The sequence below is a fragment of the Ensifer sp. ENS03 genome (assembly GCF_014852035.1).
In the GTDB taxonomy this organism is placed as follows: domain Bacteria; phylum Pseudomonadota; class Alphaproteobacteria; order Rhizobiales; family Rhizobiaceae; genus Ensifer; species Ensifer adhaerens.
The window spans coordinates 56,307-113,977 of sequence record NZ_JACVAV010000006.1 but is presented as its reverse complement, the minus strand read 5'-3'; the positions used below and the strand labels follow the sequence as shown (position 1 = coordinate 113,977).

The following is a 57,671-nucleotide window of genomic DNA, read 5'->3' as shown; positions in this document are numbered from 1 at the left end:
GGAGGTGGTCGAGGCGATCAAAGGGCATGGAGCCATAGCGATCCAGCAGCTCTATCACGTCGGAGCGCATGGGGATTCCGACAATTCGTTCCATCCGCATTGGTCGCCTTCGGGCGGGCCGAGCTATCATGACAGCGACGGCTCGCATCCGATGACCGAAGCGGAAATCCTGGAAACGATCGATGGCTTCGTTGCGGCGGCACGTCGCTGTCGGGACGCCGGCTTTGACGGCGTCGAAGTATGGGCTGCCTATCTCGGTTTGGTCGACCAATTCTGGACGCCATGGTGCAATCGGCGCGACGATCAGTGGGGCGGTTCGCTTGAAAACCGCATGCGGATGTCTCGGGAAATCCTGACGCGGATCAGGAACGTCTGCGGGCCGGATTTCATTGTCGGCCTTGCCGTCAGTGACGAACCGGACGTGAAGGTTGCGCTTCAACGCGACGAGCTTGCCGAAATCATCCGCCTGCACGACGAACTGGGCCTTATCGATTATGTCACCTGCGGCTCTGGCGGCTACCTCGATTTCTACAAGCTGATGCCGACGTTCCTCTATCCGGAAAAACTTGGCGCCGATCTCGCTTCAGTCCTGAGGAGTGTCGTCAAGAACGCGCTTGTGATCGCCGAAAGCCACATCCGCACCCCCGAAAACGCCGAAACGGTGCTCAGCCAGGGAGCAGCCGACCTCGTTTCGATCGTGCGCGGGCAGATCGCTGATCCGCATCTTGCAACGAAGGCGGCCGAAGATCGCCCGGAGGACATTCGCGGCTGCATCTCGTGCAATCAGATGTGCTGGGGACGCCGGTCGCGCGACTACTGGATCAGCTGTCTGATCAACCCGTCCGTCGGCCGCGAGGCCGAATGGAACGGCGACCGCTTTTTGAAGACCAGCGATCCCCAGCGCGTGCTGGTCATCGGTGGCGGCCCAGCCGGACTGGAGGCCGCCCGGGTGGCCGCCGAGCGTGGCCACGAAGTCGCGCTCGCCGAGGCGTCGAACCGGCTCGGCGGTAACTTCCTGCTCGCAGGCATGCAGCCACGAAGGGCCCAGATCCTCGATCTCATCGCCTGGTATGAGCGCCAGCTCGAAAAACTCGGTGTAGAGGTTCGCCTCAACTCCTATGTCGAGGCCGAGGACATCGATCCTTCCGAGTTCGGGCGTGTCATCGTCGCCACCGGCTCCTATTCGCCGGAGACGGTGTTCCAGAAAGCGCTGCCGGCGGTCGAGGCGATGCCGGGCCTGGCGAAGGGTAACGTCTTCACAGTCGAAGCCGTCATGGCGCGGCAGGCAAGGCCGGGCAAGCGCGTTCTGCTTTTGGATGAAGGCGGCGGCTGGCGCGGCTGCGGCACCGCCTGGAAGCTCGCCGAGGAGGGCCACGAGGTGGCGCTCCTGACGCCCGACCCGTTCGTCGGCAAGGAGCTGCAGCGAACCGCAGCCGACGTTCCGATGCGGCAGGCGCTCAGGAAACTCGGCGTCACATGGATCGTCGAAGCCAGCGTCATCGAATGGCACGGCAACGGCGCGACCATCGTCGACCACACCACGGGAGAGTGTCGCTTCATCGACGCGGATGCCTTGGTGACGGCCACCACGAATGCCCCGGCCGACTGGCTGATGCCGGGGCTCGCCGAACGCGGTATCGCTACGCGCCAGATCGGCGATTGCGCCGCACCGCGGCAGGCACCCTATGCGTTTTATGAGGGTAGGAAAGCGGGACTGGAGATCTGAGATGGAAGAGGTCGAACTCAACCAGAGGCAAGCAGAAGATCTGGCGATGAGAGCTTGCCTTGGTGCCGGCGCCAATCCGGCGAGCGCCCGATCGCTCGTGGACGCAACAGTGTCGGCCGCCCGCTTCGGCCCGAGCGCGGTCGGGTTTCCGCACCTCGTCGATTATCTGAACAGTTTTCGCGAGGGGCGCATCAATTGCGATCCCACGCCGGCCGCCACGCGCCCCTTCCCCGCTCACATCACCTGCGATGCCGACCGAGGCATCGCGCAGCTTGGTTTCGACCTTGCCTTCCGCGATTTCGTGGATGCTGCCCGCAACTTCGGGATCGCGCTCTTCACCCAAAAGAACAGCTATACAACGGGCGAGCTCGGCTACTACGTGCGCAGGCTCGCGCTGGAAGGCCTGGGCGGTCTTGCGGCGACCAACGCGAATGCCATGGTCGTAGCGAAGGCAGGAGGACCGGCTGTCTACAGCACGAACCCCATCGCCTTCGGATTTCCGCTCGGCGCCAACGCGCCGCCACTCATCGTCGACCAATCGTCAAGCGCGACTGCCTACGTCAACATTGCCGCCGCCGCCGCCGAGGGGCGAGAAATCCCGGAAGGATGGGCGGTCGACAACGAAGGCGCCGATACCCGGGACGCCGAAAAGGCACTCTTAGGCGCGCTGCTACCCTTCGGTGGCCGCAAGGGTGCGAACGTCGCGCTCCTCGTCGAAATGCTGTCCGCCGGTCTTTCCGGCGGTTCCTGGTCTCTGGACACGCCAAGCTTCAGAACGGGTGAAACCTCTCCCGCTGTCGGGCTGACGGTATTTGCGATGATGCCGGGCCCGGAAGGGAGCGGCCACATCGCCCGCGCACACGACCAAATCCGGCGGCTGGAGAAGCTCGGCGTTCACGTCCCGGGCGTCAGCGGCAGGCCACCTGGCTCGCCGGAGCAACCATTGCGCATGTCCCGCGCTGTCTTCGACGCCATCGATCGTTTCGCGTCGAATGAACATCAATCGTCCGGCGGGCTAACGTAAGAACACCGGAGGCCCGGATACGTTACACACCAAGAGAAATCGCCATCCCTTCCGGGGCGGCATACATCGCCATGTTCTTGCGCGATAGATCGAGGTGTGCGCGGATCAACGCCTCCGCCCGGTCAGGACCGTGGTTCGCTATTGCATCGATGATTTCGTCGTGCTGGCGCGACGCCTCGTGCAGGTCCTCCAACATGCGCGCGTTGCTCGGCCTGTAGAAAATCTTGCCGATACGCGCATGATCAATCAGATCATCCTTGTCCTGTTTACACAGCAGACGGATGCGCCGTTCCCGCCACATTGCTTCCGGCAATCATCTACGAAGTAACGGTGCTGATGTACGCGGCCAAGCGTCATCGACCCCGCCGAGCCAGAGCTTCTCTTTGGGCGTTTGGGAAGTGCCGGTGCTCGTACTGGCGATCGCATGGCTTGCCTTTGAACTCGCGATCTTCCGCGATGCGTCCTTCTCAAAGCCCTTGTCTTATGTCGCCATCATGTTCGCAATTGGTGCGGTGTATCTCGCGTATCTCCTAGTCTCCTGCGGAGGCGCGAGAGGTTTGAAAATGCCTGAACTGATTGCCATCGACGCTATCCTAGATGCAGACCGCGGCGCAGAACTCGCACTCACGCCCGCCGAATAGGCCAAATGGCGTTGGTGATGATGCACCGGTGCCCGATGACAAGGGTACACACGAAACGGCAGGATCCGCTTGATTTCCAGGATCATCGTGCCCGGAGCCTCGTTATGCACGCACAACATCGACGCCTGCGGAGGCCGCTACAAGTTACTGGCAGAAATTTGTAGCGGCGCATTCGCTGGTCACTTTTCTCGGACATAAGTCACTTCGTGGACGACCTCACGCCCGTCGAATGGGCTTGGGGCTGGGGCCGAGGTGTAAGTCAGCGTCTGTTCGTCGACCTTGCAGAACCGTACCTGCTCTGTGCCGCTCCATGCTTCATTCCAGCTCATATCGACGTGGTGCACGACCCGATCCGACTCAACCGTGTAGGTGCCCGAATAGGCGAACATCGTCTCGAACAAAGCGATCTTCTCTTCGTCTGACGGCGGCAATCGCTCGGGCCGCTTGCGATTGTTCTTGAGAATAAGAAAAGTCACGCGCTGCGGTGTGTAGACAACCGTGCCTTGAGGGTTCTGACCGAGTGCATCCTTGCGCTCTCCAGTCGCGACGTCTCTCGCAACCCACGAGGTCATCCTCCAGCTTCCAAGAAGGAGATCGCGGCTAAGCGGCCCACCTTGCGTATTTTCCATTGCCTATCCTCCCTTTCTCGAGCGAGCATTTGGACGGCCCATATGGCCCCGGCTTCGGCGGGACCTCGCCATGATCCCGCGCAGTCGATCGTTGACCCGCGTCCTGGCCACCACGTCTTCTTTCGCTATGAACCAATGCGGCCGCAGGGGCTCCATGGCACACCCCTGACATGCGCGGAGCTTTATGCTGGAGCAGAATGTAGCCCTTACTAACCCTGCACAATCGACTGAGCCGCGTGTTTTGCCGGCGTGGCGCAACGATCGTTGCTGCAAGCGCCAGTCGATCCAAGCTGGCGCCCACCCGTCGCCTGTTCAGTCGTCAATACGAAACCCGACCTTCATGACCACCTGGTAGTGCGCGACTTCGCCATCCTTGATGTGTCCCCTGATCTGGTCGACCTCGAACCATTCCAGGTTTCTCATGGTCTTCGATGCACGCGCGATCGCGGTTTCGATAGCGTCGGTAACAGACGACTTCGAACTGCCGACCAGCTCTACCTTCTTGTAGACGTGATCACTCATAACAACCTCCCGTTTGCTTTGAGAAAGGACATCCTACAGGCAAGCCGCAATCCTTGCGCTAACAATTAGCGCAAGGAATTGTCTGGCTCTATTGTCGCATCAATCTTTTAGCGACCTGTAATTTTTGAATGCCAAATGCATAAATCAAAACTATTGCTTAACACTGGTATGCACCAATTCCGATACGCGCACTTTCGGACATTCTTCCTGGCGTGCGGTCTAGAGCTTCTTGTCTGTCGTTGGTTTTCGCAAAGAGAGAGGTTTGCAAGCACATGAACGACTGGAGTACGGACGGGCGTGGCAATGTCAGGTCCTCGACCATCGTCGGCTGGAAAGCCGAGCCGGCAAAAGGCGATGAAACGGGCGACGTTTTCTTGAGGATCGAATTCAGCGTCGACCCTAATCTCACGGATGTGTCGGCGCTGCAGTTCAGATTAACCAGACAACAGGCCGATCACATCAGTGGGACATTGGGGGGCCTTGCGGATCGGTCTTCATCGCTGCGGGGTGTCTGCCGGGAGGCCGGCGCGCTCGCCCTGCAACGAAAATGACCCAAAGCAAAGGGACGTTCGTGACCACGCGGGAGGAAATCGCCGATCGCGTCGTTGCGAAATGGGCAGAGCGCGGCATGGCGATCGAGCGTGATGCCGAGGTCGAGGTCCTGCTCAAGCTGCGGTTCACCGGCGATGTACCCATCGATTGCATCCGGCGCAGATACCTCAAGTTACTTCAAGAACGCCGGCCAGGGCGCAAGGTCGATTGAAAGCCCTTGGCGGACCAAACCAAATGCGGAACGGGAGGCGACGCTGATGGGATATGACTGGAATGGCCGTCGCGAACGCCGTATGAAGATCGCGAGGTTTGGAACAGCCGTTGCTTTGGCAGCGCTCCTGGTATCGATGGCGGCCAAAGTCGCGAGCGAGGCCCTCTAGGCCACGGTGCTCGCTACGGCTCGTCGGGCGTCCGCTTTAAACATCGCATGGAACACGCCTCTGCATCCAGCCTCAATTAAGCATTGTTTGCCTCGGAGAAGTGACAGCTCATGCCCGACAATTGGCAAGTCGCCCGCCGGCCGCTGCACCAAGCATACTTGCTTTGACGTTCGACGTCACTGGTAGCGTGGATACTCGTACTGGCCCCGGCGGCCTGATTTCGAGGACCTTGGAAAATCTGAACTGGTTCGATGAAAACCCGGACTGAAATTACGACGGATCTTCGACAACTGGGCGTTCGAACGGGCGATCTTGTGATGGTGCACGCCTCCTTGAAAGCCGTTGGTGCTGTCAAAGGCGGGCCGGCCGCCATTGTCGGCGCACTTCTCGGTGCGATTGGGTCATCGGGCACCCTCATGGGCTATGCCTCATGGGATCGCTCACCCTACGAGGAAACTTTGAATGGCGTCCGGATGGCTGATGAAGCGCGTCGTACTTGGCCGCCGTTCGATCCCGCAACCGCTCGCACCTATCCGGGTTTCGGCCTGCTCAACCAGTTTCTTGTTGAAGCGCCGGGCGCACGCCGTAGCGCTCATCCCGACGCATCCATGGTTGCGGTTGGGCCACTTTCCGAGACGTTGATAGAGCCTCATCGGCTTGGCCAGGCTTTGGGAAATGGCTCGCCAATCCAACGATTTGTCGAACTTAGGGGAAAAGTGCTCTTGCTGGGCGCCCCTTTGAACTCCGTTACCGCTCTCCACTATGCGGAAGCCATCGCCGACATCCCCGGCAAGCGGCGCGTGACTTACGAGATGCCGCTTCTTGGTCCGAATGGTGAAACGGTATGGGAGACCGCCGAAGACTTTGACACCAACGGCATCCTTGATCGTTTTGCGGTCGCGGGCCAGGCCGACGCGGTCGCAACGATTGCGAATGCCTACGTTGCCACTAGCCGGCACCGGAGCGGCACGGTCGGAGATGCTTTCTGCCACCTCTTCGACGCGCGGGACATCGTGTCGTTTGGTGTGGCATATCTCGAAAGCCGATTTGGCAAGGGTGCGTAGGCACCAGTCCATAACGATGCGGGCCGCCCCATTCGGACGGAAGACTTGCTCCTATCCGGTCGGCGTCAATCTCGTGCGCCGCTTTGGCCTCAGGGTCGCCGCCAGCAACCGTGCACACCAATCGAATGTCAGCGGCGGCTCAAGCGCCAACTATCGTCCCAAAAGAGCATGGCATCGGCCCGTAGAGCTGCTGAGATATTCCGCGGCAGCCCGCGGCTGCGCTAGAGATCCATCCATCCAGCTTTCGCCGGCGCGTTGCCTGGAGATCCGGAGATTGGTGACCGCGCTGGCGACGGTGCGGAACGCACAGAGACCGATGTAAATTACACCTGCCCGGAGACTTCAGGTGTTACGAACGTAACATCCACGCCGTGACGCGTTTGGTATCATACAATCGGGAAAGTAGTTCCTTGAACACTCGGTTGTCTTGCAACTTATACCTTTCGACAACGCGACTTGTTAACTGATCGCTTCCTGCATCAAAAAGCAAAATCGCAAGGGAGGATGCCATGATGAAGCTATTGCTCGTGCTCATTGCCCTGACGTCATTCGTGCCTGCGACGGCAGCTGCACAATGCAACCCGGCGGTACAGCAGTGCCGTTAAGGCACTGCTCCAAACTGTGATTTACCACCATGCCGAACCTTGTCGCGCTGCTCTTCGGAGCGGCGATAGTCCTGTTTTATTCTTACGGGCGCTTCAACCGTGTCACCTACGAGGGCGGGCGGCAGATGGAGCGGCTTGTCAACCTGTTGTCGCCCGACAAGCTTCGGGCGCGGCGCATCGTCATGCACGCCTACGCATGCTACGCGCTCATACTTCTGATCATCTACTTCTTCCTCTGCGCTTACGCGGAACTCCTCCCGATGCTCGGTGGCCCGGATCTTTCGATCGGTGCGAGCAAGCTTCCCGTTCCTTCCGTCGATGCCCCGGTAGCGATCACCACAGGCTTCACCCCGGGCAGCAACAGTGCTGCAAGCACCTGGATGCAGCCTCTGTCCACCATCGTCGTTCCGTCGGTCGTGCGGGACTTCGATATCGGCATCGACGCATCGGTCTCGCTTGCCATCGCGCTGATCATGGTCGGTCTGGCACCCAGTTTCCCGCTTCTGGGAAGCTTCGAGGACTGGATGCGAAGTGCTGCCCACCGCCTGGCGGGTATTCCCACCCGCGTCATCGGCGCCAGTGAAGATCTGCGCCGGAAGGACCTCGCGATCTCGGCCGACAGCGCGTCATCCCTCGAAAAGAACACCCTCCTCATTCCGCGCAGCAATTGGGAGCGTATTGATCATTATCAGGCGGCCGCGAAGGATCAGTTGAGCGAACCCGAGGACTTTCGTCTCGATCTGGAACTGATCTTCTCCGTCTCTGCCTGGATCCTCGACCGCAAGCTGAAGCTCGCCAACGCCCCCGCGCGGGAGCGTTTTCAGAAACTTGAGGAAGAGCTCAGCAAGCGACGGGATCAGTTGGTCGTGGATCTGGACGAGAGGTCGGGCTACGGGTCAGGCGCGGCGAAGGAAGCGCCTGTCAGCAACGGAGCCGCCGATGCAAGCCTCGGCGAACGCAAGAGGGCGACCTGGGAGCGATTGGCGTCGGATGCCGACGACCTTGCAGACGATCTTTGCATCCTGCTCGCGCTCTATGTCGAGCACGAGATCATCGTCGTCTCGCCGGCGACGGCAGACGAGGCGGCGGCACATCAGCAAGTCGTTGCCCGGAAAAAGCTCGAGCAGTTCCTCGGCGCCCTGTTGCACCCCCATTTAAGCGCTGGCTATCGCAGATCCTACGCGACGTTGACTGCGCTCTGGGCCCTCGGCACCGTGCTCTTCGTCAGCCTCTTTTGGAGCCTGCTACCCGGTCGGTTTGAAAGCGAGCTCGTATGGGGTAGCCCCGTCAATGTCTATTCTCGCACGCTGACCTACATCTTCTACGCGTTCAACAACTACTGCATCCCGATGATTGTGACGCTCGCGCTTCGCGACGCAGGCATGCAGTCGCGTCGTTGGCGGAACATGCGCGAGGCGCATTGGACCTCGTGGTTGCCGCAAGCCGTGCTCGTCGTTTTCGTGTCCTGGGCCGTCGCCGCCGTATTCGTCATGGGGCTGCAGCTCTGGAAAACCGGCCTCGACACAGGTTGGGCCGCCGGCGATCAAGGCCTCTCGCTGTTCCTGCAGCTTTCGTTCGAATACAACGCGCCGACGGCCGTTCGCGGCGCCGTACTTGCCCTGATCGTGGCGTTCCTGCTCGATGCATGGTTGGCTCGGGCACTGTCACTCTCGCTGCAGCCGACGTATCTCTCAAGCCTGATCTGGGCGGTCGGCGCATCGGTTGTCATGGCCGTCTGCGGAGGGGCGACCCGTTACCTGACATCATGGGCCACAAAGCCCGCAACCACTCTGAGCCTCGACGCAATCGATAGAGGTCTCGTCGTCTACTCGGCGATGTTCTCGGCGTTCATCGGCTTCGTCGTCGTGTTTTGCGTCACGGCTGCTCTTCTCAACCAACGCGGCGGCGCCGAGCGCTTCCGTTCGGGAAAGACGCCCGCACGCGTGGCGCCAAGACCAACACCCGCGGAGTAGCCGATGCGCCCACTGCTCGCCAAATTCGTCGTCGCCGCACTCGTCCCAGCGCATGTCCTCTCTTACACTGCGCGTGCCGAGACGCTTGACAGCGGTGAGATTAGGATTGGGGTGCGCGAAGATGCGCGACCCTTCATCTGGCGGGACCAGGACACCAAAGGCTATCTCGGCTTCTTTTGGGATATCTGCACCGAGGCCGTCCAGCGTGCGGGATATCATTTTAGCGAAGAGGGCGTGGACGCAAAGAAACGAGCCGCGTTCCTGAAAACAGGCGACGGCGACTACGACCTGCTTTGCGATCCGACGACAATCACGCTCAAGCGGATGCAGAACTTCGCCTACAACGGGCAGGCACCCTATCTTGCGTTCTCGCCCATCGTCTTCGTGGCGAACGGCTCATACGTCAAGGCGCATCTCGATCCACGTTCGTCAGAGGCAGCCGGAGACCTTCCCAAAGACGCACCGCCCAAACCGACCTGCATGGACGTGTTCAACTGGCTGAAACAGGCAAAGGGCGAAGATCCGAAGACGAGAAGATGGTCGTCGGTGCCCGCGAACCAAGCCACCCCGCCCAGTACGACCCAACCTGCAGCAACCGCCGGAAACGGCCTTCTCGGCTGGCTGGAACAGAAGTTTGATTTCACTCTCCAGCAGCCCACGAAGGAAAACACCGAGAAGAAGAGAACCTTTGAGATCTGGGGCTACGTCAAGGGATCTACGATCGGCGACACGCTGAAAACCAATGCGGCGCACCTGACGCAGGACAACTGGATGATCTGCCCGCGAGAAATCGACTCGCATTCCGAGGCGGCGGACGAATTTTGTAACGGTCGGCTGGCCCGCTATTTCGGGGATGTCGATATCATCAAGGCCGCACTTGCCGACTATGGCGAACGTACCGGTACCCGTTGTGCTGCCGACACCACACCGACTACGGAAGGCACCTACGAGCCCTACGCCCTCGTAGTCTCATCTCGCCGTTTCCCCGATTTCCCCGAGCGCATCACACTTGCGCTTTACGGCATGTTCGAGGACGGAACCGTCGAGCGGCTGTTCTCAGGTCATTTTCCCGGGACGCAAAAGTCTCAACATCTCGCCACCCTGTTCCGGATCAACAGCATTCCGGCGGGAAGCGACATGACTGAGAAGCCTGGGTCTGGTGCCGGTGCGCAGCAAGATCCGGTGCATTTGCCCGAGGTTTCGCAAAGCATTTCGAAGACGGACCGCTAGCCGGCGCCGTCGACGCCATATGTGGGCCGGGATCCGTAAGCTCAAGAAGACGGACGAGGCGACCGGCGTCACGGTCACTGGGACTAACCACCGATCGTCTATTCTCCCTCTGCGGCGTGACCGCAAGCCCGCAAGGGCCTAGAACGTGCCTAGCCGCTCGCTTACCGGCGGGCAGTGCACGATTGCTGGCAATGCTGGTCCGTGAGGACACGTGAAGCGGATTGGACCATGGCAGTAGGTCACGGGCACCACCTGGCGATCTCTTTTTTGCGGCGCATTCTCGGGTGGGCCATCAAGCGAGGCCCCCTGAAAGTTGCTCGGCCCCAAACGCTGCGGCACGGACGTCCGGCTCCACAAAACCGATGACGGTGCAATGCGGTTGCGAATGTGCAGTGTCGCCTTGACCTCCGGCTCAGGTGAAATCCATTCCAGCTTTGGCTTCACGAGCGGCCAGACGAAAATGCACGGCAAGACCTCCTCGTCTTGCCGTGCATCTTCCCGTCCAGCCCCATGAACCGGGCGTGTGGTGTTTTCAAACGGTCGCGACCTGGGCAGTCTGAGCCGCGATCACATTGGGCGCCACTGGGCGCTGCCCCCGAACCGGGACATTGAAAAGCGGAGCGAGATTTCTGGGCTTGTAGACTTGCTGCGCGCGCGCCGACGGATCGTCGTCCGGAGAAAAGGAAACTGTCTGCCCATAGCGCGCGATCACGCTTTCATGAAGGGATTCGTTGATCGTGCGTTGAGCGATGCCCTGTCCATCGCGCGGCCGGTAAAGCGTTTCGTAGTAATTCACCCTGAACGGCTTCTCGCAGATTTGCCGGAATGTCGGCGTCAACCGGTCCTTAAGCGACCAGCCTGCACGCGAGTCGTGATGCGGGGCGCTGACGTCGAGTCCTTTCGGGAGCATCGTCCAGTCCATCACAAGCCCGCAGGCCTGCGCCTTTTGCGCCATCCAGACCAGCGGGATATCGGCCAGTGAACGGTCGACATACCCTCCGCCAACGTCTCCATGGCTGCCTGCGAACCAGACCTGCTCTATCGTGCAATTGGCCGGGACGTCGCCTGTCCAGAGCGTCGGCACGAACTCGTCTCGCGACTCATCGATGGCCATCGCGTGGTAGGCGTGGCGCGTTATCTTTGAGGCCGTGGTATTGTGGAATCCATATTCCCTGCAGTTGAAGCCACTGAAAATGTGGCTGGGAACGCCGAGCGCGCCGACCGTGTCCCAGACCCCGAGCATCGTGACTTCGACATCCAGGTGCGCATCCGTCGAATATCTATCAACGAAATCCTTCGGCGACCGGTCCTCGGTGGTTCTGTAATACTGCCAGGCGTTGCGCAGATCCCCGAGCCGCTGCCGTCTGAGAAGTCCGCATGAGGCGATCAGCCCCGCCAGGCTGCGCGCGGAAAAGGCGCCACGCGAGAAACCGAACAGATAGATCTCGTCGCCTGAAACATAGTTCTGGGCGAGGAACATGTATCCGGAGCGGATGTTCTCATCCACGCCAGTGCCGATCGCGCCATCCAAAAGGCGTTGAATTTGCAGGCCGGACGATCCGATACCACGCAGGTACAGGACAGATTGCGGAATACCGCCTCTTTCGTCCTGGCAAGCGCGAATGGCCCTCGCGATCCGCGCGACATTCGTTTCGGAACGGGCACTATCGGCGTCGTTCCAGGTTCCGTCGAAACAAACAACCAAGCGTTTCATCTCTTTTTTCCTTTATGGCCCTGATGTGCGTTTCCCTGTTGTCTGGCGTGAGCAGCCGCGGTTCTCACGCGGCCGGCGCTTCAAGCCCGCCCCGAAGGGCGCGGACCCATTTTTCAACCTTGCCCATCACGCCCCAGCCGCTGATCGCGGCAAAGACAGGGAAGGCGGCCGTTACAAGCTCGCTGCCGAGCCCTCCGCCAGCATGCGTCGCCGCCGCTGTGGCGCCCGCGTTCGCCGCCCCCTCGATCAAGGGTGCAGCGATCGCCGTGACCGGCGCCAGCTGCGGGAAGAAGATTGGCAGAAGGGTCGTGGCGAGCATGCCGATGGCACCTATCGCGGTCTTGCGGCCGTCGAGCGCATTCCCGAGCGTCTTTCCGAGCGCACCGTTGACCGGCGTCAGGTCAGGGTCGCTGACCGATGCGAGCGGGTCCGGTTTCGCGCCATTCAGGACAACGCCATTGATCGTCGGTTGGGTGACAAGTGCCCGCAAGACATCGACCAGCCAGGTCATGTCGCCCTGGTTCGCGGGCTTGTGTCCGCGCGACATCGCAGCGAGCGCGAGGATCTGTTGCAGCAATTGTGCGGGGTTCGCCTCGGTCGTCGCCGGAGCCGGTGCCGGCTGCGTGATAACAGGCATGGTCGTTTCCTCCTGTGGGACATCGTCCTGATCGACGAGCAAGTAGTAAAAAGTCTCCTGTCCATGCTTCTTCAGCAGACCGTCTACGAGGGTCTTGAATTCGTTCCACTGATGCGGTGGGACCGTCTGGCAACCGAGGCTGGAGGTGGACGTGACGCCGCCGCGGTGGAGATTGATCCAGAAGCGGCCATCCTGCGAATCCGTATCCTCACCGGTTTCATCGCGAATGACCGTGCAGTCGCTGTCCTGCCGGAAGGCGGGATAGGGTCCGTTCTTGCGCCCAAACCCGTGTAGACCGGGTCTGTACCGGATCGCCTGGCGTGGCTTCAGCCGCGCGATACCGCGACCGAAACGGCTGGGGTCCGTATTGGCGTTGAAGTTGTGGACACCGCTCGGCTCGACGATGAAGATCGCGTCGTCGTAGACGCCGCGATCGTTTGCGCTCTCCTTGCCCATCGAGTTGAGGTAGTAGCCGCGCACGGCGACCAACGTCACAGCGTCATCACGCCCCTCTTCCGGGATGAGGTTTCTAAACTCCTGAAGCACGGTGTTCGTGAGCGCGGCGGATTGCTTGGGCCGGTTGAGCGGGAGAAGCTGCGAGATCGGATTGGCCAGCAGTTCTTCGGTGGTCTGTTCTTCTTCCGAGTTCGGGGCACCCCCGAGGAGCGTCTCGATCTGGTCGGCGGTGAAGATTTCGTCCGGGCCGCCCCTGCTCTCCAGAACGCGGATCTTCGGGCTGCCATACTCTCCCTTTGCGAACATGGCTGCTTCACGCTCGCGACGCGCGACCAAGCCGTCGAGCACCTTGCCGTTGCTCTTGTTCCAGCGCGCAAATTCGGCGGCCGCGCCAACAGCGTCTCCGGCATTGAGCTTCTGCGTCAAGCCTGCCTTCGATATCGCGCCCGTATTGAAGTGCCACGACACAAGGGCATCGAACTGATGCTGCGCCAGCGGGGTCCTGACGGCTGCCTGGACCTGCGCCTCGAACTTGGCAAGATCGGTGCGGAAGATGTTGATCGCCTCCGTCAGGGTGATCGTCAGGCCGGAGCGGGGAACAGGTGGACCGGCCGCCGCCGTATGTCCGGCGCCGACCGTCATGGTTCCTGTGCCATCGTTGTAGGCTGATAGGACGATTGCCTCTTCGGCGAGCATGGCGCATATGCCGCGTACACTTGTCTTCACGGAAGCCTCCCATCGTTTTTGTAGCGCGCTGTTGCCCGCTAGTTCTGCCGCGGCTGATGGTCGGTTTACTGTGCGTTCAAGTTGGCACGGTCACGCCACGCGGGACCTGCCAATCGCCCAGACCAACGCCAGGGCATGTCCAACCGCCGTCGGGCTCTGCTTCACATTGGGACAGAGCCGTCAGTTGGTCGTCGGGTTTCGTATGCAACACTATGGAAAAGATCCACCTCGTTAAAAATCCAACGAGAAACGTTCACTTTGGCGATAAAACAAGGATATCCGTCGGATTTTTGGACGAAAATCCCTGACATTTAGTATCGGACATAGCCTTTGACTGAGTTTATTCAGCCAGCCTTCCGATACTTTACATGACGATTGGTGACGAACCTGTTCCAAATGTAACAGTTAAAGCCAAAATGGCTGATTATAATGTTTGAGGATATACGCGATAGCTCGATTTTAGAGCGGGGGCAGCCATGAGCGCCATAGTATATGCCATCGCAAGCATCCCAATGGCTGTGCTGCTTGCCCTGATCCTCAAACATCTGAAGATTGGCGAGAGCACCACCTTCATCGCGCTGCTTCTGCTCCCGCTCGGGGTCTGGGGCATCGCGTCTGGGACGATCAGCGAGTTGTCCGCGGGCGGTGTCGCACTGACGTTTCGCGAGGCTGCTAAATCCGAAGTCAAGCTATTGCCCCTTACGGATGTCGTCGAAAATTTCCAATCGATAGAGAAGGAGGGCGTCGCAGCGATCGAGGGCTTGACGCGCACCCTCACGCCGGGGCGACCGATAGCACTTGTCCTCCATCTCGGCCGCCCAGGTTACTACGCCCCGTCGGCCGTCGTCCTCTACCTTCAGGCACTGTCGAGCTTTGATCCGGAATTGACGTTGGTGGTCACGGACCCGGATGGGAAATTCGCCGCGGCCGCCGACGGCCGAGCGGTGATCAGCTACCTGTCGGGCCAGAACGGTTCTGAGACCCAGGCACGATTCCGCGAGGCGCTCGACGCGCCCGACGCCGGCAAACTTCTTGAGCTACCAGGGTTTACGAAGGAAGCGATCACAGCCGACGCGACGAACGCCGAAGCGCTCACAAAAATGGATCAGCTGGCACGCAAAACGCTGGTTGCCCTGGACCCCGAGGGCCGCCCCAAGGGGTTGGCCAAGCGGGATGCAATTGTCACGTATCTTCTGGTTCAACTGACGACCGATACCGCCAAGACCCCTTGAAGTCACCTACGACCAGCCGGCTCAAAAGATCGGAGATCAGCGTCCTGCCGTCCCGGTGCATCGCCGTGATCTCGCTCGACGTTCCGATCGTCACCTCGGACTGCCCCGGACGTAACTTCTGAGGGTCCGGATCACGTCGTCGAAGCTGGAAAACGGGCAGTCCGGACGGACCCGGCACACAGGTTTTGCATGCCCAAAAATGCGGGAAGCGGACCGGTGTCCCGCTCCGCTTCGCTTACCTGACAGGGACTCGAACCCGGTGGCACCACAAAATCATTGCCATAAGAGCCAGGAAACACAATCATACAACGAAAATCGGCGTCAGGCCATCCTTAGACGCTACGCGTCAGATTGTTCTGGTCGACGAGCGGCCAGGATGGCGTCACCTTCCAGCCACGGATCCCCGGTCCCTCGATCAGGTTTTCGCGGAACACCCAAAGGTGCGGATCCTCGTCGCCGAACGCGACGACCGAAACCAGGCGGATGCCCATCGTGGCCATCGAAATCCGGTTCTCCGCCACCAGCACCTGGTGACCGATGAAGCCCCAGATGCGGATGCCCTGCGCAAAATACCTGCTGAAATTCGGCCGGGTCGACAGTGCCATCTCGTTGCCCCGGATGCGCAGGGTATCGACATTCCCGACAAGCACACCGTAACCGGCATAGGCTTGTGCGTAGGGCGCCATCAACTCCATGCGGTTGTCGTCGATCGACACCGATCTGGCCCGCACATTCGTGTTGCGCATGTGGCTGACCGCCACCCGCACCCCCACCTGGAAGGCGCGGATCGCATTGCCCCGGATCGCGACATTGTCCATCCGCCGTCCACCGCAGACGATGCCCTGCGCCCCCAGGCTGACCGAGTTTTCCTCAAGCCCCTTCAGCCAGTTCTGGACCGATCCGAGCCCGGCGCGGAGCTCGGCATCCTCCAATACCTTCTTCGCCAGGCCGTAGCTCAGCCCCAGAAGTTCGTCTGCATTTGCGATCTTGGCAGCCGAGCCGCTGCGGGAAATGAGCGTCGTCCAATCCTTCTGGCTGAAGGCACTGTCGAAGGCGACGACCTGCCCGTTCGCCTCGACCACGACCTGTCGCTCAGCACCCGATCTCGCATCGAAGCGCTGCACGACCGGGTCGCTCGAAACGAGGAGCGTGGTGCGCACCTTCGTATTGTCCAGCCCCTCACCATGGGTGCCGAACGAGTCCCCAAGCCGCTTCAACTGCTTGCGAAACACCGGCATCCGGTCGGGGTTCTCTGCCACGGAGGCGACGAGCCCCTGCGCCCAGCGACCGAACGTTTCCTGGTTCTTGAGGTCCGCCGCGGCGGGCGGGTTTGTAGCGACCAGCGCGTCCCAGTCCTTCTGCGGCACTGGACTGTCGAAGGTCATGCGCCATTCCTTGACGCCAATCTCCTTGAAGCCGGTACCCCGGCCGACATAGCCCTTCACGGGGCGGGTGATGAAGCTGTTTGCGGTCGTGGCTAGCCAGACCTTGTCGGAAAGGAACGCCTTGATGTTGAGCGAGCCCTTGCCCGGCTTGGCGGTCAGGATGTTGCCGGACACATCGACGTCGACGGCATCGGTCACGACGATCCCCTCCTGAAGGTTGCCGACCGTCAGACTGTTGTTGGTGATCCGAACCGATTGCGTGACCCTCAAGCTCTTCAGCGTCTCGCTGTAGCCCCGGACCGTCAGGCAGGTGCGCTCGGTCGAGGTGCCGCCGCCGCAACTCAGCGTGCAGCCATGCACTTCAACCGCGTCGCAGTGACCGAAGTCCAGCGTGCCCTGACGGTGGATCTTCCGACCGGGATCGACCGCGCTGTTGCTGTCGGGCGTTGCAAATTCAAGCCCGCTGACCACAACGCTGGCGCAGGCTGCAAAGGCGATGGCCGCCTCCGTGCGATAGGCCAGAATCTGGACGGTCCCGGGCCCGGCGCCGCTGATGCGGATATGACCAAGACCGGTCATCTCAACGGTGCGCCCGGTGGTGTAGGTGCCCCTTGCAAAACAGATCGAGGCATTCTCGCCCGGCTGCAGCCCCTCCAGCCGCGCCACCCAGTCCTCACCCGGCTGGATGACGATCGTGGTGCAGCCGACATGCTGGAGCCCCGCCAAAGCCTCGATAGCCTTCTGCACCGTATTGGCGAGCGCAAGCGCGGGCGTATTGGCCGGGTTGAAACTGACGTGGGTCGCACGCGCGAGTGTCGCGTTGAAGCTGATAGGCGCATGGGTCGGTGTTCCGGCGGCATCCAGCCGCTGGGCAAAGACGCGCTGCACCCGGTTCGTGCCGTCAAGGCTAAAGGTCACCGACGCCACGCCGGTGCCATCGGTGGTGGCCTCTTGGGTTGGCATGCCGTTACCAAACTGCCCGGCCCCCTCCGCAACGGTGAAACGGATCGTCTCTCCCTGGACCGGTTTATGGCCGCGCACCACCGCGACGGAAAGCTCCTTTGGTAGAGGTACCAAGGCGGCCGCATTCAGGGGATCGTCCAGGGCCTCTTGCCCGTCGCCGCCGGCGTAGAGCACCTGCTTGGCGCGGGTAATCGGCGGGAAAAGCGGGCGGCAATCTTCGGCTACGGTCCAGGCGCCGGCACCGTCGAGCACGAGCCAGGCGAGCGCCGCATAGTTGCGCCGCGGTCCTTCTGCAGGTTTCGGCAACGGTTCGCCGGTGACCGGATTGCGTGGCCATTCCACATCGCCGGACACGGCGCGCGCCGGAATGATCCAGTGATCGCCGGGTTGATACTGACCGGCTTCGAAGCGGATCTGGACACCATTCTCCAGATCTGCCCAATCGGCCGCGGCATCGTCCACCTGCGCCGGAAGCCCGCCTTCCCAACGGGTGACGAATGCCTCCGCCGGAAGCTTGTCTGTGTCCGGGAGACCGTTGTTGAGGAGTGGCGCAAGCGTGAGCGGATCGCGCAGTTCGGCAAGCGAGACGCGTTGGCCGACCACCTCGTCGATCCGGGCGAAGAAGCCAGGCGCCTCCCCATAGATCGCCGCCTGATCGCGGATCTCGATCCAGTCGCCCGCCTTCAACGCGGTCATCTCATCACGGCCGATGCTGTCCACCACCAAGACGCCTGCGTCGATCTCGCGGTATCGCGTGCGGTGAATGGCATTCTCGCGCGACCATTTGTAGAACGCCGCCGCCTCGTCGCCAGCCAGATGGATCTCGACGCGGAAGAGAAAATTGTCGAGACTGCGGTAGCCCGCGGCGGGCGGCAGGTTGCAGGGGCCGGCGCTAAGGTCGGAAAGCTCCGCCCGCGCGCGCATCTCGCCCTGCGCACGGTCGGCAAGGACGGGATCGAACCCCTTTGACAACGCCGGGCAGGTCAGGTCGGAAGCCTGGTATCCAAGCGCCAGGAGCGCCGCGCGCGCGACCAGCTGGACTTGCCAGATGGTCCGCTCACGATAGGCCGTATCCGGCCCGTCGAAAGCCACCTCGCGCAGCAGCGGTTCATCGAGTGCGGTCACGATCAGATCTGTGGACTTGAGCACGGCCAGGTAGTCGCCGGCCACCGCCGGAAGCGGCGTGCCTGCCCCATATGGTTGCCGCTGGACTGTTGCCGGCCGGAAGGCGCGGGTCACGGCATCACCAAGGGCTGGCGTGGTACGGAAGGTCCGCACGCCGTTCGCATCCTCAGCGAAGTTGCGCACCTTGACGAAAACGCTCAGGCCCGCCGGGTCAGTGCTCAGCGCGTCGTCGTCAGCCAGCTCCCCGCCATCGTCGATCCGCCAGACCGCATTGCCGCCGGTGCCCGACTGACGGGTCAGCGAAAAGCCAAAAGGCCAGCGCAGCACATGGCCCACACCTGCCACGTATCCGGTACCAGGGGTGATCACCAGCGTTCCGGTCCCGGGATCCGGGATCAGTCCGAAGCCCGCATCGTCCTCCGGAAAGCCGGCGGGGCCGATGATATCAGCCGCCGTCTCCCGATCCGAGGCGCGCAGGATGCCGCCCTGTTCGTTCCAGTCGGCATCGGTGAACAGGCGGCCCTGCTGCATCCCCACAAGGCTGAAATCCTTGACAGGATCGAAGGTCTTTCTCGAAATATCGCCGGTCATGGCAGGCCTCCTAACTCATGTAAATGAAGCCCGGAACAAGGCCGAATGGCGCAAATTCCTCGATGGCATCGCGGATGTTGGCGCGGCGGGCTGGGTCGCGGTTGGCGTAGCCCACTCCCATCTCCATGCCATCCTCGGCCCCTTCGAGGATGGCCTGTGGCGTGCGCAGGCTTAAGAGCCCGAATTCGGGATCCTGAAAACGGGTCGAGACGAAGACCGGCCGCGGCTTGGGGTCGTCGCTCGCACGCGGCACGCAGCGGTAGCGGCGCGGCAAGACCGAGGTCTCGTCGACATAGCAGAACCGGACGCAGCCGCTCTGCCGGTGCTCGACGGTGATCCGCCCAGTGAGGATGCTGTTTTCCGCCTGCAGGCTGCGGCAGGTGGTGCGGCCAAGGACGGTACTGCCGCTGCAGCTCATGTCCATGAGCGGCACGCGCAGCACCAAGGCGCCAGCCCCTGCCCCGCCGCCACCGGCGGTCTGATCCTCCCCGATGATCGATCGCGTGATCTCGATCGCGCCTGTCGCCTGCGGTAGCTCCACCTTGCCGACAATGCAGCGGTCGAGGACCAGGCTCATCCTGGCGTTCTCGGTGGTGGCACGCACCGAATAGTCCAGCGCCGCGCCCGAGGCGCCGATCGTGCAATTGTAAAGCCGGAGAGCCCCAAGATCGCCTCCAGGCCGGGCGGTGAGATTGCCGGTGATCACCAATCCGTCGATCACCAGCGAACCGGCCGGGTCGTCGCCCGCATCCGCCGCCTCGATCATCGCCGGCGCCAGAACAAGAGGCCGCCGGTGCATCGGCGACAATTGGCCCGCAAAGCGGCGACGCACCCCGCCCGGCTCCTCCACCACCGGCCAGGCGGCAGCCACAATCGCCAGCGTTGCGCCTTTCGGCAACGTGATTGCATGGGTGGCGTTCAACGCCTCGACATAGGTGGCGTTGTCCATCACCGCGATGATCCCGCGCGAGCCCGCGGTGGCCTGGGCATTCCAGCGGTCGACCGCATCGCGCAGGCTCGCGACCACCGGCCCACCCTGAAGCGGGTTGTCGGTCACATGGCCCGCCACCTTCGTCACACCGATCTGCCAGGGCGGCGCCTCGCCGGGCACTACGAGATCGGGCAGCCATTTCTCAAGGCTCGACCGCCGGTCATAGGCGCCGCCGCCGATATCGAAGGGCTGCCCGGTGGCAAAACCGGTCTCGACCGCCTTGCCCTCGTCCGAAGCGTGCAGCGAGATCCGGCCGAGCTCAGGGTCGACCATCACCGTGCCAGCCACGGCCGGCCGCCGCCAGGTGCCGTTTTCGGCCTTTTCCAGATTGCAGCAGAAGAGCTTTTCAGGCGACACCTCCGCGCCGTCCAGACGCACTCGAAACGGCGGGCTTTCCTCAAACCAGCGGCCCGGAGTGGCGCCGTCTGCGCGGGCAGCGTTGAGCGCGGCGAAGACCTCATCACGGGACAATGTCGCAGGCACGGTGCGCGCGGTCATCCGCGCACCCACGCTCAGGTCGGCCGCCGGGCGGTTGACCAACGGCAGGTCGCGTCCCAGCGGATCAAAGGTCAAAAGCCCCGGATCCGGTGCATCGGGACGCGGAACGGCCCCGCCCAGATACCCTGCGGCTGGATTTTCCACAGGCCAGATCGGTGCCGCCGCGCGCCGCCAAATGAACAGCCCCAGATGCGGAATGTTGTAGCGCCCGGCATAGGCGCCCGGCTGCCCGGCGGCCGGCGAATGCGCCATCGTTGAGAACGGCGACCGGCTGGCGCGGCAGCGCGCGGTGTTGCGCAGGTCGGCAAAGCCCGGTGCAGCCGGTCGCACATGGTTCATATGCTGCGAGGTCGCAAGCCTCTGGAAGAATTCGACCGCCACCACCGACCATCCGGACACTTCGCGCGCCACCTGCTCGATCGCCGCGGCGGTGCCTTTTGCCTGCCGGTTGCGCAGCACATTGGCGACGTATCCGCGCAGAAGCCCTATCTGGTCGGACCCGATCTCGCGCATCGGCCGGGCGCCGATCAGCGCAGCGATGTAGGGCAGTGCCCACGGCTCGCAGGTCTCGACGAACCAGTCGTCGTAGAGCTGGTCTATGTCGCGCTCCAGGATGACCAGCTCCTGTGCCATGATCTCCATCAGCGCCTGAAGCGCACGACCCTCTTCGGCATCGCGCGTGCGGAAATGGCTGGGCAGCCGTTCGAAAAGGTTGCCGGTCGCGCGATTATACATTTGCGGTCTCCATCATCGTCAGGCTGACCGCCGACGGCAGCACGGTCAGCAATTGCGCCGGGGCAAAGTCGTGGCGCTGCCCGCGCTGGCCCGGCCCTACGGCTGGGAGCGAGGGCAGCACCGAGGACAGATCAGCAGCCACAGAACCGGTGGTAGAGCCGTCGAGCAGCACCTCGAGCGCGTCGAGATCGACCGATACGACACCGCGCGCCCGATGCAGCGCGGCAATGACCTCGGCAGCACTCACCGATTGGGCGAGCTTGCGCGCGTCGTAACCGAAAAGCGCCTCGATCTGCTGGCGCGCCCAGAGCTTGACGTCCTCGGCGCGGTAGGTCGGATCGGGATAAATCTTGGCCGTCAGGGCAAAGAACCGGCGCGCGTAGGGTTGCAAGATCAGGGGACGTGCAGGATCGCGCGCCTTGGCCATTGCATCGGCAAGGTTGGACATCAGCGGATCGCTTGCCGTGAGCTCGGCGTCCGCTTCAGGGGCCACCGTGACATGGATCACCTTGTTCTGCCCTGACCACAGCTCGCACGCCTGGGCCTTGCCGATGCCGGCAAAACTACGCGCAAAATCGGCGTAGTCGGTGAGCGAGACGATGCGCCCGAGGGTCTTGACCGTGCCCGGTGCGGTTTCGCGCGCGCTATCCAGCGTCTCGGGATCGGCCGAGCCTGTTGCGGGCGACGGGTTCACCACTGCGCGCACACCGAGCGGCCGGGTTCTCAGCTGACTGATCGCCTCTTCCGGCACTTCGCCGGCGCGGCCGATGCCGCTGCGGTACTCCGCCTTTACGTTCAGCAAGCCGGTGGGCAGGCGACGGCCGGTCCGGCCGTCACCGAAGCGCACATGCGCCTTGCCGTCGTCGGACAGGCGCACCTCGTAGACGGGGTCCTCCTGCCCGGCCTGGCCCAGTGCCGTCACCTCCTGCCAGAGCGCACCGTCGATACGGATCTTCAGGGTCGAGGCGCGACCGGCCTCGTTTGCGGCTGAAACGTAAGTGAGCGGCGGCTTCTTCAGCGTGAAGGTCTGGAACGTCAGCCGGGCGTCGCCATTCCCGAGGTCTTCGGCCACCGCCTCGCCATGGGTGGCGAGCGCGACATTTGCGTTGATGCGCACGGTGGTGCGGTCATAGGGCCAGGCGGTCTCGCCGGTCAGCACCAGCCGCGTGATCCCGTCGATATGCTGGACCTCGTCGATGATATGGGTCTCGCGCCCGGTGATGCCCTCGGCATCGTTGCGTGCGCCGGAAAGCGAAACGGGCCGTCCGCGTTCGAGATCAAGATAAAGCCGGTCCAGCTCGACCGAGGTGGACCTGTGCGGCAGCTCCGGCGACAGCGGCACACCGGCAAGCGGAAGATGCGCGCTGACCGCATGGATCTGCGAACCCCGAAACAGGAAGGAATTGTAGATTGTGGTCGAGTCGGTGCCGCCGAGCTCCAACAGTCCGCCATTGGCGGTGCGGAACCCCACGCCGGTCGACTTTCCCGTGATTGCGTAGTCCGCCCGTGATTCCGCCGCCGCATGCACGACCCGCAAACCGAGAGACCCGCCCGCGGCGTTCTCGATGATCGCCCAGCCGTTGGGCTGCAATTCCTTCAGCTCGCGGTCGAGGTAGACGTGGGAGGCGCCCTTGTCGATGTACTTTGCCCCCATCCCGTCCAGCCAGATCGTGTTGGGTGATCCGCCCGTGGCCCCATCCCAGTTGTGGGTATAGGGACCCTTGTCATAGGTCCCATCGGCCTTGGTGCCATAATTCACCGTGGCGTGGAGCGGCGCAGTACTGCCGAAGAACCCGGAACTGTCGCGCATGACATGCAGGCCGAGTGCCGGCACCTCGCCATCGTCCTTCTCCGGCGGCGGCAAGACCAGCAGGCGAACCAGCGTCATGATTTTGGCGCGCTGCCAGGATTGGGATTGCACCAGCGCCGAGAGCCCGTCTCCCGACCAGGTCCGGCCGCGCACATGCGTCTCGATCGCCTGAGTGCCCAGCGCGATGCGCATCGAGGGCATGATGCCGATCAGCAGTTTCGCGAGCCGGAAGGGCGGTGCGCGGCGCACCTTCTCGGGCGCGTGGCCGCTGCGCGTCAAAACGACTTTCGTCAGGCCGAAGGCTCGGTCCTCGGTGGCCGATACCACCCGCATCGGTATGGCCGTGACCGGCGCGCCATCGCTCGCCGCCTGCGCCACCGCCAACAACCGGGTGCCCTTGCGCAGGTTGAGCCCGAGCCCCGTAAGGCAGACCTCGTTCACCGGCAGCGCGTAGAGCACCGGGTCGATCTCTTCGTTCGTTTCGTTGTCCTCGATACGTTTCGCCAGCGCGGCGGGCAGATCGAGCCGTCGGGTCATCGGGTGGTAGTGTTCCAGATCCGCCTCGGCAGCAATGGTAACGAGGTCAGGATCGGCCAATGTGGCGTCGTCGAAGGAGTTGTCCAGATCGAAGAGGTAGAGCGTGCCGTTGGCTGTGTCCCCATCACTTTCGAGGTTGTTGTAGAGCACCAGGTTCTGAGGACGCTCGGTTCGGGCGTGAATGTTGTTCCATTCGGCGCGTGCGGTGATCTCTTCGACCGTTTCGAAGATCTGCGGCAGTTTGCCCTTCTCGTGCGGAATCGACATCGCCTGCACACCGATACCGATCTGGACCACGCGATAGGGATTGTCCGTGTCCTCGACCGAGAATGCCAGATGGGCGCTGGACGCCACGCCGGGGGCGAGCTCATAGCCGATCATCCGCGCCAATTCGAGCACCGAACGGCGCTGGGTGGCGGTCCCGATGAAACCTTCGTTGGCGATGCGCTCCGAATAGAAGGACACCACGTCGCAGGCCATGGCCCAGGCGTCGAACAGGCTGATCGTCGGATCGCGAAGGTCGCGCGTCCGCAACGCCTCCAACGGCTGGAGCTCGGCACCGGTCTCCGGGTCTATCACCCCGTGTCGCGGCAGAAGATGCAGCATTCGCGCCAGCGCCTCGGGCTGGGTCGTGATCCGGTAATCCACCTGTGAAAGCCCGGCACGGTTGGCAGGGCGATGCGGACCAAGGTCGATGCCGCCACACGGCGAGCTTTTGTCGCGCGTTGCCATGATCAGCGCCCCCCTTCCACGATGAAGCGGACCCGGCCGTTCTCGGGACGGCTGGGATCGTTGTCGAGCCGGGCAATCTCGGCGCTGGCGATCGGCAGGATCGCCTCGGCGGCATAGTCCACACCGGGCTGATCCATCCGGGCAAAACGGCCCACCGGCGCGTTGCTTTCGTCGGTGGTGCCGATCCAGGACACGCCGTCGATCCGCATCGCGCGGGCGATCATCGGCGACAACGCCACGTCCGCTCCGAACTCCAGGACATCCGGATGAAAGAGCCCGCGGGTTCCATCCGGCAGATCGCGATCGGAAAAGAGCGCCAGGAGATCGCGGTTGATGTCCGACGCATAGGCGTCGGGCGCGGCACAGACAAAGAGGATGATGTCGAGCGGTACGAAGACCGGCGAGACAAATTCTAGATCGTGGCCCGCCAACCGATGATCTTCGATGAACGCGCGCAACTCGGCCTCGACTGCAGCGTCCACCTCGCCGCCTCCGACGAGGTCGAGCGCCAGCGTGACCGTGTGCCAGCTGCCGGTCCAGCGGCGGCGCCCGAAGGCTCGTTCGACGCTCGGGTGGCGGGCGGCAACCACGGCGTAGTCGGCCGCCGTGACCGCACGACGCGAGACGCGAAACGCCTGTGGCGCGGCAACATGCACTGCCGTGCGTGGTTCCGGCACGATGCCGCCGGTTGCCGGGACAGGGTTGCTCAGCGCGAAGATGCCGTTGCCGTCGCCGGTCACCACATGGGCGATCGCGCCGGCCCCGATGTTGCCGCGCAAACCGCCGCCGTGACGGATACGCGCGACAAACGCGGCTCCATCGGTTGGGCGGCGGCCCAGTACCCCGTCGCCGAAGCGCACATAGGCCGCCCCTGGCACGGTGCCTGCCTCGACCGCCACATGCGGCGCGAAACGCTCCGACGCCAGAAGGTCCGGCACCGTCGTCCATATCTCACCGTCGCCGACGAGCGCGACCTGTGCGACCGGTTCGGCCACCGGCGAAAGCGACGCAGCCGCCGAGGCGGTGCGTGCACTCTCCGGATCGAAAGGCGGCGCGCGCACCACCTCTCCGGCGGCCAGCCGGTAGCGCAGCACCTGGCCAGGCCCGTCATCTGGCAGCAGGCCGTCGGTGGAGAGGGTTTCCAAGAGGATTTCGTCTTCGTGCGCGGGGTCGCCGTGATCGACGGTACGGCCTTCGTCGACCAATAGAACATTGCCACGCGCCACCGACATCGGCTTGCCATCGAGGGTACCGATCGGCAGAGCGAACCTCAACGCGTCTTCGGCGAACCAGCGCACCTCAGTCAAGGCGAGACCGAAGATCGGATCACTTGCAGGCTTGGGGCCTTCCGACAGACGCACGACCTGGCGGTGCGTCGGATCCGGCGGATCCTCGGTGCTACCGCCAAAAGGAATGCGCTCCTCCAGCAAAAGAAGATCGCCTGCCACAAGGTCAAGATCGCCGGGAGCCTTCGTCAGGAAAGCGGAGGTTGCGCCCTTGGTGAGGCAGCAGCCCTCGTCGCCCCAATCGTGGAAGCCCGCATCGTTGCGCGCCACGCGCAGCGACTTCAGCGGTTCCAGTGCCTCGAACACCACTGACCCACGTCGGACCATGTCTTCGAAAAGCTCCGCCTCTGGTGTGATCACCGTCGGCCGCTGCTGCCCCCGATCCTCTGGGCGGGTCAGGAACCGGGTGCCGCGCGCAATCACGTCAGGTGCGCCATCCCGGTCGACATCCGCCGTCACGGCGACGGCTGTGCGCGCATTGCAACCCTCGCCCGGACGATAGCCGAGTAGCCGGGCGTGGCGCACGAGTGACTGCCGAAAGCGCGTGCGCTCGAAGAACGCTTCGGTGCCTATGGCGTCCTGAAACCAGCTCACCTTGTCGGCAGCATCCGCCAGCACCTCAACAAGGGTCACGCCCAGATCCGCCGGATTGCGCTCGGTCCAGTCGGCCATGGTGGCAGACATGCGGTCCAGCATCATCGTGCGAAAGCCGGTGAAATCGCGGGTCAGGTAATCTGTCGGCGGCCCCTGACGACGCGCCGGAACCGAAAGTGCAGGGTCGGCGCAATCGAAATCCGAGCGGCATTCGACTTTGAAGGAGAAGCACACGCTCGCCAACTGGCGATCCATATTGGCGGGCGGTGCAGCGTTCACCGCCCCTTGCCGCAGCGACAGCACATAAGGCGAGAAATCCCCGGCCTGGTCCAGGGTCAGCCGCTGGGTCAACCCGTCCGGCTGCAGCGCCAGCGATAGCACCTTGATGCCCTTGACCCGCGTTCCGCCTGTCACGGCGAAGTTGTCCTCGTTCAGGGCGGCGACGCCATCGGGTTTGAGGAAAGCTACGTCGAGCAGTTTCTGCGCCATGCCAGCCGGTGCGCCGCTGTCCAACACCTCGACGAAGTCGATGCCGTTGATCTCAAGCCCGCCGCCCATGTCGGCGTTGCTGTCCAGAACCCTCTGCCGGCGCAGCGACGTGCCGCAATGACACCTGCACTTCGTCATATCGCGCCCTCCACCACGGCGCGGCGAATCTCGTCGTCGCCGAGGCGGCTGTAGACGACCGTGACCCGCAACTGGCTGTCCACGGCCTCAACCCGCACACCACGCAGTTCGATCACCTCGACCAGCCATTGCTGAAGCGCCCCCTGGACCATGTGCTGGACGGCGGCTGCGATCTCCGGCGTGTTCTCCGAAAACACCATCTCGTGCAGCCCGGCACCGAATTCAGGCCGGTTGAGCCGCTCGCCGCGGCGCGTGAACAGCACCTGCTCGATCATGTCGCGGATCTGCTGGTCGCGGTCGGCCTCGGCCGTGGTTCCGGCGGCTGAGATCCGGTAGGGGAAGGAAAACCAGGTCATATCGCGACAACCTTGGTTTGCGGCGAAGACCAGACCACCGGACCGTTGGGGATCTGGCCGGATTTGCAAAGGTCGCCGGGATTGACCAACAACACCGGCTTGCCGGCCGACTGCACCTTGCTGGCCGCCTTGGTGAACTCAGCAATGAGACAGGGCTGCGGCTTGGGTTCGGGCGTCGTGAACGGGCAACCTGCGATCGTGCCCTTGTCGCCGAGAAGGGCTGCCGGCGTGCCGTCGATCAAAAGCTTCACACCCGTCGCCGCGATCGTGATCGGGATGGAATGCGGGCAGGTGGCGACGGTTCCCTGCGTGACGATCGGCGTGGTCATGGCAGCACCTTCAGATTTCCGTTGTTGATCGTGACCCCATCGGGACCAAGCTTGACCGTCGATCCGGAAAAGCTCAGTTCCATGGCGTCCGCCCCCGCCTTCAGCACGGCATCCCCCATGGCCGTGGTCATGCTGAGCGTGAGTTCCCCCATGCCCGGCGCGTCGAGCACCTCCAGTTTGAAGTTGTCGCCCGCCCAGATCCGCGTCAGCGCCTGCGTCGGCCCCATCGCCGCCGGCGTGTCTCCGGCGTCCCAGAACCCGCCAGACCAGATTGGATAGTCCGGGTCGCCGCGCTCGAACTCGACCCAGACATTGGCGCCCGAGGGCGGGATGGCGAAGATGCCAACGCCCGGTCCGGCGCCCGGCAGACAGGGCATGGCCCAGGCGAGCGTGCCATCCCCCATGACATCAGCCACGCTGACCTGCACCCGGCCAAGGCCCAAGGGGTCGATGTTGAGCTCAACCTTGCCGCGGTATTTGCCGAAGAATTTTTCGTCCTCGCAGCTCATATCGGCGATACCTCCGGTGCGACGGCCGGCAGGATCGGATAGAGCCCGTCGCGCTGAAGTGCGAACGACTGGGTATAGGCACCGGGTTTGAGCACGTGCCTGACTTCGGCCACCGTATAGGTTCCGTTGTAGATCATCCCCAGGCCGCGGATATCGACCGCGTAGTAGGGTTTAAGCACCGCGTTGTAGCGCGTGTTGTCGATGGTGCCGGTCACCTCCAGTACCCTTTCGGCCGGTTCGTTCACCTCAGCCATCAGACGCGCAAGCACCTGCGCGGTGTTGAGGCCCGAGGTCACTATCTCCTTCGTCTTGATATTGCCCATCTGCGTCAGCGCCTCCGACAGGGCCGACATCGGCGTGTTGGTGGAGGTCGGGATCTCCAGCGAAACCACCTGCCCTGTGGAGCGGTCATGCACCTTGGCGCGCGCAGCCGTCAGGGTCTCGCCATCGTGGTTGACCGTGACGTCGTAGGCATCCGACATTGGCCCCAGATTGACCGAGATCGGCTTCTGCGGCAGGCCGGGGCGCGGCACCGGGCCGAAGTAGAGCTGGCTGATCCCCGGCGCCGGGCCGGGATCGATGAACACCTTGTAGCCGTGGCGCCTGGCCATCTTCTTGGCATAGCCGAGGTCCGTGCAGGTCTGCTGCGGCGTGCGGTCGACCGGGATCGGCGGATCGATCACCGGCGGCGGCATAATCACCGGGATCACGCCGTAGGTGGCATATTTCAGCGCCATGGCATTCATGATCACGGTTTCGTCCTGAGCCGGGTGCTGGGCGCGTTTCTCTTCGCGGTCCATGACAAAAGTCAGGTCGCGGCCCAACATCAGGTACTTGCCTTCATTCGACCCTTCGCCGGGTATGTACTGGGTCTTGGTCACCACCCCGTCGAAGATCGGCGTCGGCACCACCCCGTTCCAGACAACGACCACCACCCGCGCTCCGCGCTGGAACCGGGGATCATTGACGAACGGAGGGCCAAATGCGCCAAGCGGTCCCTCTCGCCCGGCCAGCAGCGTGATCTTGAAGCCTGAGTCCTTTTTCATCGCCTGGCGCACCTCGATCTCTTCGATCGCCTCCATCGCCTCGAGCGGTGCGGGCAGCACGACGGCCTCCCTGCCCAGAAGCAGCGTGACGCGAATGCCGAGGATGTTGCCGAAGGCGCTCACGTGGTCCTGCCTCCCCTCGCATCGGGCATCGGAATGACCAGTGGAGCGCCGGGCACCGCGGTCAACTGGTCGGGATGCGCGGCGGAATTGGCATTGGCGATCATCCACCAGGCGGTCGCCTGGCCATAGGTCTGTGCGGCGATGATATCCGCGCGGTCGCTGTCGGTGACGCGGTGCTGGCGCGCCACGGTGTGATCCTCGGGGTGCGGCAGGATCGGCGGCACGATGTGGCGCACTTTGCTGCCGTCCGGCCGGGTGAATTCGGTTTCGGTGGCGATGGCGTATCGGCTCGTTGCTGTGATCATCACGCCCTCTCAGAAATCCAGGTTGCCCGCCACATCGGCGATGTTGTTGACGCTTGCGACGGTGGCGAGCGTCTCCTTGATCACCTGGTGGGTCAGGAAGGCCCAGTAGCCCGGGTTGGTCATGGACAGATCGTTGTAGGTCAGCACTTTCATCGAGACCGCGACATCGGCGCGGATCGGGTTTAAAGCCGGGTCGTGCGCGGTCTCGGTGATCGACAGACTTTCGATCTTGACAGGCACCACCCGCTTCCAGCCGTAGATGAAAAGCGTCAGCGGTGCGGCCGGCGGCACCACCTCCATGGTTCCTGCCAGCATCAGCGCCTGATTGATCGCAACGGCGATGGTTTTCGGATAGACCATCATCTCGAGTGCTGCGAGATAGCCCGAAATGCCGCCGCCCAGAGGTCCGTTCTCGCCCTCTTCCATCTGGTCGATCAGGTCCATCTTGAGGTTGGCGCTGATCGTCTCCGTGGGAGGCCCCGCCAGCCGCAACGGTTCCGCCCGCCCGTTGCCTGCCTGGCTGTAGTTCGGCGCGATCGACCGGGTGATCTGGTCGGGGTTGTACTGGAAGATCGCCACCGAAGAGAGCGGGTTGAAAAGATCAAGCCCGACAAGAGCGCCTTTCTGGACTTGTGGGGAGATGGTTAGACCCGTCATAGCAGGCTCCGATCTGAGACGCCGGACGTGGAACCAGTGAAGTCATTCTTTGGAAACGGTCTCATCTGTCAGCACTCAGCTTTGCCCAGAACCCGTCGCTGCCGGTGGGATTGATCTCGATTTCGGTATCGTTCTTCAGCACATAGGGGCCGTCCGGGAGGTACTTGATCCAGTCGCCGGACTTGTCACGCCCCACCTCGATGACCTTGATCCGGATGGGTAGCGGTCCGAAGGTCTTCAAGTCCGACGTCTGGACGTAGAGGTAGACGTCGAACAAGGTCTTGGCGTCGCCCCGCCCTTGCGCGAAACCACCGGAAGGCCCTGGCAGGATGGTGTGATAGCTCGTTACCGTCCCGCTCGGATCGGCGATTTGTCCACGGCGTACCGACTGGGTCGATTGCCCGCCGGATCCGGGTTGGCCGCCGCTGCCGCCGGCCGCGCCGCCTGCGGGCTTCTGCTCGGGGGGCTGTCCCGCGGGCTTGTCTTTTGCCGCGTCGGGTACGGTTTGCTTGTCCGCCGGTGGGCTGCTTTTGGCGGTCGGCGGGCTGCTCTTGTCCGGTGGATCCCAGACCTCCGGAGTGCCCGGAGGCGGCGGCGCTTCCGGCTCGAGCAGCTTGCGGAATTCTTCCGGCAGTTTGCTGCGGTCGACCTTGCCTGCGTTGTCAACGATTCCAGTGCCCAGGCGACCATGTTCGCGGATTTCCTTCTGGGTGGCCCGGCGCTCGTTCATGCCCGGCGGGAAGCCCGGCGGCGGTTTCGAGAGGTCGCTGCCGCCCCGTCCGCTACCTGGATTGTCGATGTCCTCGCACGGGACCTCGGCCGCGTCAGGCAGATCGGGCGCATCGCCGATATGATCGCAAAGCAGCGGCTTCACCTCGGGCGGCAGGATGTCCTTGAGATGGCTGCGGATCGTCTCGGCGATTTCCTTCGGCAGGTTCTGGATGATCGCCCGGCCGAGGATGAACTCCTTGATCAGGTCCTGTGCGACACAGGAGCCCAGCATGTGCGACAGAAGATACTCGCTGGGCGAGATGTCGAAGAGCGAAAGGATGTAGTCGACACCGGCAACGACGCAGGAAATTCCCACCGTTTCGAGCCCGCCGGCGGCGCAGGAGGCGATGCGGGCGACGTTGAACACATGCCGGGCGATGCTGATCAGGGTCTTGGCAGCTTCCCAGGTGTCCATCACGGCTTCATAGATGCTGCCGAAACGGGTCTTGATCGCCTCGGCCGCCTCTTCGACCTTGGCTTCGATCTGAGCCGCGATTTCCTCATACTTCTTGACGAACTCGCCTTCGATCGAGTCGGTGTATTTGCTGAAATCGGAGCCGATCATCGATTTCAGCAGCGATTTGAACCCTTCCTCGACGCAGTCGACCAGATAGGCGCCAACCTGCGGCAGCATGACCTTGATGATCGCGCCGAAGATCACGCCGCCGACCTTCATGATCGCCTTGCCGATCTTGCCGCCACTCGTGCGCTTCTTCGCGCCCGCCAGGAAGTTTTCGAACTTGGTCTTCAGCCGGTGGTAGATGTTGAGCGCCTTGACGAAAGTCGCACCAAAGGTCTTGCGCATTGCCCCGAGCATCCGCCCCGACCGCCCTTCCATGAGCTCGGCACGGTTGAATTCGGTTTGCGCCTTGGTCAGCGCGGCTGTGTCCTGCACCGGTCGCGAACCGTCGGGACCGGTGCCACCCAGCAGCTTGACGGTGTTCTGGATCGCTGTGTCGAAGGCCAGCTTGGCGATGTCCGCCTTACCGGTCCCGGTCTTGATGTTGGTGTAGTCGGCAAAGGTCCTGGTGAAGGTTCTCTGCTTTTCCTTCCAGGTGTTGTACTGCGCCTGGAACGGATCCTCCTGTGGCGGCAGCGGCTTTTTTGGTTTCTTGGGTTGAACGCGGGCATCGGCATGGCGCAGCGGCATCACCTTCTTGCCCGTCGGCGAAGAGACCATTTGGTCGTACAGGGTCTGGCTCGCCTCGGTCAGCTTGTCGCGCCGGTTGGACCGTGATGTGCTGGTGTCCTGTTCCTTGATTTCATCGGGCCAGAACACATACTCCCACAGGAACTTGGCGCCGCTTTTCTGCCGGTAATAGGACTTCCCCGTATAGGTGAACCCTGTAACGTTCTCGTACTTGTCACGACCAAGGATCGTCTTGCTGTACTTGTTGAGGCGCAGCTTCAATGCACTTTCCAGAGGGATGAAATCGCCGCTGCTGGCGGAGCTCGCCATCTTGGCGGCGCTGAAGTTGGTCCTGGCGAGCGAATTGCTTCGCGACGACCCGGTCAGGGTTCCGGCTGGCGCGGTGCCATTCTTGACGGCCTCGCTCTGTTCCACCGTCTTGTTGTAGCGCCGGGCGGCTTCGTTGAAACCGGTGGCGTAGTCGCCAACCTGTTTTTCCGCGTCGCTCATGCGATCCCTGTCACCGGCGAATTTTACGTCGCCAATCTCGTAGCTCGAGGGCGCATCGAGTGCGGATCGAATGAAGTCGGTGGTCGCCCAGCGAGGGCTCGATTCCGTGCTGTATTTCTCGTAGCCTCCGCCCGGTCTCAGCGCGGCGCCGCCGATGTGAAGCGACTTTCTTGTGTCGTAACCCAGGCTCTTGGGTACGACGTTCTTACCGCCGTCCGACACGACGTACCACGGCAGTGCGGTCGGCCCGCCAGCGCCAGTTCCGGTCCCCGTCCCGGTGCTGCTGCCAATGCCAGTGTACGGTGCAAACCGCAGTCCCCAGAGCTTGTTGGGATCTGAGATGACCAGGTCGGCATAGCCAAACCCGTCGTCCACAGAGCCCTTGTCGCGCTGCGCGTTGGGCACCGCCACCTCACCCATGAGTTTTGCATTCTTCTTGACCGCGTCGGCAACGACGAGGTCATGGGTGGGTGTCTTTTGGGGATCCTCGCCGAAGTAGAGCGTTTCGCTGATGATCTCGGACGGGACGCGGCGCACTTTCGGCTGCACTTCATCCGGCTGGGTCTGTTGCAGCACATGCGCCAATTCGTGCGCCATAGTGAAGGACGGCGCTTCCGCTTCGTTTCGCCCCAGCCAGACATGATTGCGGTAGGTAAAGGCGAGCGACGAGATGCTGTCATTCAGCGCATCCGAGGCGCTGCCGCGATGGATGCGCACGCCAGAGAGGTCGCGCCCCATGCGGCTTTCGAAAAAGTCTCGGGTTTGCGGCGAGAGGGCGCTGCCGCCGGATTCCAGCTGACCGGCCGAGGCGGCAATGTGTTCGGTACCCGCAGGGCCGTCGGCCCGCATCCGCGGCATGTCAGTCAAGTCATGCAACATCTCGCGCTCAAGCAGCGGCGAGGGTATGCGCTGCACCGTCGCTACGGCCCGACGCGGCATGACCGGCATCTCTTCCTCAGCAGCGCTGCAAGCGGCGCATTTGCGTTGAACGACCGATCTGCGTGCCATCACTTCCGGCTCGTCGTCTTCGCTCCGGCGCTGAAGACCGGTGCCGGGGCGCTGGGTCATGACGGTCGCTGCGATTGAATCCGCTTCGGCCTCGTGCGGATGGTCAACCGGTCCCACCTCCAGTCTCGGCATCACCGGCGTTTCGTCACCTCCGCAGGCCGAGCATTTCCGCCTGATGCGACGGGGCATGGCGTCCGGCGTTTCCGCGTCGGGCCCGGCACGTTGAACGGAATTTGGCTCGCGGGTCGCCATCACACGTCCGGCTATGTCATCCGCTTCGCGCTCGAACGGGTCGTCCACCGGGCCCACTTCAAGCCGCGGCATGACTGGCATGGTGTGCTCGTCATCCTCTCGGGCGCATTCAGCGCAGACGCGCTGAACCGAAGGAACCGAGGACAGCGAAGAAAGCAGGCGCCGAGGCACCTGGTCTTGATCCGGCAACGGCTCGGCCTTGTGTTTCGTCGGCGTCGCGACGGCAAAGGCGGGGGGCTTGGCGGCTTGGGCGACGCTCACGGACATGGCAGCCCCCCGGCAGCTGGCCTGGTGCTGCAGGTGATCGCCGGCGCAGGTCGCGCTATGTCGCCCCGCCCTACCATTCGAAGCCGATCCCTGTGAGGACCTGGTGCGCCCTTTGGCGCTCCGGTCGGCCTGAAGTGGCGGCATCCTCGTCGCCCAGAGGCGCCAGGAAATTGTAGAGCACTTCCATTTGCACCGGTCCGAAATCATAGCCGAGGCCGCCGCCGGCCTGGAGGCCGAACCCGGCCGGAAGATCGCCGCGCGCGGCATCATAGTAACCGCCTCCGAAGATCCGCCCGTAGAGGGACCGGTAGACACGATACTCCGCACCGCCGCGCAATCCGGCGCGGATAAAGGCGTCCCGATCGTCGACCGGCACATCGACATGAACGCCGGCGGTCAGGGCACCGCCGGCCCAGTCCAGCAGCGCATTGTATTGCAGCGAGGCGACGAAACTTGTCCTGTCGCCCGCCATCTCGACGCCTAACAAGCCGGTTCCCTGACTGGTGAAATGGAAGCCCTGATAGGCAAGCGCGCCGCCGAGCCCAGTCCAGAACCCGACCCTGGTCGCCGGATCGGTATACGCGACCTTGAGCGTGACCGGATTTTTGTAGCCGTCGAGAAAGGCAGCCAGTTCGTCGAAGCTGGTTTGGATATCGATGCAGCCTGAGCTGCCGCGCAGTAGCCCGCCGTGCAGGAAGAACGCGCTTCGCCTTCCGGCATTGCCACACGGCCCCTCCCTGACCGCGACAGGATTGAGGTGCACCCGTCCGGCCCCCCAGTCGCCGGCATGAATGCTCTGCCCCTGGACCGTGACGTTTTTCTTGCCGACGATGCCGCCGACCAAAAGGTCCAACTGCTCCCCGGTTGAAAATTGGCTGATACCCGGTGGCGAAAAACTATAGGTGCCCTCCGGGATCGGCCCCTTGTCCTTGATGCCGGTGAAACGTCTGTCGTTCAGATAGGTGTCGACATCGACATCTGCGCCGCAGGCCTTGGCATCCTCTTCGGTAATCTTGATCGGGCGACCGGAATCGCCGTCGTAGCGCATGATTTCCTCGCCGTCGCCGTAAACGATCAGTTCCTCACCGTTGAAGACCATCGTGACTTTCTTGAAGTCGGCGGCCTTGCGTTCGCCGTCCGGCGCGCGGCGGATGGTTTGCTCGCCAGCGGTCTGTTGCAGGCTATGCGTCAACTCGTGCGCCATCAGGCGTCGGCCCTCGGTGGTTCCGGGGATGTACTCGCCCTTGGCCAGCGCAATATCGTTTCCAAGCGTATAGGCGCGCGCCCCGATCATGGCCGCGGCCTGATCAACCTGCGGCCCTTCATGGACGCGCACATGCGAAAGGTCCCGCCGGAAACGCGGTACGAAGAAGCCGGCTTCAGCGACACTGAGCATGCGGCCGCCCGCAGAAACCGCTTTGGCCGCCGTGGCAGCGCCGGATGGCCCGCCCCCAGTGTTGCCCCGAGTGTTGCCCCCGGACCCGCCGCCTTGCCGCTGCACCGAAGCGGCCGTCATGGGCGTGACAGCCCGTGCAGCACTGCCCTTTGCGACGGTACCGGCAACCTGATCGGCCTCGCGCTCATAGGCGTCGTTCGCCGGACCGACCACCGGCTTACGCTGAAGTACGCCGGGCACCGCGCTGAGCGATCCGGGCAGCCGCATCTTAGGTTCACACACGCCCGAGCCACCGCGGTTGCGTGCGGAACGGGGCATCGAACGTCGGGCACGCAGAGCAGCGCGCAGGGACATCAGCCACCTCCTTTCGGGCGGGTGAGCGCCCCGGCGATCCGCTGACCGGCAAGGCGTCCGAGCGCGTTAGGGCCGCGCCCTGCAGCCGGTGGCAGGCTCAAACGCAAATGATCGGCGCCACCCTGCCCGGCCAGCGCGCCGCCATTGGCGGCAAGCTGCGCGGCAAGCGCCGTCCTCAGCCCCTTCGCCAACGCGGCAGCGTCGCTTGCGTGCACGCCATGAACGCGAAGCCGGTCGATATTGAGAACGATCCGTGGCCCGACAGTCATTGCAGCCACCCCGCGCGTTCAGCGTCGGTCATCGGCCGGCCAACCTTGTCGTATTCGAGTTGCGCCGCCTGCAGGATCTCGGCCATCGACACTGCGCAACCGCGGTCGGCCGCGAGGAAGGCCGCGCCCAGCGCGATGTTGCGGATCGATCCGCCGGCCAGGTTGAGCTGTGCCAGCTTGTCGTAATCCAGTTGCTCGCAAGGTTGTGCGTCAGGAAAGATCCGCATCCAGATCGCCCGGCGTTCGGCCAGATTGGGAAAGCGGAAATCGACGATGAAGCGCAGGCGACGCAGGAACGCGTCGTCGATATTGTCGCGCATATTGGTGGTCAGGATGCAAAGCCCGCGATAGGCCTCGAGCCGCTGGAGCAGGTAGCTCACCTCGATATTGGCGTGGCGGTCATGGCTGTCCTTAACTTCGGAGCGGCGGCCGAAGAGCGCATCGGCCTCGTCGAATTGCAGGATCACGCCGCCATCCTCGGCCGCATCGAAGACCCGGCGCAGGTTCTTCTCGGTCTCGCCGACCCATTTCGAGACCATCGCGGAAAGGTCGACGCGGTAGACATCAAGGTCGAGCGCATTGCCGATGACTTCGCCGGCCATCGACTTGCCCGCGCCCGACGGGCCTGAAAATAACGCCGAGACCCCGAGCCCCTTGTGCTGGAGCCGCACGCCGAAGCCCCACTCCTCGTAGACCTGCATGCGGTTGCGCACCTGGGCAATGATGCTTTCGAGCACATCCTTCTGTCGCGGCGCCAGGATCAGGTCGTCCCACGTCGCGGGCGAGGCCACGCGATGCGCCAGGTCGTCCATGCGGGGCCGCGCGGTGCGGCGGCAGGCCTCCCAGGCGCAGGTCGCCAGATGCTTCGGATCGCGATTGCTCTCCAGCGACATTTCTGCAGCGACAGCACGCGCAACTTCGGGAGCCACGCAGAAGGTGGCGGCAAGGCGCGGCAGGGCCGGGATAAGATCGGTATCGTCATCGCTGAGAACGCTGTGCCACACGGCAAGCTGCTCGGACGCCTTCAGGCGCGGCATCTCCAGGCGGAGCGCCAACCGGTGACCGACCCGCATCGGTTCGACCGAGGCGATGGCGAGCGGCCCGCCATAGGTTTCGGCAAAGAGCTGGGCGGTCCGTGTCTCGCCCATGTCGTCATGCATCAGCACCAACCGCCCGGCACACAGCATCATATCCCGGGTGAGCCCAGCGGCGAAGTCCACCAGTTCGACGGCTGTCTGGGGCAGAAGCTGCGAGTTCAGCGCATAGGTGATGGCGTTGATCCCGGCTGAGGCTTCGGCAAAAGCGCAAAGCTTGCCCTCGGGATCGCCGCCGGTCAGGTGCAGCACCGGTGTGTCCGGTAGAGACAGGCGGGAACCGATTTCCCGGGCGAGCGTGGCGCGGTTGGGTGCCAATGACAACGGTCGCGGAATGCGGCGCAGCAGGGCGGAGGCCCCGGCGTCCAGCGAGGGCGCACCGACAAGGCGCAGCAGCACCGTGTCCGCAAGGCGCAGGCGCGCATCGACCAGCGAGCCGCTGCCCTCGATCCGGACCAGCCCTGCCCGGCGCAGTGGCGCCTCGGCCGACAGTCCCTTCCAGTGTGCGCCCGGCAGACGCGTCAGTGCCAGCGACAGCGTGGGGGCAGAGGTCAAAGGATCGTCAAGCAACCGGGCGACGATGTCACGCCCGTCCGGTTCCAAGGCGACATAGGCGCACAAGAGCAGGATGTTGCGACCGAACGCATCCAGTCGGAAGATATCGGCCAGCTCGCAGGCAGCGGTGCGCGGCGGTTTGGTTTCGGCGACCGGGCCGTGTTCGAGCCAGGCGCGCACGACCGGGAAGGCGTCGGCCAGGGACGCGATATGTTCGGCGCGGCTCACAGCGAAAGCTCCGGGCCGATGATCTGGCCATAGGTGGAGCTGCCCGCGGTGCTGTCGAGCGTGACCGGGCTGAGGAGCCCGTCGACATCGGCCCTCACCAGATAGTCGCCGCGCGGCAAGCTGACAAAGGAAAAGGTGAGCGAGGCGGCGTTCGCTCCACCCTCCACAGGGATACGCCCGGCCAGGATCACCTGCGCCGGCGCTGCCGGGTTGCGGACATCGAGAAGCAACCGGACCGCCTGATCCGACCGGATCGAAGGGGTGAAGCCGATATCGACCGTACCTGTCGCCGTCGTTCCACCCGCCGGCGCGGTGATCATGCCGACGACGATCGCCGGGCTGAGTGCAAAGGCCAATGCGTTGGAGCGGGCACGCACGTGATCCGGCTGGTCAGCGCTGGTCCTGGGTGCAATCGCCTGCAGTTTGTGGACGCCGACGGCCAACTCGACGCCGCCGAAGGTGGGGGCATCGAGCGTCACTGCAAGCGCCGCCTCCGACTGCCGAACCCCGCTCATGGCAAGACCGCCACCATCGACTTCCAGCTCGAGCCCCGGCTTGGCCAGGCCCCTGCCCGCCACGTGGAGGATACCGCCCCAGACCGGCGGGATGATACTGCCGGGCGCCCTGCCCGCTGCGTCGAGCCGGAGCGTTGAAACCGGCGAGACCCAAAGCCCGGGATGCGCCACCGGGGTAGGAACCGGTGGCGTGGCGGACGTCTCGATCACCACATGGCTAACCTCGTAGGAGAGCGACAGCGCATAGGGGACCTGATAGAAGATTGACCAGATCTTCGAGAAATCATCGATCGTCATCAGTTGGCGCGTCACGCGCAGCCGCGCCAACGCCGCCTCCAGATCGCTATCTTCCAACTCGTCGTTGTCTTCGATGGCGTTGTGGATCGTGGTCTTGCTCAGCAGCGGCTCATGCTCCAGAGCCAGCATCACCTCGCCCAGCATCAGATCGGGCTCGAACGCGTCGTGATTGCCGTAGAAGCTCATCACATAGTGCAGGTTCAGCGCCAGCTTGCTGGGGCCGCGCATCTGGCCGGTGGCACCACGCGTCGGCAGATGGTCATTGGCATGGGCGGCATTGGGCTCGACCCGGTAGAGATGAAGATTGACGAGCGGCGCTGCATCCTCGGCAAGCTTGGCCGTGGGCGCCCCCAACCGCACCTTCGCATTTGGCACCGCGGCGTTGGCCGCCGACAGGATGCGCCGGAGAAAGGCTGCGCTGACGGTGGATATGGCCAGCGGGTTGCTCATCGCCCACCTCTCCCGTCGAGAAAGTCATCCAGGCTGATCCCCCGAGCCTCCGCCCTTGCCGGGGCTGATTGTCCGCCTCGCGGCGGATCCATCACCACCTCGATGGTGCCGATGCGGATCTCGACCTGGGGCGGCTGTTGCGGCTCCGCAGCTCGGTCAGCGTTCCTGCCTCGCGGGACCTGCGCTGCCCAATTCGGCGCGGTATCCTCGCGCGCAAGCGATGGCGGGGCGGCCCTCGGGACCGGGACAATCGATGATCGCGATACCGGCCGACCATCGGCAGCGACAGGGGACGCCGCCGGTTCGGGATCCGCCCGGGCCGTTTCGCCGGACATGTCCCCAAGAGCGTCTGCAAGTGTGCCGTTAGCGATCACCGGCGCCGGGGCGGACGGCGCGATGGGCAGCGAAACGGGAGCGTGCGCGACCGGAGGGGTTTCAGCGGCCAAAACGGCTTGCGACGACGTTGCCACCGGTGGTGTGACCGCCGGCCTCGAAGCAAGAGCAGCCGGAGCAACGGCTGCGGCGGGCGCCAATGGCATCATGCGGCGCGACGGTGCAGCCGGTGCCGACGTGGCTGGCGTGACCGGCGCTGCAGCGTGTGTCGACCTCAGGACCGTCGTAGCTGCTGCGGATATGGTCGGACCCGTGACGGGGGCGGCCGCCGGAGGGGCGGCCTCGCTGGCGCGCGGGGTGCTCGACGGAGCCTCGGAAGACATGGAAGGCACCGGCCTATCGCTGTCGGCTGGTTCGGACCTTTCGCCCAGCGTTTCGAAGGGGCCGGGCCGGCGCGGCGCCAGCCGGGGCAGCGTGCCGCGCGCGCGCGCGGCAAGGTTGCTCAGGAACGCGCTCATGCCAGTGCCTCGGCCACATAAAAGGCCCGCCGATGCTCCGGCAAAGCGAGGATCTCGGCCTCGGACCAGTGGAAGACCCGAGCGATGTGCACGACGTCGCGCAGGATCTGCCGCGAAATCTGTTGCAGCTCATGAGCGACAAAATGCACCGAATCGAAAGCCACGGATTGCCTGGCGCCGCACTCCGGGCAGCCGGTCTCCAGCCACACATCGGCGCCCGGATCGATCGCCTCCAGAGCCTCGGCAAGGCCATCGAGCGGCAGATCCGTTGCCGTTTCCTGGACCCGTGCCGCCAGCATCCGCGCAGCCGTTTCAGGTTCGGCGATGGTCTCGATCTCAAGAATGTCGCCGACGGTCACCGGGCGCACGACCGCCTCGCAGCCAGCGATCATCACCTTTTGAAAACCAGGTTCTGGCCAAAGCGCCTCCCCCGCCAGCCCGAGGCTGGCGGGTTCGAGCGTGAGCTCGTAGATCTTACCGCACGCTTCGCAAACCGGTTCCGCCCGGAGCGGGCCCGACCTCAGTCGTGCCCGGATCGCCAGAACCAAACGGTCGCGCGCCCCCATAGGCAGGGCCAAGAGGGTCCCGCACGCGGCCTCGGGATAGGCCCGTTGCAGCAGCGCGACCGACCATTGAGCCGGCGACAGCACGCTCGCGCGGTCGGCCAGCTCAATCACCGCGGAGGCGTCCAGCCGTGAGGGAGCTCCAAGGGGCATGATCAGGCCGGAACTTCGAAGCTGGGCTCTTCAGGCTCAGCCACGTCTTCGTCCCGCTCCCATCCCTCGTTCTCCAGCTTCAGCGTCTGGATCGCGATGGCGCTAGCCGAAGCGTCCATGTCGGAGAAGGCCGAAAACTCGGAGGGCCAGCAACGATAGAGCTTGTAGGCCAAAACAATCTGACCGGCCTCGTTGTAGATTTCGAGTATCAGATCCTTGCGGAAATCCTTGAGCGACACCTCCGCCCCGAGGCCCGCCCCATAGTTCCACACCTTATTAGCCCATTGCTCGAACTGCTTGGAATGGGTAACCCCGCGCTCCAGCGTGATTGCCTCATATTCGGTCTGGCCAGGCGACTTGCGGCTGGTCGAGGGGTCGCCACCTTCGCGGTGCTTGACCACCTCCGTCGAGCGCTTGAGCGCTGAACACTTGCTGACGCCTGCAACGTAGTCCCCGTCCGGCAAGCGCAGACGGAACTTGTACGTTTTATAGGGGTCGAAACGGTCGGCATTCGTGGTGAACTGTGGCATGTTTGTCCGCCCTCCCTTTAGGACGCGCTGCGGATCTGCTGGATCGAAATAATGACGAATTCGGCCGGCTGCAGCGGCGCGAAGCCGACGACGATGTTGACGATGCCGCGATTGATGTCGTCCTGCGTGGTCGTCGATGCGTCGCACTTGACGAAATAGGCCTCCTTGGGGCTCGCCCCCTGGAACGCGCCCTGCCGGAACAGCCGCTGCATGAACGATCCCACCGAGAGACGGATCTGTGCCCAGAGCGGTTCGTCATTACCTTCGAACACAACCCATTGTGTGCCGCGGAACAGGCTCTCTTCGATGAAGAGCGCGAGGCGCCGGACCGACACGTACTTGTAGTCGTCCGACAGCACGTCCGAGCCCGCCAGCGTGCGAGCGCCCCAGACGACGCGGCCGATGTTCTGGAACGACCTCAGACAATTGACGCCGATCGGGTTGAGCAGGCCGTTTTCCTGATCGGTCAGCTTCACGGTCAACCCCTGGGTATTGGACAGCGTTGCGGCCAGGCCGGCCGGCGCCTTGAAGACCCCACGATTGACGTCGGTGCGGGCGATCACGCCCGCCACCGCCCCACAGGGCGCGAAGGCATCGATTTGACCGCCGCGCAACGGATCACGTTTGAGAAGCCGCGGAAAATAGAGCGCGGCGTTGCGGGCATTGGTGAGTGGAAGCACCTGGTCCGTGGCGTCGAGCTGGGCATTCTTCGCCGTCGTCGCCGCGGTGTCGGGGTTGGCGTCCCATTCGTTCGGCGGATCGACAATGTAAAGCGCGCGCCTTTCAGCGCAAAGTGCAGCGGCCGTTTCCCTGACTGCCTTGGGCAGGGTGGCCTCGCGGGTGTCGGGTGGGATGCAGAGCAGGTTGAAGATGTCCGCCTTGCGCAGCGCCTGCATGCCGGTTTTCAGCGCCGGATCACCTTGGTAGGTCGCATCGGCCAGCGTCGTTCCGTCGTCGCCACCGGTAGCAGTACCTGTGGCGGCATCCGCGGGCCGACTATTGGAAAAGGTCGGGGCCGGCGGCGCTTCAACGAGGTTGCTCTGGGCCGCGAGGATCCGGTCGAACCGGCGCTGGCCCGCATCGCTTCTCATCGACAGGGTACGCAATACCTCCCGGGTGTCAGTGGCAGTGTCGACGATCTCCAGATCGAAGATGTCGTTGACTGTCAGTCCGTACTTCTTGGCAGCTGCGGCCGCGCCCTCGGGATCGGCGACGTCCGGGTGCGAGATTTTCCCTGAGAGCGAATTACCCCAGGCACCAGGGCTCTTGGCCCGCAGGATCAGGGTGCCCACAGTCAAGCCTGCATAGCCGTCGCCGCCGTCCTGCTCGAACAGCCGTACGATCAGGCATTGCCCGCCGCCGTTGGCGAAGAAATCGTCGACGGCGTAGGAGACATTGCTGTCGCTCCAAAGCCCACCGAAGCGGCGATTGAACTCGCCCATGTTGAAGCAGGGCGTCGGTTCCCCGACACCCCCCTTTTTCGTGCGTCCGACGAAAGCGGCAATCGAGGTCGGCACACCGGCGACGGTTCGCACGCCCGAGTCGAGCTCCTGAATGTAGACGCCGGGATAGGTTGGAGAGATGGGCATGCGCGGCTCCTGTTCTCAAACGGATCGTGAATGCAAAAGCGAACGATGCATCGGACGGCCCTTGCGGGCCGTCGAAACCGGATTGAAAGTCAGATCAGACCGTCAGGCCGATCAGAACCGTCACCTTGGCGGCTTTATCCGCCGATGTGTTGTGAACTGTCAGGGTGGTCAGATCGCCCGCAAAGAGCTTGACCGCCTCTCCGAACAAGAGGATCGGACCACTCAGCGCGGAAGCATTGGCCCCGTCTGCCTTGACGGTCACCGAACCGTCGAGAAGATCGGAAGAGATCGCGAGAAAGGCGACGTTGTCGACCTTGTCGACCTGCAGGGCCAGATCGCGCTCTGCACTTCCGGCGTCGAGATCAACAGAGACGGAAACGATACCATCGCCCGTCGATGCGCCCTTGGTCTGGATGGCAGAGCCTGACTTGCCACCTGCGGTTAGGGACCACGTGATTGTTTCTGACATGAAAGGCACCTCGGAGAAAGCGTTGCGCGATCAGTCGGAGAATTCAGTATCACAATTTTAAATTGCGCCAGCAAACACGGACGCTTTAACGAGATCTGCTGCTTTAAGGCCCAGCTCGCCGGATAGTGCTTAGGGAAGCCCAAAAACATTCGCAGCGTCGAACGTAGCAACGTCACGCTTGAGATATACTTATCAGAATGCAAGAAGATAATTATAAAGATACAGAACACAGAAAATGTCAACGGAGATAATTCTAATCTCTACACTGCCGCTTCCAATCGAACACCATTCCACATTAAAATAAACCAAGTATAAATCCCAATAGAATATACGGGATAATATGTATAAGTTGGGGCTTCCCGCACAGGCTGTGAGACGCGGCTGGCGTAAGTTCAAAAACAATTGCACGACGTTGGTGATTTGCGTTGTTTGTTGCGAGACTAGGTCGCGACCGTCGGGAGAGGCACTACATGCGTTTCTGCTTCGCATTTCCCCAATGATTTGGTCGTTTCAGTGTACATATTATGAGTGCTGAAGCCTCACAGCCAGATCGCAACCATCAGGTGGCAGAGCAACGCCGCAACGTTCCCGACGAAACGTTACGCGATTTTTCTAGCGCTCGCGTCGCGTCATTGGCTAAGCCCAATGTATTACGCAAAATGTCCATTTGGGCGAGTTGCTATGCGGTTTCCCGATTGGCAAACTGCACCTGCATTTGCACACACCGCCACCCTATTTCGACGCAGCCGCCGCTGCGTTTACGGTTCATATTTCCGTGTAACTGCTTGATATTTATAAAACTTGTTATTGACAATATATGCGCGCGTGAGCCTCCGCCCCCCTGCGGAGGCTCATTTTCGTTGTGCGCACGCCGGTACGCTAAACCGGTTCTCTGTACATTGTTCTTGGGTCAAGCAAGCGCGCCACCACCTCGTTCGCGCCCTCGTTGACTGGATTTGCCGGTTGGATTGCCCGGGAACGCTTTTTGGGACAGGTTGGACCCACCCACGACGACATGCCCTGTCTTAAGATCTTTGATCCCCTCAGAACTTGTAGGCAATCCGCAGTGTGCCGCCATGGCTGGAATAGGTGTCGGAAAACGAGCCCTGGTAGCCGACGCGCAAACTGAAGCCGTCGGCGTTAGCGATGTCGACGCCCGCGCTTAGTCGACCTGCCACATCGGCCAGTGGCACCGTGCTTTCGAAAGCGCCGACCCCAGCTGGTGCATTGGCCAGCCGGGCTGACGTATCCCAGCTGTCAGCGCTGCTGAAGCTCACTCCTGCGGCCGCGTAGGCCCGCATAACCGTCGTTTCGCTCAGATCCACGCGCGTGCCAATCTCAATTGCCGGGGTGGTGGTGAAGCTCCACTGGCGGGTGTCGTTGATCAGGAGATCGAGCGGGCCGGCACCTGACTCTCGGTAGCTACGGGCGTGCGAATAGATCAGGTCAAGGTCGACCAGCGGCCGCACATAGTAGGCATCCTGCGCAAAGGTGTAAGCAGCGCGCAACCGGGTGCTGACATTGTAGACCTCCGGTTCGCCCTCCGCCTGTCCGGCAAAGCCCGGAATCCGGATCGTACGCACGTTGTCGTACCAGCCATAGCTGCCGGAAACAGCGCCCGAAAGAAGCCAAGGACCAATTTCATGCTTCAGTGAGGCACCGGCATAAAGGACGTCGCCGTCGGCGTTGACGCGACCGTCGTCACCGCGAATGGCACTGCGGTCGTAGCCCCCGGCAAAGCCGACAAACCAGTCGGGCAACACCTCGACCTGGGCGCCGGCCTGCAGCGCATAGGTCATGCTGTCGAAACCCGAGACGCCGCCGCTGGCCTTCTGGTCAAGCTTCTGTGCACCTGCCTGGCTCCACGCGCACTCCGTCTCAGTCAGGAACGAGGTGTCCGCAGCAAACATCGGGCAACTCAGCAAAAGGTCGAGATGTTGCCGCGTCGTGGCGATGCTGCCGGCCGCGGCCGCTCCTGCGACGCCGGGCGATAAATCGGACAGGGCGGACCCGTATGCACCAGAATCGCCATCAGCAAGCGAGCCCAGTGTGCCAAACAGTCTGCCGAAGGAACCGCCGCCGGCATCCCAGATCTCCTGCAGGTGGTCGGCGACGTTGTGCTGGTCCGCGTTCAGCGCAAAGCCAGGCTCGCCGAAATGGGCCGAACCCGTCGCAACTGACAGCTCGTTTCCAGTCCGGGTCAGCACGTAGTCGTAGATTGCCGACTGCCCGCTTAGCGAGTGATCCAAGGTGCCACCCGCAGTGAGAAAAGACAAAGTGATACCGGGCAAGACACTTTCGGCACTCACCGTGAACTTGCCGGCGAGGCTGGCGTCGCCCTCGACCGTCAGTCGATCGATGCGCGAGCCAGCGAAATCGGCGTTGATTGCCAGAACGCCGTCCATACGCTGGGCAAAGTTGCCGGTGATTTTCGTGGCGTCGATAGCCTCAGAACCGCCGACTGCCAGCCGGCCATGATTGAACACGTCAGCCTCGTAAACCTTTGCACCCGTCAGCAGGCCACCTGTCTCATTGACGACTGAGACCGCCATGCCGCTTCCGACACGGGCCGTCTTCGATATTTTGGCGTCGACGGTGATGGCCCCCTTGACGCTGCCGTCGATGATACCGGCGTTGTTCACCACCATCAGCGTGCCGTCTGAGAGCGGGTTCAGTCCGGCGCTATATTGGACGGCGACACCGGAATTAGCCGAGATCATGCCTCCGGAATTGACGTTCACGCTATTGTTCTGCCCGCCCGCGACCCAGACACCGGCACCATTGTCACCGGATCCGCCCGTAATGGAACCATCCACCGTCACATTGACCGTACCGTTGTTGGCTGTGCCTCCGTCGCTTTGCGCAAGTATGCCGATCGAGTCTTTGCCGGTCGCTCGGATTTCGTTGCCGGCATCGAGGGTGACCGTCACATCGCCGCTTTTTCCGGCCGAAGAGAGGTTACCGTTCGACCCGATGAAAGCACTGGTCGCGTTGCCGCCGAAACCGCCGCCACCGCCGATTGATTGCGCGAGAACACCGAAGGAATAGTCGCCATCGGTAAGGATGCCGCCGTCGATATTGACGGAAACATCGTCGCCATCACCAAAGCTGGCAGGGCTGTCACCTTTGAAGGAGAGCGGCGCGCCCGAAGCCGTTCCGCCAATGCCGCCGCCACCGCCAATCGATTGGGCAACAATGCCGTGCGCGCCGATGCCACGCGTGTGAACCGTGCTCTCGCTCGTCAGATCGACCGTGACAGCGCCGCCATCCGTGTCGCTGCCGCCCGATCCGCCAACCACAAGCGAGGCTATGCTGTCGGCTTCGCCGGCGCCACCTATGCCGCCGCCGCCGCCGATTGATTGTGCGACGAGGCCGAACGCCCGGTCTCCATAGGTGTTGAGCGCGGTACCGATGGCAAGGTCGACCTCGCCGCCACGACCGCCAACCCCTCCGCTGCCGCCGACCACGAGGTCGATCGCGTGGCTGTTTTCGTCCTCGGAAGCCGTACGGCTTCCAGCGCCACCGACGCCACCGCCGCCACCGATAGACTGCGCGACGATACCGTGCGCATCGTCGCCGCTGGTCGACAGATTGATCCAACCCTGCGCCTCAACCAGGCCCCCCGACCCACCTGAGCCGCCAGAGCCGCCGAAACCGCCCCCGACGGTGATCTTGCCCGCCGCATGATCCGAACCGTCACCGCCCTGGCCACCGCCACCGCCGATCGACTGTAAGAGCACGCCATAGGCACTGTATCCGGAGGTGTTGATGCTGTTGCCGTGATTGTCGTCGAAGGTGATGTCGACCTCGCCGCCATTTCCCCCCGCACCGCCACGGCCGCCGACGCCGACGGTTATGTTGGCAGTTGCCTGGCTGCCAGACGCGGTAGAGCTACCACCGGCACCGCCGCCGCCGCCAATCGATTGGGCGACGATGCCGTCGGCCCAATCACCCGTGGTGTTGATGCGGCCGGCATGTGTCAACGTGACAGTGTTGCCGTTGGCGGCCGTGCCACCGGTACCGCCGTCATCGATCGTGGCACCGACATTGACATCGAAGCAGTAGCCGGACTTACCGTCACCGTCGTCGCTCAGGCAATCACTGGCGCCCTGGTCATCGAGCGGCTCGGCATCACCGGAGCTCGCCTGCCCCACGGAGCCGCCAAGCCCGCCGCCGCCGCCGATCGACTGCGCGAGCACGCCGTCCGCATCTGCGCCGAAGGTAGCAATATTGCCCGATGTGGTGACGTTGACCGTCCCGGCCGAACCGCCACTGCCGCCGGTCCGGCCAACCGAAACCCCAACCGATGCGGAAAAGTCGCCGCTACTGCCTTCGGGCTCCTCGCCTCCGGGCAGGCTGGCGCTGGCCGACAGCCCGACACTGACGCCTTGCGAAGTGCCACCACCGCCGCCGATCGACTGGGCGAGCACACCGCGTGCACCCGTGCCGCTGGTCTTTAGGGCTGTGCCTGCGTCAAGATCGACAGTCGTCACCCCGCCGCTTGCGCCACCGCTGCCCGAGCCGCCAACCCCGACATTGGCCGTCAGGTTGAAGCCGCCGCCAATCTGCTTGCTGTTGACGCTGCCGACACCGCCATTGCCGCCACCCCCGCCGATCGATTGCGCCACGATCGCATTGGCATAGTCGTCTGCCGTCGTCACTGAGGCACTATCCTTCAGTGCGACTTCGGCAGCACCACCATTGCCGCCGCCGCCGCCCGAGCCCCCGACCGAAACACCGATGTCGGCACTGACAGTATCCACGGTACCGGCGGTCGCTGCCATCGACGACGCGCTGCCGCCATTCCCGCCGCCGCCGCCGATCGATTGTGCCATCACGCCATGCGACGAAGCGCCTTTCGTAGAGACCGCCGTGCTGCCGTCCAAGCTCACGGAGACGTCGCCCGCAGAGTGGGTTGAGCCGCCGCTACCGCCGACGGCCGTTGAGACACTCATCGCCAAGGAGACATCCTCGCCGGTCGGCACTGCCACGGTGAGCGCATCGGCAACCGAGGAACCACCGCTACCGCCACCGCCGCTAATCGACTGTGCGAGGACGCCGATGGCATCAGTCACATCGCCGCCGTGTTGGCCGGTGCTAATGATGCTATCGGTCAGGTCGACGGAGACGTCGCCGCCGGCGCCGCCTGAACCGCCGGTACCACCGACAGCCACCGACGCCGTAAAGCCGAGACCTGCGGAGTAGGAGCTTGCGGAGCCGCCCGTGCCGCCACCACCCCCGACCGATTGCGCAACGATGCCGGCGGCGTGCGAACCTTGAGTGGTAAGGGTCAAGCCCTGGAAGTCGACACTGGTGATGCTGGCATAGCCACCGCCCCCACCGCCCCCGCCAATCTGGAAGCTACCAAGCCCGGCATCGCCACCCGTGGCATTTCCCCCGTTGCCTCCGCCGCCACCAATCGACTGTGCGAGCACGCCGACCGCGCCTGAGCCGGCAGTGGCGACATCAACCGCCTCGTGCGCACCAGTCTCTGCGGAACAACCGTCACCGGAATATTGGTTGGTGACGCAAACTTTGCCGCCGGCGCCGCCGCCCGAGGCACTGCCGCCGACACCCAATGCGGGGAGACCAACCGACAGGTCGATCACGTTGCCGCCGTTGCCGCCACCGCCACCGATCGACTGTGCCATGATCGCATGCGCCATCTCACCCCGTGTGGTGACCGAGCCGCCGGGCAAAAATATGCCAGCCTCGCTGCCGTCACCGCCGGCGCTACCTGAACCACCAACGGTCGCGATGCCCGACGCGCCGGCACCCGAACCGCCACCGCCGCCGATCGATTGCGCCAGGATGCCGATGGCGGCATCCCCGCCGGTACTGATGACACCTGAATTCTGAACCTGCGCATTGCCGCCAAAGTTACCGGAGCCGCCGGAACCGCCGATCGACAGAATTCCACCCGCCATACCGGCAGCGCCGCCGCCGCCGCTGATCGACTGGGCGATGATGCCGTGCGCCGAATAGCCAGATGTGGTGATCGTACCGGCATTCAGGACGCTGGCCGTCTCCGCCGACCCACCACTGCCACCATCGCCACCCAGCTCGAGCGTGAGCCCGGCGGCAATGCCGCCTGTGCCGCCGCTGCCGCCGATCGACTGGACCAGGATACCGTAGGAATGTCCGCCCGCCGTCGTGATTGCTGCATTGTTGTTGACGATAGCCGTGTTGCCACTGCCGCCATTGCCACCATTGCCCGCTCCCCCGCCGAGCACGTCAGTGAAGTCGCCGCCAGTGCCACCACCGCCTCCGATGGAATGCAGGGTGATGGCGGTCGAGTAGTCACCCGTCGTCGTGATCCTGGATGCGCCGTTCGTAAAGGCACCCACGCTGCCGGCGTTACCGCCATAGCCGCCCCCACCACTCGTGCCGACAACAGCCGTTTCGTCGCCGCCATTGCCACCCTGACCGCCTATGCTCTGGCCCAACAGGCCAAAGGCGTTGCTGCCATCTGTCGAAACGCTGCCGCCGGACAGGTTCAACTGGATCTGACCGCCGTTCCCGCCGAGACCGCCGGAGCTGTCCTTCTCTCCGTCCTGGCCGTCGCCGCCACGGCCACCCTGGCTCAATGCGATCACACCGCCAAGGTCGTCGCCCTGCGTCGAAATGATGCCCGAATGGACCGTCACGGTCGTCGCGGCCAGCCCACTGTCTGGCCTGCCACCCTCGCCGCCGGCACCCGCGACGTTCGAGCTCCAACCGTCGCCACCATCGCCACCCCGAGTGACGGCGACGACGCCGCCCGAAAGCTCGGTCACCTGGCCCGTGGCGACGATCGTCATATCTGCGTAGGTGTCGACATTTACGACCGAGCCGCCTCCACCCACACCGCCTTTATCGGAGCTGTCTCGCGATGCCGTGCCGTCGCTGCCCTGGCTCAGCCCATGGATGCCGCGCACGCTGTCGGTGTCGTTTGCGTAAACGCTGATCGCCCCGGCGCTTGCGTTTCCGGAGGAACCGTTCGCGATATCGACGAAGCCGCCCGCACCGCCCGCACCGTTGTCGTGACCGCCCTGCTGGCCGGTGGATTCGGCAGCCAGGCCCCACGCATAGTCGAGGCCACTCAGCGAACTGGTCGGGCTGCCGAGATTTACCTGCCCTGTGTTGGCGATGCTGACCGTGCCACCGTTGCCACCGTTGCCGCCCACCTGGTCGCCGGTCGCGCCGCTGTTTTGTTCACCGCCACTGCCTCCCTTGCTCACCGCAAAGATCCCGGCCATGCCTCTGGCCGTGGTCGACTTCAGCGATTCCACGGCCAGCATTCCATAGTTGGTAATCGTTACCGCGCCTCCGGCACCGCCGGCACCACCGTTCGATTTGTAATTGTCATTGTCCTCGTCCCCGGAGCCGCCGAAACTCGTTGCCGAAATCAAACTCCCGATGGTGCCCGGATCCGTAGACGCAGACAGGGTAATGGCGCCGAAATTAGTGATCGTCACGGTCCCGCCGGCACCCGCGCGTCCCTCGTCGACACCGCCGCCGCCCATCGTGTATGTCATGATGACACCGCCGGCTGAGCCCGACGGCACGACGTAGGGGAGACTTGCGCCAGCGGTATACGACGCACTTGTGTTGATCGTTATGTTTGCTCCGGCGTCTCCGTCCTTTTCATCGTCATGATCGACACCGCTGTCGCCCCAACAGGCTGACCACGTATATCCGTAGTCGACCTGGCCGATTGTCTGGTTTGGATCGCCATTGCAGCCGGCAGACGCTTCGCCTGCCATACCAGCTCCACCAAGCCCCAAAGCCAACATGATGAGCACATGCGGGACGTAAACGTTCCGAACGCCGGCCGGGCAACCATCATTGCCCCGCGCTCGGTTCATCAATTTAGGCCGGAAAGGACCAACTTCACGACTGCATGTTTGAGAGAATGGCAACTCCCCCTGGGTGAGGGACGAGGCAGCGTTCGACCGAAGTCGAAATGCTCGCAAGATCTTTCCCGAGCGTTCGGCATGTTTCATACGGCGAGCCCCTTCAAAATTGGAGCAAGCGCGGCCGACTTCGGCGCATACGCAATCTGCGCGCGAAGGGCTCTCCCCCAATCAAACAAATGCAAGGTCACTGTGAAGTGACGGTAAGGCAAATGGGGTCGAGGAATCTACAGAACAAAACTATTCAATTCTGACCAAAACATGCATGAAGGCGAACGAGCCCATCCGAGATTGCCGGTGGAAGACGCCCCTCTCCAATTTAGGTCAAATCTTCAAATTTATTACAGATTCTGCCAAAGCTCGGCTGAACTTACTGTCCTTTCTTTGTCCCTCAACTCGCCGCCTGACGACCTAGACTTGCGCGAACCGCCGCCCTGTGCAAATGCTGAGAGATGCTGGACCTCAAGACAGTGCTCGTCGTCGATCTGGCAACCGCCAGTTTACAGGCGGTCGCGTGGATCTTTGTCTGGCTTGCTTGGCGCCATCTCTATGAATTGAAGTTTCTGGCGGCCGGATACACTGCGATCGCCATCGGGCTGTTCCTGATGATCTTGAGAGGCGATCAGCCAGCTGCGTGGTCGATCGTGCTACACAATACGATCATCAAGCTTGGCCTCGTGTTGCTCGCCGAGGGCCTGGCGCGCTTTTTAGGGCAGCCCCGCTACACCTGGGTCGGCGTCTCGCTGCTTGTCCTTCAGGTCGCAGCCTGGAGTATCGCGGTGACGCTCGATCCGGGCGATCTTGCAATCCGCGTCCACACATCGACCGCCTTTACGGTATTGATGATGTCATTGATGTGTGTGGCCCTCTTGCGCGATCGGACGCAGCCCCGGCTTCTGCGCTGGATTACGATGGCGGTGCTGGGTGAATACATGGCAGCCAGCGTGGTTCATAGCGCGATCGAATTCTGGTTTCCGGCGGCGCACCAGGACATCGCGATCCTTAACAACCGCAACGCCTGGTATCTTCTGCAGGGAAGTCTGTTCCTGATTGCCCTGTTTGCTTGCCTGCTGTTTATGGTCAACTCGCGACTTTCGGCAGCCCTGCGTGAGAAAAACGAAGCCTTATCGCGCGAAGTGCTGGAACGCAGAAGGCTCGAACTCCAACTGAATGCCAGTCTTGAGGCCGAACGCGCCCTTCGTGAAGAACAGGCTGACTTCATGCGCATTGTCAGTCACGAGTTTCGCACGCCTCTTGCAGTCATTCGCAATGCGGTCGACATGATCGGCCTCATAGGTGACAAATCCAAAGACGCAACGAAGGAACGGCTTGCCGGCATTGGCGAGGCGCTCGATCGTCTATTCTCCCTGATCGAGCGGTTCATGACAAATGACGGTGACAATCGCTTTCGGCCGGAGCGGATGCAGATCGCATCTCTCATTGCCGACGTGCAATTACATTTCGACATGACCGGTCGCGGTGAACGCTTGCGTTTCAGGACGCAGGGTGAAGCAGTCTCTACGATTGCCGATCCAGACATGCTGGCAACCGTCGTTATCAATCTCATTGACAACGCACTCAAATATTCTCCCGACGATCAGCCTATTCACATTGATGGCCGATCCGATGTCGGGTCCATCATTATCCAGGTCCGTGATCGCGGTATCGGCATACCCGAAGCGGAGGTTCACAAGATCGGACGCCGGTTCTTCCGTGCCTCCAACACCAAGGCCGGAAGTGGAACGGGGCTCGGGCTGTACTCGTAGCGCAAGCTTCTGGCCTATCATGGTGGCACGCTGGATCTTTTCTCCAATGAAGGAGGGGGGACGACTGCCGTGGCACGCGTGCCCTTGCTGAGGGAGGCGGCGGAGCCAACGCAGCTAAAGGAGAAGATGAATTGACGCATGTTTTGATCGTCGAGGACGAACAGCGGCTGCGCAAGGATCTGGTCGACTTCCTGGCGCTTTGCGGTTTCACCGCCGAAGGAATTGCGACTGCAGAAGCGCTCCGTCGAGTACTGGATGATCATGAGCCGCCAGACGTCATCATTCTCGATGTCGCGTTGCCCGATGGCAACGGATTCGACCTCGCGCGAGAAGTCCGCGAGAAACATCGCTGCGGCATTATCATGCTCACAGCTCTTGGCGACAGCGACGACCGCATCCGAGGCTTCGAAAGCGGCGCTGACATCTATCTCGTCAAACACAGTACGCTGCGGGAAATCGAAGCCGCGATCCGCAGCCTGTTGCGACGAACGGGCGAGCACGTCGATTTGGCTGATAGCACTGGAGACAAGTGGGTGCTGGACAGCCGACACTGGACGCTCACTGCGCCGAACCAGCGCTCACTCAAGCTGACGGCGACCGAATTCGCGCTGGTAAGCGCGCTCTGCAAACATGGCGGCGGCATATGCGAGCGGGAAAAGCTGGCGGAGACAATTGCCCGACCTAGGACCCACTTCGACAACCGGCACCTGGATGCCGTCGTCAGTCGCCTTCGGCGTAAAATCGGCGAGCAGACCGACCTCACTGTACCGATCAAGGTGGTCTATGGCGTGGGTTATACGTTCACCGCACCTTCGGCCGTAGAATAGGGGATTTGGTTCGCACGAACGAAGCGACTGGTGGGCCAACAGATCCGCGACAGTAAGATGTTGTGAGACATGTCCGCTTTGCGCCAATAGCCAGCTTCGGTTGCGTGGTCAGACAGGAAGATCACCGCTCCATGTCGCACCGCCAGGCGCACGCCTGCGCGCCTGGCGGACTGATGAGCGTTCCCGCCACACTTACCGTTCGATCATACGGTTCCAGCGCTTGTTCCATTCCTGCCGGTTCTGGTTGATCGCATCCCAATCAAGGACCTTGGCGGTCTCCATGTTGGCCTTGAACGTCGAGAGCTTCGCGTTCGCCGCATCTGTGCCGGCCTTGGCGTTGACGTTTGACGGGATGATGTTGCCGTGATCGAGCGCCAGGCTCTGTGCCTCGGCCGAAAGCAGGTAGTGGGCGAGCTTCTGACTGAGTTCCGGTTCGCTGTTGTTGGCGATCACGCATTCGGTGACGGCGAGCACGACGGAGCCTTCCTTCGGCTGGGCGTATTCCACTGGAATGCCCTTGTCTTTGAGGTTGTTGACGGCTGTTGGGGTCAGCGGGAAGATCGCTGCCTCTCCGGTCTGCACCATTTCGGAGATCTTCGCCGAACTCGGGATGAACTCGATGACGTTCTTGCCGATCGTATCGGAGAACTTGTCGAAGCCCGGTTCAACGTTGGTCTCGTCGCCGCCCTGGATGCGGTTGAACATCAGGAAGGCGTGCAGGCCGAAGCTCGATGCGGAAGCCGACTGGAACACGACGGCGTTTTCGAATTTGGGATCGGCCATGTCCATCCACGAGGTCGGCGCCGGCCAGCCCTTCTCGTCGAAGAGCTTCTTGTTATAGGCAAGGCCGGTCATGCCCATGTCGACGCCGATCGCCATGTCGTCTTTCAGGCGGGCAGCCATCTGGATCTGGTCAAGCACCGGATCAGCAGCAATCTTCTGGCAGAGACCGCCGCCGATGGCGCGCACCATTACGCCATCGTCAAGCAGCATGACATGCATCTGCGGATTGTCCTTGGCGGCGGTTGCCTTGGCGAGGATGTCGGCGGAGGTACCGGGTACGACGACGACCTTGACGTCGTTCGCCTTTTCGAAAGGCGGCAGCACGTGCTCGGTATAGGCGCGTTCGAAGTTTCCGCCGTTCATGCCGATGTAGAGCGTCTTGGTTTCCGCCGAGGCAGAATTCTGCTGCATAACGAACGCCAGCAGTGCGAGGGCCGTGGTTTTGGTAAGCCGTTGGTCGATCATGGTATTCCCCTTTCTGTTTACAACGAGGCTGCAGTTTCGGCCGCCACCTTGCGGAAGCGGCCAATGGAAAAGGCGTCTATCGGCGTAGTGCTGCGGCCCTCGGTGACGAGTTCTGCGAGCACTTCGCCGACGGCGGGCGCGGTCTGAAAACCTGCGCCGCAGAAGCCAAAAGCGTGGAAGAGGCCTGATGTCGTCTCGCTCGGGCCGATCACCGGGTTGCCGTCGGGCATTTCCGCCTCGGTTCCAGACCAGAAGCGGATGACCTGGGCTTCAGCCAGATGCGGAAAGAGCGTGATTGCACGCTGCATGACGGAGGATGCAGCCGTCACCGACGGACGCGAATAGTCGGGATCTCCAAGGGGCAGGCCGCGACCGCCCCCCATGACGTAGTTGCCGCGCGCCACCTGCCGGCCATAGAAGCTGCCGCCCTGTTCACCCATGCTGACGGGCAAACGCAATGGCAGAGGTTCGGTGACCACCATCGAGGGATAGATACGTGTCAGCGGTACAGGCTCGTTGAAATTCGCGGCAAAGCGGTCGGACCAGGCACCGGCGCTGTTGACCAGTTGTTGGCAGCGGATCTCGATGCCGTCGCCGGCGAGGATCTCGAAACCGTTTCCGGTCGCAGCGACGTCGCGCACCGGCGTCTGCTCCAGTACCATCGCGCCGGCGCGCTCGGCGGCTCGTGCGAAGGCGGGCGCAACGAGACGCGGATTGGCGTGGCCGTCACCGGGGCAGAGCGACGCGCCGACCGCCTGGGCGGAAAGCCAGGGGAACCGGTGCGCCAACGCCGAACCGGCAACGAGCTCAAGCCCCAACCCATAGTCCCGAACCGTCTCGGCATAGGCTTCGAGCTTGGCAAAATCCTTTTCCGTGCGGGCGAGCTTCAGATGGCCGGAGCGCATGTACTCGGCATCGATGCCGACCATTGCCTTGAGTTGCGGCCAGATACCGTGTGCGCGCTGCGACAAAGGCAATTGTTCGGGGGCGCGGCCCTGCCGGCGCACGCCGCCATAGTTCACCCCGCTCGCCTGCGCGCCACAATAGCCCCTATCGATGAGGGCGACTGAAAGCCCCGCTTTACGCATGGCAAGTGCTGCGGAGCTGCCGACCAGCCCGCCGCCGATGATCGCGACGTCGACGGAGATGCGCCAGCTCATGACCGAGCCTCCGCTTCTACGGCAGCACCGAAACCAAGCGGGATCGGCTTGACCGGCGCCTGAGCGCGAAGGCGACCAACCTCACCGGGCGAAACGCCACAAAGCCCGCTCAAGAACTCGGTGGCAGCGGCGGAACACATGCGCCCCTGGCAACGTCCCATCCCGACCCGGCTCAGCGCCTTCAGGCGGTTGATCTCGCTGATGGAGCCGCTCGCAATGGCGCGGCGTCCTTCTGCAATGGTAATCTCCTCGCAACGACACAGCGTCGTCTCGTCCGGGACCGTCTCGAACCAATCAACCGGGAAGGGAAAGGCACGTTCGAGGATATCACGCTGCCGCAGGATCGCTTCGCGGGCCGCCACCAGGCGCGCTCCATCCGCTGATGCTTTCCCCGCATCCTCGAGCAGAGCGGCCGCGGCGAGCTCGCCCGAGACTTCCGCCGCATCGGCGCCGGCAATTCCGCTGCCGTCACCGCCAACGTATACGTTGGCCCGGCTAGTGCGCCCCATGGCGTCTCGCTCAGGCAGCCACACGCGATCGCGCTCGTCAAAACAGAAACGGCAGCCGGCAAGATCGGCAAGCTGGGTTTCTGGCCGAAGGGAAAAACCGTAGGCGAGCGCGTCGCAGGATACCGTCTCGACGACCTCACCTTTGCTTGCCCGCCGACGGAAGCGAAGACCCTCGACCTGGCCCGTCCCGAGGACCGCCTCCGGCCGCACGCCGTTGCGGATCTTCACGCCGGCCAGCTGGAGCTGGAGCCCGTAGAAAACACCAAGCCCGACGATGCGCGGCGCATGGATGGCAAGCGACAGCAAGTGTCGCTTCGACGTGATGGGTGCTGTGTCGAGCACCGCCTCCACGCACGCGCCGGCCTTCATATATTGCCAGGCAACGAGGTAGAGCAGCGGACCGGAGCCCATGAAGACGATGCGGTCACCAATTGTGCAGCCCTGGGCTTTCAGCGCCACTTGGGAGGCGCCGAGCGTGTAAACTCCAGGCGTCGTCCATCCCGGAAATGGCAGCACGCGATCGGTCGCGCCGGTGCACAGGATCAGTTGCGAAAAGCCGATCTGCCGATGCACGCCGGCCAAAAGGACATCGAGCTGATTGCCGCGCTCAGCCGCCGAAACATTCCAGACCAGCGTTTCGGGGCGATAGTCGATCGCAGGCAAGAGTGCCTCGAAAGCCTCGTGTAACCTTCTTGCCTTGCCAGCT

40 protein-coding genes (2 of these 40 cut by a window edge) are annotated in these 57,671 nt (G+C 63.1%); 11 read left to right on the top strand and 29 right to left on the bottom strand.

Going from position 1 to position 57,671, the window contains the following annotated elements:
- Window positions 1-1,726 carry the 3' portion of an FAD-dependent oxidoreductase gene (locus IB263_RS20920; RefSeq protein ID WP_192438958.1) on the top strand. The gene continues 260 nt to the left of window position 1, outside the view, so the window shows 1,726 of its 1,986 coding nt (coding positions 261-1,986); its start codon lies off the left edge, out of view; the stop codon is at window positions 1,724-1,726.
- Window position 1,727: 1 nt separating this feature from the next.
- Window positions 1,728-2,750, top strand: coding sequence for an Ldh family oxidoreductase (locus IB263_RS20915; protein ID WP_110819664.1), 1,023 nt, complete (start codon window positions 1,728-1,730; stop codon window positions 2,748-2,750).
- A 22-nt stretch (window positions 2,751-2,772) separates the two neighbouring features.
- Here IB263_RS20915 and IB263_RS20910 read toward each other — a convergent pair whose 3' ends face one another.
- On the bottom strand, window positions 2,773-3,051 hold the full coding sequence (locus tag IB263_RS20910; RefSeq protein WP_192439012.1) for an FCD domain-containing protein: 279 nt from the start codon (window positions 3,049-3,051) through the stop codon (window positions 2,773-2,775).
- A 103-nt stretch (window positions 3,052-3,154) separates the two neighbouring features.
- Between IB263_RS20910 and IB263_RS20905 the strand changes: the two genes are divergently transcribed.
- The gene (locus tag IB263_RS20905) at window positions 3,155-3,391 is read left to right on the top strand and encodes a hypothetical protein (protein ID WP_192438957.1); all 237 of its coding nucleotides are present in this window, start codon (window positions 3,155-3,157) and stop codon (window positions 3,389-3,391) included.
- A gap of 179 nt (window positions 3,392-3,570) precedes the next feature.
- Here the strand turns inward: IB263_RS20905 and IB263_RS20900 are convergent, their stop codons facing one another.
- A complete protein-coding gene (locus IB263_RS20900) occupies window positions 3,571-4,020 on the bottom strand; it encodes a lipocalin-like domain-containing protein (RefSeq protein ID WP_112975935.1) in 450 nt (149 codons plus the stop codon).
- 312 nt (window positions 4,021-4,332) lie between these two features.
- Window positions 4,333-4,542, bottom strand: coding sequence for a dodecin (locus IB263_RS20895; RefSeq protein ID WP_034799975.1), 210 nt, complete (start codon window positions 4,540-4,542; stop codon window positions 4,333-4,335).
- 272 nt (window positions 4,543-4,814) lie between these two features.
- Here IB263_RS20895 and IB263_RS20890 point away from each other — a divergent pair, with 272 nt between their 5' ends.
- The 5 genes from IB263_RS20890 (at window position 4,815) to IB263_RS20870 (ending at window position 10,346) form a co-directional block, all read left to right on the top strand.
- On the top strand, window positions 4,815-5,093 hold the full coding sequence (locus IB263_RS20890) for a hypothetical protein (protein WP_034799974.1): 279 nt from the start codon (window positions 4,815-4,817) through the stop codon (window positions 5,091-5,093).
- A gap of 20 nt (window positions 5,094-5,113) precedes the next feature.
- Entirely contained in the window at window positions 5,114-5,305 is a 192-nt protein-coding gene (locus IB263_RS20885; RefSeq protein WP_146243037.1) for a hypothetical protein, read from the top strand.
- 420 nt (window positions 5,306-5,725) lie between these two features.
- The gene (gene aac(3) / locus IB263_RS20880; protein ID WP_192438956.1) at window positions 5,726-6,538 is read left to right on the top strand and encodes an aminoglycoside 3-N-acetyltransferase; all 813 of its coding nucleotides are present in this window, start codon (window positions 5,726-5,728) and stop codon (window positions 6,536-6,538) included.
- 634 nt (window positions 6,539-7,172) lie between these two features.
- Window positions 7,173-9,116: a hypothetical protein gene (locus IB263_RS20875; RefSeq protein WP_112975934.1), complete on the top strand. Its 1,944-nt coding sequence runs from the start codon at window positions 7,173-7,175 to the stop codon at window positions 9,114-9,116.
- A 3-nt stretch (window positions 9,117-9,119) separates the two neighbouring features.
- Entirely contained in the window at window positions 9,120-10,346 is a 1,227-nt protein-coding gene (locus IB263_RS20870) for a transporter substrate-binding domain-containing protein (RefSeq protein WP_192438955.1), read from the top strand.
- 532 nt (window positions 10,347-10,878) lie between these two features.
- On the opposite strand, the gene IB263_RS20865 is transcribed toward IB263_RS20870, so the two are convergent.
- The gene (locus tag IB263_RS20865) at window positions 10,879-12,060 is read right to left on the bottom strand and encodes a DUF2235 domain-containing protein (RefSeq protein WP_060607876.1); all 1,182 of its coding nucleotides are present in this window, start codon (window positions 12,058-12,060) and stop codon (window positions 10,879-10,881) included.
- 64 nt (window positions 12,061-12,124) lie between these two features.
- Window positions 12,125-13,879 (bottom strand): lysozyme, encoded by a 1,755-nt coding sequence (locus tag IB263_RS20860; protein WP_060643925.1) that lies wholly within the window; start codon window positions 13,877-13,879, stop codon window positions 12,125-12,127.
- 476 nt (window positions 13,880-14,355) lie between these two features.
- Between IB263_RS20860 and IB263_RS20855 the strand changes: the two genes are divergently transcribed.
- Window positions 14,356-15,111 carry a hypothetical protein gene (locus IB263_RS20855; RefSeq protein WP_113080092.1) on the top strand — a complete coding sequence of 252 codons (756 nt, stop codon included), beginning with the start codon at window positions 14,356-14,358 and terminating at the stop codon, window positions 15,109-15,111.
- Here the strand turns inward: IB263_RS20855 and IB263_RS34740 are convergent.
- The 21 genes from IB263_RS34740 to IB263_RS20755 form a co-directional block, all read right to left on the bottom strand.
- Window positions 15,062-15,289, bottom strand: a complete 228-nt coding sequence (locus IB263_RS34740) for a hypothetical protein (protein ID WP_090300678.1) — start codon at window positions 15,287-15,289, stop codon at window positions 15,062-15,064. The two genes, IB263_RS20855 and IB263_RS34740, sit on opposite strands and share 50 nt — an antisense overlap.
- Before the next feature lie 154 nt (window positions 15,290-15,443).
- The gene (locus IB263_RS20850) at window positions 15,444-19,175 is read right to left on the bottom strand and encodes a DUF6519 domain-containing protein (protein WP_192438954.1); all 3,732 of its coding nucleotides are present in this window, start codon (window positions 19,173-19,175) and stop codon (window positions 15,444-15,446) included.
- 10 nt (window positions 19,176-19,185) lie between these two features.
- On the bottom strand, window positions 19,186-21,297 hold the full coding sequence (locus tag IB263_RS20845) for a hypothetical protein (RefSeq protein ID WP_127890347.1): 2,112 nt from the start codon (window positions 21,295-21,297) through the stop codon (window positions 19,186-19,188).
- 94 nt (window positions 21,298-21,391) lie between these two features.
- Window positions 21,392-24,478, bottom strand: a complete 3,087-nt coding sequence (locus IB263_RS20840; RefSeq protein ID WP_192438953.1) for a putative baseplate assembly protein — start codon at window positions 24,476-24,478, stop codon at window positions 21,392-21,394.
- A 2-nt stretch (window positions 24,479-24,480) separates the two neighbouring features.
- Complete coding sequence (locus tag IB263_RS20835) at window positions 24,481-26,985, bottom strand: putative baseplate assembly protein (RefSeq protein WP_192438952.1); 2,505 nt, start codon at window positions 26,983-26,985, stop codon at window positions 24,481-24,483.
- On the bottom strand, window positions 26,982-27,341 hold the full coding sequence (locus IB263_RS20830; RefSeq protein ID WP_060519094.1) for a GPW/gp25 family protein: 360 nt from the start codon (window positions 27,339-27,341) through the stop codon (window positions 26,982-26,984). Before IB263_RS20830 ends, IB263_RS20835 begins: the two co-directional genes overlap by 4 nt.
- On the bottom strand, window positions 27,338-27,670 hold the full coding sequence (locus IB263_RS20825; RefSeq protein ID WP_060519092.1) for a hypothetical protein: 333 nt from the start codon (window positions 27,668-27,670) through the stop codon (window positions 27,338-27,340). The genes IB263_RS20830 and IB263_RS20825 overlap by 4 nt, the downstream gene beginning before the upstream one ends.
- On the bottom strand, window positions 27,667-28,179 hold the full coding sequence (locus IB263_RS20820) for a phage baseplate assembly protein V (protein ID WP_090300666.1): 513 nt from the start codon (window positions 28,177-28,179) through the stop codon (window positions 27,667-27,669). Before IB263_RS20820 ends, IB263_RS20825 begins: the two co-directional genes overlap by 4 nt.
- Window positions 28,176-29,348, bottom strand: coding sequence for a hypothetical protein (locus IB263_RS20815; RefSeq protein WP_090300664.1), 1,173 nt, complete (start codon window positions 29,346-29,348; stop codon window positions 28,176-28,178). The genes IB263_RS20820 and IB263_RS20815 overlap by 4 nt, the downstream gene beginning before the upstream one ends.
- Window positions 29,345-29,653, bottom strand: a complete 309-nt coding sequence (locus tag IB263_RS20810) for a hypothetical protein (protein WP_060519086.1) — start codon at window positions 29,651-29,653, stop codon at window positions 29,345-29,347. The genes IB263_RS20815 and IB263_RS20810 overlap by 4 nt, the downstream gene beginning before the upstream one ends.
- A gap of 9 nt (window positions 29,654-29,662) precedes the next feature.
- Window positions 29,663-30,310 (bottom strand): hypothetical protein, encoded by a 648-nt coding sequence (locus tag IB263_RS20805; protein WP_060519084.1) that lies wholly within the window; start codon window positions 30,308-30,310, stop codon window positions 29,663-29,665.
- Between the two features lie 61 nt (window positions 30,311-30,371).
- Complete coding sequence (locus tag IB263_RS20800) at window positions 30,372-34,247, bottom strand: DUF4157 domain-containing protein (RefSeq protein ID WP_192438951.1); 3,876 nt, start codon at window positions 34,245-34,247, stop codon at window positions 30,372-30,374.
- Between the two features lie 70 nt (window positions 34,248-34,317).
- On the bottom strand, window positions 34,318-35,910 hold the full coding sequence (locus IB263_RS20795; protein ID WP_192438950.1) for a DUF4157 domain-containing protein: 1,593 nt from the start codon (window positions 35,908-35,910) through the stop codon (window positions 34,318-34,320).
- A gap of 86 nt (window positions 35,911-35,996) precedes the next feature.
- A complete protein-coding gene (locus IB263_RS20790) occupies window positions 35,997-36,266 on the bottom strand; it encodes a hypothetical protein (RefSeq protein ID WP_060643914.1) in 270 nt (89 codons plus the stop codon).
- Window positions 36,263-38,095, bottom strand: a complete 1,833-nt coding sequence (locus IB263_RS34735; protein ID WP_192438949.1) for an ATP-binding protein — start codon at window positions 38,093-38,095, stop codon at window positions 36,263-36,265. The genes IB263_RS20790 and IB263_RS34735 overlap by 4 nt, the downstream gene beginning before the upstream one ends.
- 44 nt (window positions 38,096-38,139) lie before the next feature.
- A complete protein-coding gene (locus tag IB263_RS20780; RefSeq protein ID WP_192438948.1) occupies window positions 38,140-39,405 on the bottom strand; it encodes a DUF4255 domain-containing protein in 1,266 nt (421 codons plus the stop codon).
- Window positions 39,406-40,252: 847 nt separating this feature from the next.
- Complete coding sequence (locus IB263_RS20775) at window positions 40,253-40,933, bottom strand: hypothetical protein (protein ID WP_192438947.1); 681 nt, start codon at window positions 40,931-40,933, stop codon at window positions 40,253-40,255.
- A 41-nt stretch (window positions 40,934-40,974) separates the two neighbouring features.
- A complete protein-coding gene (locus IB263_RS20770) occupies window positions 40,975-41,502 on the bottom strand; it encodes a phage tail protein (protein WP_060519070.1) in 528 nt (175 codons plus the stop codon).
- A gap of 17 nt (window positions 41,503-41,519) precedes the next feature.
- A complete protein-coding gene (locus IB263_RS20765; protein ID WP_234824543.1) occupies window positions 41,520-43,037 on the bottom strand; it encodes a phage tail sheath subtilisin-like domain-containing protein in 1,518 nt (505 codons plus the stop codon).
- Window positions 43,038-43,185: 148 nt separating this feature from the next.
- Window positions 43,186-43,560, bottom strand: a complete 375-nt coding sequence (locus IB263_RS20760) for a hypothetical protein (RefSeq protein WP_060519066.1) — start codon at window positions 43,558-43,560, stop codon at window positions 43,186-43,188.
- A 1,043-nt stretch (window positions 43,561-44,603) separates the two neighbouring features.
- The gene (locus IB263_RS20755; protein ID WP_371814162.1) at window positions 44,604-51,407 is read right to left on the bottom strand and encodes an autotransporter outer membrane beta-barrel domain-containing protein; all 6,804 of its coding nucleotides are present in this window, start codon (window positions 51,405-51,407) and stop codon (window positions 44,604-44,606) included.
- A 500-nt stretch (window positions 51,408-51,907) separates the two neighbouring features.
- Here IB263_RS20755 and IB263_RS20750 point away from each other — a divergent pair, with 500 nt between their 5' ends.
- Together IB263_RS20750 and IB263_RS20745 are read left to right on the top strand one after the other, a co-directional pair.
- On the top strand, window positions 51,908-53,221 hold the full coding sequence (locus IB263_RS20750; RefSeq protein ID WP_246811051.1) for a HAMP domain-containing sensor histidine kinase: 1,314 nt from the start codon (window positions 51,908-51,910) through the stop codon (window positions 53,219-53,221).
- 131 nt (window positions 53,222-53,352) lie between these two features.
- Window positions 53,353-54,048 carry a response regulator transcription factor gene (locus IB263_RS20745; protein WP_192438946.1) on the top strand — a complete coding sequence of 232 codons (696 nt, stop codon included), beginning with the start codon at window positions 53,353-53,355 and terminating at the stop codon, window positions 54,046-54,048.
- 192 nt (window positions 54,049-54,240) lie between these two features.
- Here IB263_RS20745 and IB263_RS20740 read toward each other — a convergent pair whose 3' ends face one another.
- The 3 genes in view from IB263_RS20740 to IB263_RS20730 are tightly spaced (at most 17 nt apart) and all read right to left on the bottom strand, a layout consistent with a single transcriptional unit that may run on beyond the window.
- Window positions 54,241-55,296, bottom strand: coding sequence for an ABC transporter substrate-binding protein (locus IB263_RS20740; RefSeq protein ID WP_060519060.1), 1,056 nt, complete (start codon window positions 55,294-55,296; stop codon window positions 54,241-54,243).
- Window positions 55,297-55,313: 17 nt separating this feature from the next.
- The gene (locus IB263_RS20735) at window positions 55,314-56,456 is read right to left on the bottom strand and encodes an FAD-binding oxidoreductase (RefSeq protein ID WP_110819683.1); all 1,143 of its coding nucleotides are present in this window, start codon (window positions 56,454-56,456) and stop codon (window positions 55,314-55,316) included.
- A protein-coding gene (locus tag IB263_RS20730; protein ID WP_060519056.1) for an NAD(P)/FAD-dependent oxidoreductase crosses the window boundary here: on the bottom strand, window positions 56,453-57,671 show its 3' portion. It continues 185 nt past the right edge of the window; only the last 1,219 of its 1,404 coding nucleotides appear in the window; its start codon lies beyond the right edge, outside the window; the stop codon is at window positions 56,453-56,455. The genes IB263_RS20735 and IB263_RS20730 overlap by 4 nt, the downstream gene beginning before the upstream one ends.

Bases quoted from the DNA above. Each gene is read 5' to 3' on its own strand.
- IB263_RS20850 (WP_192438954.1), bottom strand. From the start codon at position 19,175: ATGACCGGCGATATTTCGAGAAAGACCTTCGATCCTGTCAAGGATTTC.
- IB263_RS20835 (WP_192438952.1), bottom strand. From the start codon at position 26,985: ATGACGAAGTGCAGGTGTCATTGCGGCACGTCGCTGCGCCGGCAGAGG.
- IB263_RS20890 (WP_034799974.1), top strand. From the start codon at position 4,815: ATGAACGACTGGAGTACGGACGGGCGTGGCAATGTCAGGTCCTCGACC.
- IB263_RS20840 (WP_192438953.1), bottom strand. From the start codon at position 24,478: ATGGCAACGCGCGACAAAAGCTCGCCGTGTGGCGGCATCGACCTTGGT.
- IB263_RS20915 (WP_110819664.1), top strand. From the start codon at position 1,728: ATGGAAGAGGTCGAACTCAACCAGAGGCAAGCAGAAGATCTGGCGATG.
- IB263_RS20735 (WP_110819683.1), bottom strand. From the start codon at position 56,456: ATGAGCTGGCGCATCTCCGTCGACGTCGCGATCATCGGCGGCGGGCTG.
- IB263_RS20800 (WP_192438951.1), bottom strand. From the start codon at position 34,247: ATGTCCGTGAGCGTCGCCCAAGCCGCCAAGCCCCCCGCCTTTGCCGTC.
- IB263_RS20790 (WP_060643914.1), bottom strand. From the start codon at position 36,266: ATGACTGTCGGGCCACGGATCGTTCTCAATATCGACCGGCTTCGCGTT.
- IB263_RS20750 (WP_246811051.1), top strand. From the start codon at position 51,908: ATGCTGGACCTCAAGACAGTGCTCGTCGTCGATCTGGCAACCGCCAGT.
- IB263_RS20870 (WP_192438955.1), top strand. From the start codon at position 9,120: ATGCGCCCACTGCTCGCCAAATTCGTCGTCGCCGCACTCGTCCCAGCG.
- IB263_RS20780 (WP_192438948.1), bottom strand. From the start codon at position 39,405: ATGAGCAACCCGCTGGCCATATCCACCGTCAGCGCAGCCTTTCTCCGG.
- IB263_RS20875 (WP_112975934.1), top strand. From the start codon at position 7,173: ATGCCGAACCTTGTCGCGCTGCTCTTCGGAGCGGCGATAGTCCTGTTT.
- IB263_RS20810 (WP_060519086.1), bottom strand. From the start codon at position 29,653: ATGATCACAGCAACGAGCCGATACGCCATCGCCACCGAAACCGAATTC.
- IB263_RS20820 (WP_090300666.1), bottom strand. From the start codon at position 28,179: ATGAGCTGCGAGGACGAAAAATTCTTCGGCAAATACCGCGGCAAGGTT.
- IB263_RS20740 (WP_060519060.1), bottom strand. From the start codon at position 55,296: ATGATCGACCAACGGCTTACCAAAACCACGGCCCTCGCACTGCTGGCG.
- IB263_RS20795 (WP_192438950.1), bottom strand. From the start codon at position 35,910: ATGCGGCTGCCCGGATCGCTCAGCGCGGTGCCCGGCGTACTTCAGCGT.
- IB263_RS20830 (WP_060519094.1), bottom strand. From the start codon at position 27,341: ATGACCTGGTTTTCCTTCCCCTACCGGATCTCAGCCGCCGGAACCACG.
- IB263_RS20900 (WP_112975935.1), bottom strand. From the start codon at position 4,020: ATGGAAAATACGCAAGGTGGGCCGCTTAGCCGCGATCTCCTTCTTGGA.
- IB263_RS20760 (WP_060519066.1), bottom strand. From the start codon at position 43,560: ATGTCAGAAACAATCACGTGGTCCCTAACCGCAGGTGGCAAGTCAGGC.
- IB263_RS20755 (WP_371814162.1), bottom strand. From the start codon at position 51,407: ATGAACCGAGCGCGGGGCAATGATGGTTGCCCGGCCGGCGTTCGGAAC.
- IB263_RS20825 (WP_060519092.1), bottom strand. From the start codon at position 27,670: ATGACCACGCCGATCGTCACGCAGGGAACCGTCGCCACCTGCCCGCAT.
- IB263_RS20895 (WP_034799975.1), bottom strand. From the start codon at position 4,542: ATGAGTGATCACGTCTACAAGAAGGTAGAGCTGGTCGGCAGTTCGAAG.
- IB263_RS20845 (WP_127890347.1), bottom strand. From the start codon at position 21,297: ATGGCACAGGAGCTGGTCATCCTGGAGCGCGACATAGACCAGCTCTAC.
- IB263_RS20855 (WP_113080092.1), top strand. From the start codon at position 14,356: ATGAGCGCCATAGTATATGCCATCGCAAGCATCCCAATGGCTGTGCTG.
- IB263_RS20770 (WP_060519070.1), bottom strand. From the start codon at position 41,502: ATGCCACAGTTCACCACGAATGCCGACCGTTTCGACCCCTATAAAACG.
- IB263_RS20865 (WP_060607876.1), bottom strand. From the start codon at position 12,060: ATGAAACGCTTGGTTGTTTGTTTCGACGGAACCTGGAACGACGCCGAT.
- IB263_RS20910 (WP_192439012.1), bottom strand. From the start codon at position 3,051: ATGTGGCGGGAACGGCGCATCCGTCTGCTGTGTAAACAGGACAAGGAT.
- IB263_RS20805 (WP_060519084.1), bottom strand. From the start codon at position 30,310: ATGACGGGTCTAACCATCTCCCCACAAGTCCAGAAAGGCGCTCTTGTC.